This is a genomic window from Bacillus sp. SJZ110 (assembly GCF_006715455.1).
GTDB classification, from domain to species: domain Bacteria; phylum Bacillota; class Bacilli; order Bacillales; family Bacillaceae; genus Bacillus; species Bacillus subtilis.
The window spans coordinates 1-55,318 of record NZ_VFNF01000010.1 but is presented as its reverse complement, the minus strand read 5'-3'; the positions used below and the strand labels follow the sequence as shown (position 1 = coordinate 55,318).

Genomic DNA, 55,318 nt, shown 5'->3' with positions numbered 1-55,318 from the left:
AGCTCTTCAGCGCCGATGGTAGTCGGGGGTTTCCCCCTGTGAGAGTAGGACGCCGCCAAGCAAGCTTAAACCCAGCTCATTGAGCTGGGTTTTTTGTTTACTCAAGATCGAGAAAATCAAACAAATACAAACACCGAGGGCTTATACAGCCCATATACTGATTTCAAGTTTCGAAAAGATCTAAATAGTGTATACAATATCCGTTTTAAGGGGAGGCTAATTGTACGGAGGTGGAGAAGATGGACGAAACAGTTAAACTTAATCATACATGTGTGATTTGTGATCTAGAGAAGAATAGAGGCATTCATCTTTATACGAAATTCATATGCTTAGATTGTGAGAGAAAAGTAATTTCTACATCAACTTCTGATCCTGACTATGCGTTTTATGTAAAAAAACTAAAGAGCATTCATACACCGCCATTATATTCATAGACCTGAAAAGGTCTTTTTTTGTACTCTTAATAATAAAAAGAAGATGAAACTTGTTTAAGGATTGAACGTAGTAGATAATAATATTAAAACTGAGTATAGACACAGGAGTCGATTATCTCATGCAGAGATTTTTTCACTTTTTGATGTGGAGTTTAACTAGCAGTGCGACTTTTGTTTTCATTGGAATATTGAGCTTTTTTGGTTTAAACCAGTCGCTTTTTTTATCTATTGTTTATGGGCTTGCTTCTGGAGCAGCCGTATATATAGCTGGCATCTGGAATGCAAGACGGTTATTTCTTAAAAAGCATGAATTGACAGGAAGAGAGTATGCTTACATTAAGAAAAACTTAGAGGAAGCAAGGCAGAAAATGATCCGTCTTAGGAAAGCCTTGTTTCAGGCTAAAAGCATTCAAATGTTTAAGCAAAATGCAGAAATGCTAAGGATTGTGAGAAGGATTTATCTCCTCACCAAAAAAGAGCCAAAGCGGTTTTATCAGGCAGAACGATTTTTTTATCAAACTCTCGATTCGGTTGTTGAATTGACAGAGAAGTATGCTTTTCTATCATCTCACCCAAAAAAAAGCAAAGAACTGTCGATGTCGTTAAGTGAGACACGCATCACTCTTACTGAATTGACCAAGCGTTTAGAGGAAGATTTAACTCAAGCAATGGGTGATGAAATTGACGAGTTGCAGTTTGAATTAGACGCAGCAAAACATTCATTAAAGAAATAAGGGAAGAGGGTAAGAGCGATGAACCGAGACCAAAGCGACCTTCATATAGATGAATTATTGGCAGATCCTTTTGGTGGTAACATAGAGATACCAGGTTCGGAGGCTGTAAAAGCAGAGAAAGAGCAAGTACGGCTTGTTGATGTTCTTCCTGAGGAAAACAAGGAAAAAGCAATTCAGCTTGCTGGACAGATTGATCATAAAAATATGCAAAGCATTGTCTTATACGGTTCACAAGCTCAATCTAAACTGCTGAACTTTTCTCATGATATGATTAATCATGTTCAAAAGAAGGATGTCGGGGAGATTGGCGAAATACTTGGAGAGCTGATGAAAAAGCTGGAGCAAGTAAATCCTGATGATCTCCAATCTAAGAAAAAGGGTTTTTTGGCACGCATGTTTGGAAGAGTATCAAGTTCTCTTCAAGAGGTGCTGTCTAAATACCAAAAGACCAGTGTGCAGATAGACAGAATCAGCTTGAAGCTGGAGCACTCTAAAAATGCTTTAATCAGTGACAACAAGCTGTTAGAGCAGTTATATGAAAAAAATAAAGAATATTTTGCCGCGCTGAATGTTTATATTGCTGCAGGAGAACTGAAGCTGGAGGAATTAAAAACAAAAACGATTCCTGAACTGAAGCAACAGGCTGAATCGAGTGATCATAACCAAATGGCCGTTCAAGAGGTGAATGATTTAATTCAATTTGCTGACCGGTTAGATAAAAGGGTGCATGATTTGCTGCTGAGCAGGCAAATTACAATCCAAAGTGCACCGCAAATCAGGCTGATTCAAAATACAAACCAAGCGTTAGCTGAAAAGATTCAGTCATCCATTGTGACAGCGATTCCGTTATGGAAAAATCAAGTTGCCATTGCACTGACGCTTTTAAGGCAGCGCAATGCAGTGGATGCACAACAGAAAGTATCTGATACAACCAATGAGCTTTTGCTGAAAAATGCGGAGCTTTTAAAAACCAATACAATTGAAACTGCACGGGCAAATGAAAGAGGCCTTGTTGATATAGATACCTTGAAGAAGGTGCAGGAAAGCTTAATAAGCACGCTTGAAGAAACACTGACTATACAAGAAGAAGGACGAATCAAACGCCGTCAGGCAGAAGAAGAGCTCATGATGATGGAAGGCGACCTGAAGCAAAAGCTGCTTACAATAAAGGAAAGATAGTTACCAGTAAGTCTGGCTTTAAGTTCTGTCAGAGGCACGATATAATAAGGTGTAAGAAGACACATTCAAAGGATTGTTTTCATGAACACACCTTTATATAAAGCATTAATTCAACATGCGAGAAGAAATTCTCATTCATTTCATGTTCCGGGACATCACAATGGAGATGTCTTTTTTGATGACGCTAAGTCAATATTCGATCCGCTTCTCACCATTGATGTAACTGAACTGGCAGGACTGGATGATCTCCATCATCCTTCCGGGGTGATTAAGGAAGCTCAGGAGCTTGTCAGTCAATTATATGGATCGGCGGAAAGTTTTTTTCTGGTAAATGGTACGACTGTCGGAAACTTAGCGATGATTTTATCTGTTTGTGAACCTGGTGATACAATTCTGGTTCAAAGAAACTGTCATAAATCTGTATTTCATGCTGTTGATTTGGCCGGTGCTGAGCCGGTTTATCTTGCACCTGACGTTGATTCAGCGATGCATGTGCCTACGCATGTTCCGCTTGGAACAATTAAAGAGGCCCTGGCAGCATATCCAGATGCGAAAGGCTTGGTACTGACCAATCCGACATATTACGGACATAGTGCTGATTTGACTGAGATCATTACTGAAGCCCATCATTACGGGATTCCTGTTTTGGTCGATGAAGCGCATGGCGCACATTTTATTTTAGGTGAGCCTTTTCCGGTCTCAGCTTTAAAAATGGGGGCAGATATTGTTGTTCAGTCGGCCCACAAAACGCTGCCTGCCATGACGATGGGTTCTTATTTGCATCTCAACACCAGCTGCAGGATTAACAGGGATCGGGTGGCAGAGTATTTAAACCGATTACAAAGCAGCAGCCCGTCTTATCCGATTATGGCTTCGTTAGATATTGCCCGCGCTTATGTACAGCATATTATAGAAGAACAAAAGCTTTCTGACATTCTGCAGCGGATACAAACACTTAAACAAACGTTTGATTCACTTACAAATGCAGAAGCTGTTAACCCTGCTAATCCACTGATCATCACGGATCCGCTGAAGCTCACAATTCGTTCAAAACGCGGGCATTCTGGCTATACGCTGCAAAGCATATTAGAGCGTGCCAACATATTCACTGAGCTTGCTGATGAAAATCAAGTACTGCTCGTTCTCCCATTGGGAGGAAAACGGAGAATAAATGCTGAAACCATTAGAAGCATCGATGAAGAGATTGAGAAAACGCCTCCGGATCAGGCGTTTGTTTCTGCAGAATGGAGTGTGCAGCCTGTTACTGTCTTGCCTTATCCAAAAAAGGTCTTACATTCGTTTAAGAAAGAATATGTGAGCTTTGAGGAAGCAGCTGGCCGGCTGAATGCAGAAGATATCATCCCTTATCCTCCGGGTATCCCGATGATTATGGCGGGAGAAAGAATAACAAAAGAAAGTGTGCAAAAGCTCAGCCGCTTGATCAGCATGAAAACGCATGTTCAAGGGAATATGAAAATCAAAGAGAAACAACTACTTGTTTATATAGAAGAGGAGAAATCATGAGCTGTTTATTTATTACATTCGAAGGTCCTGAAGGTGCAGGAAAAACGACTGTTCTGCAGGAGATCAAAAACATACTGACAGCAGAAGGCCTTCAGGTTATGGCAACTCGAGAGCCAGGCGGAATAGATATTGCAGAACAAATTCGAGAGGTTATTCTGAATGAGAACAATACATTAATGGACCCAAAAACAGAAGCTCTCTTATATGCGGCTGCAAGACGCCAGCATTTAGTTGAAAAAGTAAAACCTGCTTTAGAACAGGGGTTTATCGTTCTTTGCGACAGATTCATAGACAGTTCTCTTGCGTATCAAGGATATGCAAGAGGACTTGGAATTGATGAGGTTCTGTCCATTAATGAATTTGCCATTGGAGATATGATGCCCCATGTAACGGTTTATTTTTCAATTGATCCGGAAGAAGGACTGAAGCGTATTTACGCAAACGGCTCACGGGAGAAAAACAGGCTCGATTTAGAAAAACTGGACTTTCATACAAAAGTACAAGAAGGTTATCAAGAGCTGATAAAGCGATTTCCGGAAAGATTTCATTCAGTTGATGCCGGGCAATCCAAAGACCTCGTCGTTCAGGATGTTCTAAAGGTGATCGATGAAGCGTTGAAAAAAATTCAATTGTGACCTGTTTCCCAATAGTTGATATAATAATGTAAACGAGATCACGTTGTTTCCAATCTAAAGGAGGCCTTCACAGATGAAATTGATAGTGGCAGTTGTACAAGATCAGGACAGCAACAGACTTTTGAAAACCTTAACGGATCACAACTTCAGAGTCACAAAGCTTGCGACGACAGGAGGATTTCTTAAATCAGGCAATACAACGTTTATGATCGGTGTCGAGGATATACGCGTCAATAAAGCGTTGAGTCTCATTAAAGAAAACGGGCAGAAACGTGATCAGATGATTGCCCCTGTATCTCCAATGGGCGGAAATGCTGATTCCTATGTCCCTTATCCAGTCGAAGTTGAAGTTGGCGGAGCGACAGTATTTGTCCTTCCAGTCGATGAATTTCATCAATTTTAAGGATCTGAAACTGTGAAAATTAATAAAGATATACGTACATTTATAGATAATAAACAGATTCCCTCTGTGAAAACATCTGAGATCACGGCATCGTTTAAAACATCAATGGAAAACCAAAGCAGCAAAATGAAGCTTGATCAGCTTACCAGGCTGTTATCTGATATAGAAGCATTCGGAAAAAGGCTAACGAAATCTCGGAATTTTAAAGACTTAGCGAGATTTAAAGGACTTGTGAAACGTTTTGTCAAAGAAGCTGTGGACAGCGGCCTTTCACATGAAACATCGAAAAGCTTTGATCTTTACGGGAACAGCAGAACGCTGGGACTTGTGAAAGAAATAGATGACAAATTGATACAGCTTACGGAAGAGATGATGGATCAGGAAAAACCGGCAATTGATTTGCTGGAGCGTATTGGCGAAATAAAAGGTTTATTAATTAACCTTTACACATAGAGAGTGATACAATGGCAATATCCTGGAAGGAAATGAACGAGCTTCAGCCCAGAGTGATGAAGCTTTTATATAATAGTATTGAGAAGGACAGACTATCACACGCTTATTTGTTTGAGGGAAAAAAAGGAACAGGCAAGCTTGATGCCGCACTGCTTCTTGCAAAAAGCTTCTTTTGTCTGGAGGATGGCGCGGAGCCTTGTGAGAGCTGCCGAAACTGTAAACGGATAGAGTCAGGGAACCATCCTGATCTCCATCTTGTTCAGCCTGATGGCTTATCAATCAAAAAGGCGCAAATTCAAGCGCTCCAAGAAGAGTTTTCTAAGACAGGACTTGAATCGCATAAAAAGCTGTATATTATTTCGCACGCAGATCAAATGACAGCAAATGCGGCGAACAGCCTGCTGAAATTTTTAGAAGAACCGAACAAAGACACAATGGCCGTCCTCATCACTGAGCAGCCCCAAAGGTTATTGGATACCATCATTTCAAGATGCCAAACCCTTCCTTTTCAGCCTTTGCAGCCGAAAGCAATTGAAGATAGACTGATCGAACAGGACGTCTCGCCTCATATGGCAAGGCTTCTGGCCAACATGACCAATAATGTAGCAGAAGCAGTCGAATTAAGTCGAAATGATGAGTTTGCAGAGTCTAGAGCGAAAGTGATAAAATTGTATGAAGTCCTACACCAGCGGAAAGGACATGCTTTTTTCTTTATTCAAGATCAATGGATGCCCTTTTTCAAAGAAAAAACCCATCAAGAAATGGGTCTTGATATGCTCTTATTGATATATCGTGATGTGTTGTCCATCCAAATAGGAAATGAAGATAAATTGATTTATCAAGACTTATTCCAATCAATAAAACAGCATGCGCTACAATCAACACAACAAAGCGTTACGAATCAGATACTTGCTGTTTTAGAAGCAAAGAAACGGCTTCATTCCAATGTGAATGTACAAGGATTAATGGAGCACTTGGTGTTAATGTTGCAGGAGGGATAAGCTTGTACAATGTAATTGGTGTCCGCTTTAAGAAAGCGGGTAAAATATATTATTTTGATCCGAATGGATTTCATATAGAACATGACAGCTGCGTAATTGTAGAAACTGTCAGAGGCGTTGAGTACGGCCAGGTCGTAATTGCAAATAAACAGGTGGATGAGCATGATGTGGTGCTTCCCCTTCGAAAAGTGATACGTGTTGCTGACGAACGCGATCTTCTCATTGTAGAAGAAAATAAACAGGAAGCACTATCAGCATTTGATATCTGCCAAAAGAAAGTGATTGAGCATGGCTTGGATATGAAGTTGGTCGATGTTGAATTCACCTTTGATCGCAATAAAGTCATTTTTTACTTCACTGCTGACGGCCGAGTCGACTTTAGAGAGCTTGTAAAGGATTTGGCTTCTATCTTTAAGACAAGAATTGAGCTGCGCCAAATCGGAGTGAGGGATGAGGCAAAAATGCTCGGAGGAATCGGTCCTTGCGGAAGAATGCTTTGCTGTTCAACGTTTCTTGGAGATTTTGAACCCGTTTCCATTAAAATGGCCAAGGATCAGAACTTGTCTTTAAATCCTACGAAGATTTCGGGTCTTTGCGGACGATTGATGTGCTGTCTAAAATATGAGAACGATGAGTATGAGACGGCAAAAGAACAGCTTCCGGATATAGGAGAAATGATAACGACAGCAAACGGTCCCGCGAAGGTCGTCGGACTAAATATTCTGGAACGGGTGCTTCAGGTGGAACTGATAAACCGTGAAAAAGTGATAGAATATACTTGGGAAGAGCTCTTGGAAGAGGGCGTCGTATCCGCACAAACCACAGATTAACGAGGTGTGGAACCTTGGATAAAAAAGAGTTATTTGATACAGTCATTAACTTAGAAGAACAAATTGGTTCACTGTACCGGCAGCTGGGGGATTTGAAGCAGCATATCGGTGAGATGATTGAGGAAAATCATCATTTACAGCTTGAAAACAAGCATTTGCGCAAACGGCTGGACGATACGACGCAGCAGATTGAAAAGTTCAAAGCTGATAAAAAAGAATCAAAAACACAGAAGACAGAGCAAACTGATATAGGGGAAGGATATGATAATCTGGCACGTCTGTATCAAGAAGGATTTCATATCTGCAATGTCCACTATGGAAGTGTTCGAAAAGAGGATTGTCTTTTCTGTCTGTCATTCTTAAATAAAAAATAGGGAAAAGGCTTCCGCATAAGACGGGAGCCTTTTTCAAAGGTACTGAAAGGATAAGAAGATGGTTTCATTACATGATGATGAAAGATTAGACTATTTGCTGGCAGAGGACATGAAAATCATACAAAGCCCAACAGTGTTTGCTTTTTCGTTGGACGCTGTGCTTCTGTCCAAATTTGCGTACGTTCCGATTCAAAAAGGGAAAATCGTTGATTTATGCACCGGCAATGGTATTGTGCCGCTGCTGCTCAGTACAAGATCAAAAGCAGACATTCTGGGAGTCGAAATACAAGAAAGGCTGCATGATATGGCTGTTCGCAGCGTGGAGTATAATAAGCTGCAGGATCAGATTCAGTTCATACATGATGACCTGAAAAACATGCCGGAGAAACTTGGACATAATCGATATGATGTTGTCACCTGCAATCCGCCGTATTTTAAAACACCGAAACAAACTGAACAAAACATGAATGAGCATCTCCGAATTGCAAGACATGAAATCCACTGCACACTGGAGGATGTCATTTCAGTCAGCAGCAAGCTGCTCAAGCAAGGGGGAAAAGCAGCTCTTGTTCACCGGCCGGGAAGGCTTCTAGAGATTTTTGAACTGATGAAGGCTTATCAAATCGAGCCAAAACGTGTACAATTTGTCTATCCGAAGCAAGGGAAAGAAGCCAATACCATTTTGGTTGAAGGTATCAAAGGCGGGCGCCCGGATTTAAAAATTCTTCCTCCTTTATTCGTTTATGATGAACAAAATGAATATACAAAAGAAATCAGGACCATTTTATATGGAGACAAATAACCATTTCTTCTACGTCGTGAAATGTAAGGACAATAGCTGGTATGCCGGGTATACCAACGATCTGCATAAACGAGTGAAAACACACAATGATGGAAAGGGCGCAAAGTACACTAAAGTAAGACGTCCGGTTGAATTAATTTTTGCCGAGAGCTTTTCAACAAAGCGGGAAGCTATGCAGGCGGAATATTATTTCAAAAAACTAACTCGAAAGAAAAAAGAGCTTTATATAGAAGAAAAGCGGAACACCAAGGAGGCTGTATATGTTAAGGCGGCAAATGAGCTTTAATGGAAAGTCGGACATGGGAATTCTTTACTTGGTCCCAACCCCAATCGGAAATCTAGAGGACATGACATTCCGGGCGATCGACACGCTGAAATCAGTGGATGCGATTGCTGCGGAAGATACGAGGCAAACGAAAAAGCTTTGTCATGTATATGAAATTGAAACACCGCTCGTCAGCTATCACGAACACAATAAAGAAAGCAGTGGGCACAAAATTATTGAATGGCTGAAATCGGGAAAAAACATTGCTCTTGTCAGTGATGCCGGTCTGCCGACGATTTCTGATCCCGGAGCGGAAATTGTAAAGGATTTTACGGATATAGGCGGTTATGTTGTTCCGTTGCCGGGAGCAAATGCTGCATTAACAGCTCTTATTGCTTCAGGTATTGTACCGCAGCCTTTTTTCTTTTACGGTTTTCTCAACAGACAGAAAAAAGAAAAGAAGAAGGAGCTTGAAGCCCTTAAAAAACGGCGGGAAACGATCATTTTTTATGAAGCGCCTCACAGATTGAAGGAAACCTTGTCAGCGATGGCAGAGATATTAGGAGATCGGGAAATCGCTGTAACACGTGAACTCACTAAGAAATATGAAGAGTTTATCCGAGGAACCATATCTGAGGTCATTGGTTGGGCAAACGAGGATCAGATACGCGGCGAGTTTTGTCTTGTCGTAGAAGGAAGTAATAATGAAGAGGTAGATGAGGAAGAACAATGGTGGGAAACCCTCACTGCGAAAGAACATGTCGAGCATTACATCTTGAAAGGCGCTACGTCTAAAGAAGCCATTAAAAAAGCAGCAGTCGATCGCAATGTACCAAAGCGTGAAGTGTACGATGCTTACCATATTAAGCAATAAAAAAACGTTCTTGTGTCATAACAAGAACGTTTTTTGTACAAGAAATGATTATTTAAGGTTTTGAAGCTGGTTTTGGATTTCGCTGATGATTTGCTCAGCGCCTTCTTTACTAAGAACCAATTTACCGCCTGCAAGTTTAAGGTTATCATCAGAAACTTCACCAGTTACTTGGCAAGTCATGTTTGGTTTATATTTTTTAAGGATGATTTTTTCATCATCAACATAGATTTCAAGAGCATCTTTTTCTGCGATTCCAAGAGTACGACGCAGTTCGATAGGAATAACTACACGTCCTAATTCATCAACTTTACGTACAATACCAGTAGATTTCATAAACATTCTCCTCCCAAGAGATACTTATTTGTTTAAATTATATTTTTCTTCGTCATTATTCGACAAAATCCTTACCTTCATAGCATAACAAGGTTTCCAATAATCGTCAATCATTTTGTTTACTATTGATTGTAAGAATTAGTTCTTATAGTCAGTAATGTCTTAGAAACTACCGAAATAACAGCATTTTATAAATATTTAATAAAGCTATTATCCTACTAAAAATCCTTTTAAATCAAGACTTTCGAACCAAAGTTTTTTATTTCATTTGATTATATACGACAAAATTCGACACGAACAGACTTTTTTTATTTTCATTAAAGATTTTTAATTTTAATTATTCTTTTTCAGGGCGTATGTATATATTCTTGATCTTAAAGGCTAAGATGGTATCATAGATAAAGGATAAATATAAATAATATTCATATATGATTTGCACTTATCGCCGCTCTCGTCCTTTGGGCGGGAGCTTTTTGACATTCTGATTAGGAGGTTTCAAGATGCCGCAAGAAAACAATACATTTTACATTACAACACCGATTTATTATCCGAGCGGAAAATTACATATCGGCCATGCATATACGACAGTCGCGGGAGATGCAATGGCACGTTACAAAAGATTAAAAGGGTTCGATGTTCGCTATTTAACGGGAACGGACGAGCATGGACAAAAGATCCAGCAAAAAGCTGAACAGGAAAACATTACACCTCAGGAGTATGTGGATCGCGCAGCGGCAGATATTCAAAAACTGTGGAAGCAGCTTGAAATCTCAAACGACGACTTTATCCGCACGACAGAAAAACGGCATAAAGTTGTCATTGAAAAGGTGTTTCAAAAGCTTCTTGATAACGGGGACATCTATCTTGATGAGTATGAAGGCTGGTACAGCATCCCTGATGAAACGTTCTACACGGAAACTCAGCTCGTTGATATTGAGCGGAATGAAAAGGGAGAGGTCATCGGCGGGAAAAGCCCTGACAGCGGTCACCCAGTTGAATTGATCAAAGAGGAATCTTATTTCTTCCGCATGGGGAAATACGCGGATCGTCTTCTGAAATACTATGAAGAAAACCCGACATTCATTCAGCCAGAATCACGCAAAAACGAAATGATTAATAACTTTATCAAACCTGGACTTGAGGATTTGGCAGTATCACGTACCACTTTTGATTGGGGCGTGAAGGTGCCGGAAAATCCAAAGCATGTTGTATATGTTTGGATTGACGCACTATTTAACTATTTAACGGCACTCGGTTATGATACAGAAAATGATGAGCTTTATCAAAAATATTGGCCTGCCGATGTTCATTTAGTCGGTAAGGAGATTGTACGATTCCATACTATTTACTGGCCAATTATGCTGATGGCGCTGGATCTTCCGCTGCCAAAGCAAGTATTCGCGCATGGCTGGCTTTTGATGAAAGACGGAAAAATGTCGAAATCAAAAGGAAACGTTGTAGATCCGGTTACATTAATTGAACGCTATGGTTTAGACGAGCTTCGCTATTACCTGCTTCGTGAAGTGCCGTTCGGATCTGACGGTGTTTTCACGCCGGAAGGATTTGTTGAGCGAATCAACTATGATTTAGCGAATGATTTAGGAAATCTATTGAATCGTACTGTTGCGATGATCAATAAGTATTTTGACGGACAAATCGGTTCTTACAAAGGTGCTGTTACGGAATTTGACCAAACGCTCACTTCCGTTGCTGAAGAAACAGTGAAAGCTTATGAGAAAGCAATGGAAAATATGGAGTTCTCGGTAGCACTTTCGACTTTATGGCAGCTCATCAGCCGCACAAACAAATACATTGATGAGACAGCTCCATGGGTGCTTGCGAAAGATCCGGCAAAAGAAGAAGAATTGCGATCAGTTATGTATCACCTCGCTGAATCATTGCGTATTTCAGCGGTACTGCTTCAGCCATTCTTAACAAAAACACCTGAAAAAATGTTCGAGCAGCTAGGTATTACTGATGAATCTTTAAAAGCTTGGGACAGCATTACAGCTTTCGGCCAGCTGAAAGATACAAAAGTACAAAAAGGTGATCCATTGTTCCCTCGTTTAGAGGCAGAAGAAGAAATTGCTTACATCAAAGGGAAAATGCAAGGTTCAGCACCATCGAAAGAAGAAACAAAAGAAGAAGAGCCGCAAGAGGTCGATCGTTTACCTGAAATTACGATTGATCAATTCATGGATGTAGAGCTTCGCGTAGCTGAGGTCATTGAGGCAGAGCCAGTGAAAAAAGCAGACCGTTTATTGAAGCTGCAGCTCGATCTTGGTTTTGAAAAGCGCCAAGTGGTATCCGGCATTGCGAAGCATTATACGCCTGAAGAGCTTGTTGGAAAAAAACTCGTTTGTGTAACAAATCTAAAACCGGTTAAACTCAGAGGAGAGCTTTCTCAAGGTATGATCCTTGCAGGAGAAGCAGACGGCGTTTTAAAGGTCGTGTCTATCGATCAGTCGTTACCAAAAGGCACAAGAATTAAATAATGATAAAACAAAAGGTGTTTCACGTGTAACAATTCGTCGAACACCTTTTGTGTTTCGACAAGAAAGGAGTTTTTCACTTATGTTGTTTGACACACACGCGCATTTAAATGCAGAACAATATGATACTGATCTTGAAGAGGTTATTGAACGGGCAAAAGCTGAAAAAGTTGAACGAATTGTCGTAGTTGGTTTTGACCGTCCGACGATTACCCGTGCGATGGAAATGATTGAGGAATATGATTTTATTTATGCAGCCATTGGCTGGCACCCTGTTGACGCTATTGACATGACAGAGGAAGACTTAGCGTGGATTAAAGAGCTTTCTGCTCATGAGAAAGTGGTAGCGATAGGGGAAATGGGACTGGATTATCATTGGGATAAATCACCTAAAGATATTCAAAAAGAGGTGTTTAGAAAACAAATCGCCTTAGCGAAAGAGGTCAATTTGCCTATTATCATTCATAACCGTGATGCAACGGAGGATGTCGTGACCATTTTGAAAGAGGAAGGCGCAGAAGCTGTGGGCGGAATCATGCACTGCTTTACAGGAAGTGCGGAAGTGGCAAGAGAATGCATGAAAATGAATTTTTATTTATCATTTGGGGGACCGGTGACATTTAAAAATGCGAAGAAACCGAAGGAAGTAGTGAAGGAAATTCCCAATGACCGGCTGCTGATTGAAACGGACTGCCCGTTTCTCACACCGCACCCTTTCCGCGGGAAAAGAAATGAGCCAAGCTATGTGAAATATGTGGCAGAACAAATCGCCGAATTAAAAGAAATGACCTTTGAAGAGATTGCTTCCATCACGACTAAAAATGCGAAAAGACTTTTCCGTATAAACTGACAAAAAACGCTAGCGGGTTTTGTAAGAGCTTGTCCCTTACAGCGTTTTTCTATAAAAGTTCTACATGCTTTCTTCTCCTCATAGGATAGGTTTGTCGACAAGTCTTTCTTCCGTTTCTCAGTGTATTTCAGGATAATGAAGAAGACACTGAGCTTTTGGGAGAAAGAGAAGGGAGGGTTGACAGCCTTTTAGATACTCTATATAATCTCTCCGAGGAGAAGGAGGCGTTTTTCATCACACAAAAAATGAAAAAGCTGTTTTCCGTAAAGCTTAGCAAAAGCAAAGTCATTCTGGTTGCTGCTTGTTTGCTTTTGGCAGGAAGCGGGACTGCGTACGCGGCTCATGAGCTGACGAAACAATCAGTCTCAGTTTCTATCAATGGCAAAAAGAAACATATACGCACACATGCAAATACAGTCGGTGATCTTTTGGGGACGCTTGATATAAAGACAAGAGACGAAGACAAGATCACACCTGCTAAACAGACAAAGATAACAGCAGACATGGACGTTGTGTATGAGGCTGCAAAACCTGTGAAGCTTACAATAAACGGGGAAGAAAAGACATTATGGTCAACAGCAAAAACGGTCGGTGCATTACTGGACGAACAAGATGTTGATGTGAAAGAACAAGATCAAATTGATCCCGCAATAGATACAGATATTTCGAAAGACATGAAGATTAACATAGAGCCCGCATTTCAGGTTACTGTGAATGATGCAGGGAAACAAAAGAAGATCTGGACGACTTCGACTACGGTCGCTGACTTTTTAAAACAGCAAAAGATGAACATAAAAGACGAAGATAAAATCAAGCCTGCGTTAGATGCAAAGCTGACGAAAGGAAAGGCTGATATTACAATTACTCGTATCGAAAAGGTCACCGATGTAGTTGAAGAGAAGATTGCGTTCGATGTGAAAAAGCAAGAAGACGCTTCTCTTGAAAAAGGGAAAGAAAAGGTCGTCCAAAAAGGAAAAGAAGGCAAGCTAAAAAAACATTTCGAAGTCGTTAAAGAAAACGGTAAAGAAGTGTCCAGAGAGCTTGTAAAAGAAGAAACAGCTGAACAAAGCAAAGATAAAGTGATTGCTGTCGGCACAAAGCAAAGCAGTCCAAAAGTTGAAACGGTCAGTGCTTCAGGTGATTCAAAAACAGTTGTGTCCCGCAGCAATGAATCAACAGGCAAAGTCATGACTGTATCATCTACGGCTTATACGGCAAGCTGCAGCGGTTGTTCAGGACATACAGCGACAGGCGTCAATTTAAAAAATAATCCGAATGCCAAAGTCATCGCTGTGGATCCAAATGTCATTCCGCTAGGCTCCAAAGTCCACGTGGAAGGCTATGGATATGCTATTGCTGCAGATACCGGTTCAGCGATTAAAGGGAACAAGATAGACGTCTTTTTCCCAGAGAAATCATCGGCGTACCGATGGGGAAATAAAACAGTCAAAATTAAAATCTTAAATTAGTATATACTTATGTATTCAGAGGGTTTTGCGCCCTCTGTTTTTTTCGTTATAATAGACAAAGTGCATTTTCTGCTTATTAGACGCTCGATATAAGAAAAAGTTTCATGAATATACAAAAGTTTTTATTTTGTCTTGGAGGAAATAATGAAAATTAAAGAGATCATTGTGGTCGAGGGGCGTGATGATACGGCCCGCATCAAATTGGCTGTTGATGCAGACACAATTGAAACAAATGGTTCAGCCATCGATGATCATGTGATTGACCAAATCCGTTTGGCCCAGAAGACCAGAGGCGTCATTGTTTTAACGGATCCGGACTTTCCGGGAGAGAAGATTCGCAAAACCATCTCAGAGGCTGTACCCGGCTGTAAGCATGCATTTTTGCCAAAACATCTTGCCAAACCTAAAAACAAGCGGGGAATTGGTGTGGAGCATGCATCGGTTGAAAGCATTAGGGCATGTTTAGAAAATGTGCATGAGGAGATGGAAGCGCAGCCGAGTGACATTTCAGCTGAGGATTTGATTCATGCCGGACTAATAGGCGGACCTGCGGCCAAACGCCGCCGGGAACGACTGGGTGATCTGTTGAAAATCGGCTATACAAATGGCAAACAGCTTCAAAAGCGGCTGCAAATGTTTCAAATTAAAAAAAGTGATTTTATGAGTGCGCTCGATACCGTTATGCGGGAGGAACAGAATGAATAAAGATATTGCGACACCGATTAGAACGAAAGAGATACTGAAGAAATACGGTTTTTCTTTTAAAAAGAGCCTAGGACAGAATTTCTTAATTGATACGAACATTTTAAACAGAATTGTCGATCACGCGGAAGTGACGGAGAAAACAGGTGTCATTGAAATCGGCCCGGGAATCGGGGCTTTAACCGAACAGCTTGCCAAGCGGGCGAAAAAGGTCGTGGCATTTGAGATTGACCAGCGATTATTGCCGATTCTGAAGGATACGCTGTCACCTTACGACAATGTTACTGTCATTCATCATGACGTGTTAAAGGCTGATGTCAAATCGGTCATTGAAGAACAATTTCAAGATTGTGATGAGATCATGGTAGTTGCCAACCTTCCTTATTACGTAACAACACCGATTATCATGAAACTGCTTGAAGAACATCTTCCGCTGAAAGGGATTGTGGTCATGCTGCAAAAAGAAGTGGCTGAGCGCATGGCGGCTGATCCTTCATCTAAGGAATACGGCTCGCTTTCAATCGCGGTGCAGTTTTATACAGAAGCCAAAACGGTGATGATCGTTCCGAAAACCGTATTTGTTCCTCAGCCTAATGTCGATTCCGCAGTCATCCGTCTGATTCTCCGAGACGGCCCGGCAGTGGACGTGGAAAACGAATCCTTTTTCTTTCAGCTCATCAAGGCAAGCTTTGCACAGCGCCGTAAAACGCTGCTCAATAACTTAGTTAACAATCTGCCTGAAGGAAAAGCGCAAAAATCAACGATTGAGCAAGTGCTCGAAGAAACAAATATTGACGGTAAGCGCCGAGGTGAATCCCTGTCTATTGAGGAGTTCGCAGCGCTGTCTAACGGATTGTATAAAGCCCTTTTCTAAAAGGGCTTTTTGTTTTGCGCACCACATGGACTGCCGCTACATAGGCTAGAGAAGGACCTTTCATTCAATGATAAGAAAAAACTTGGACTCAGCGAAAAAAGGCGCTTTCTCAAGGCTCTTTCTTTCATGATGAGGCTTAGTCTATGTGTGGAGTGAGGAACGTGCAATTTCAAATAGGGGATATGGTAGCCAGAAAATCCTATCAGATGGATGTTTTGTTTCGAATTATAGGAATAGAGCAAACAAGCAAAGGAAATTCAATTGCCATTTTGCATGGAGATGAAGTCAGGCTGATTGCTGATTCGGATTTTTCTGATCTGGTGGCAGTGAAAAAGGATGAGCAGATGATGCGGAAAAAGAAAGATGAGAGCAGAATGAATGAGTCGCTCGAATTACTCCGCCAAGATTATAAGCTGCTCAGAGAAAAGCAGGAGTACTATGCGACAAGCCAATATCAGCATCAGGAGCATTATTTCCATATGCCGGGCAAAGTGCTTCATCTGGATGGTGACGAAGCATATCTGAAAAAATGCCTGAATGTCTATAAAAAAATTGGAGTGCCGGTCTATGGCATCCATTGCCATGAAAAGAAAATGTCTGCTTCTATTGAAGAATTGCTCGACAAATATCGACCTGATATCCTGGTGATCACAGGGCATGATGCGTATTCGAAGCAAAAGGGCGGCATTGATGATTTGAATGCGTACAGACATTCTAAGCACTTTGTTGAAACTGTTCAAACAGCCCGAAAAAAGATCCCTCACTTAGATCAGCTTGTTATTTTTGCGGGGGCCTGCCAATCCCATTTTGAATCACTCATCAGAGCGGGTGCGAATTTTGCAAGTTCACCGTCAAGAGTCAATATTCATGCGCTTGATCCGGTATATATCGTCGCGAAGATCAGCTTTACGCCGTTTATGGAACGGATTAATGTATGGGAAGTGCTCCGTAATACGCTGACAAGAGAGAAAGGGCTTGGAGGTATTGAAACAAGAGGAGTTCTGAGAATTGGTATGCCTTATAAGTCCAATTAACAGTTGAAAACCTGCATAGGAGAGCTATGCGGGTTTTTTATTTTACATAATGATACATAATTTACCGAAACTTGCGGAACATAATTGAGGAATCATAGAATTTTGTCAAAATAATTTTATTGACAACGTCTTATTAACGTTGATATAATTTAAATTTTATTTGACAAAAATGGGCTCGTGTTGTACAATAAATGTAGTGAGGTGGATGCAATGGCGAAGACGTTGTCCGATATTAAAAGATCGCTTGATGGGAATTTAGGTAAAAGGCTGACGTTAAAAGCAAACGGTGGCCGCCGAAAAACGATTGAGCGTTCGGGCATTTTAGCTGAGACGTACCCTTCTGTTTTTGTGATACAACTAGATCAAGACGAGAACTCGTTTGAAAGAGTTTCATACAGTTATGCTGATATTTTGACTGAGACTGTTGAGCTGACATTTAATGATGACGCCGCAAGCTCAGTGGCATTTTAACGGGCAGTGAACCTTTTGTTTACTGCTTTTTGTTTTGCCCTTTTTTGGTTTCCAGTAATTTTAACGAAAGTTCCATCTGATTTAACAAAAGATAAAACAGTCACATATTATCGTGACGTGCACGAATGGCTATCACTTCTAAAAAAGGGGTTGTTTCGTTTGGGCAGACGTCGTGGAGTTATGTCAGATGAGTTTAAATATGAGCTTGCTAAAGACCTTGGTTTTTATGACACAGTAAAAAATGGCGGCTGGGGCGAAATTCGGGCTCGCGATGCCGGTAACATGGTAAAGCGCGCTATAGAAATCGCCGAACAGCAAATGGCTCAGAATCAGAATAACCGATAAGGATGTGACCCGGGGGACGTGCTGTTCCCTGGTTTTTTTATTTTGGATATAAATACATAATGGGCTGAATATGGATATGTTCATCCTGTACTTCAAATGTGATACAATGTTCATACTTATGTTTAGATGGAGAAGTAGGTGAAAGCTATGCGTATTTTAGAAAAAGCGCCAGCTAAGATCAATCTGTCACTTGACGTCACCCGAAAACGCCCGGATGGCTATCATGAAGTCGAAATGATCATGACGACAATTGATTTAGCTGATCGAATTGAATTGACGGAGCTTGCAGAGGATGAAGTGAGGGTTTCCTCCCACAACCGATTTGTGCCTGATGACCAAAGAAACTTAGCTTATCAGGCTGCCAAGCTGATCAAGGACAGATACAACGTGAAAAAGGGAGTTTCCATCATGATTACGAAGGTAATTCCGGTGGCTGCCGGTCTTGCCGGCGGAAGCAGTGATGCGGCGGCGACACTCAGAGGGCTGAACAGACTGTGGAATTTAAATCTGTCCGCGGAAACGCTTGCTGAGCTTGGAGCGGAAATTGGCTCTGACGTTTCATTTTGTGTCTATGGCGGAACTGCATTAGCAACAGGGCGCGGCGAGAAAATTAAACATATAAGCACGCCTCCGCACTGCTGGGTCATTTTAGCGAAGCCGACAATCGGTGTTTCAACTGCTGAAGTGTACAGAGCGCTGAAACTGGATGGTATAGAGCATCCCGATGTACAAGGCATGATCGAGGCGATAGAAGAGAAGAGTTTTCAGAAGATGTGCAGCCGTTTAGGCAATGTGCTTGAATCTGTTACACTCGACATGCATCCTGAAGTTGCGATGATTAAAAACCAGATGAAACGCTTTGGTGCAGATGCCGTGTTAATGAGCGGGAGCGGCCCGACAGTATTTGGACTGGTTCAGTATGAGTCGAAGGTGCAGAGAATTTATAACGGGTTAAGAGGCTTCTGCGATCAAGTTTATGCGGTGAGAATGATCGGCGAACAGAACGCTCTTGATTAAATCCGTATGTTAAGTTATATTGATCTTAAAATATTCGGATTTTGGGGGTAAGTTCATGAAGTTTCGTCGCAGCGGCAGATTGGTGGACTTAACAAATTATTTGTTAACCCATCCGCACGAGTTAATACCGCTAACCTTTTTCTCTGAGCGGTATGAATCTGCAAAATCATCGATCAGTGAAGATTTAACAATTATTAAACAAACCTTTGAACAGCAGGGGATTGGTACTTTGCTTACTGTTCCCGGAGCTGCCGGAGGCGTTAAATATATTCCGAAAATGAAGCAGGCTGAAGCTGAAGAGTTTGTGCAGACACTTGGACAGTCGCTGGCAAATCCTGAGCGTATCCTTCCGGGCGGTTATGTATATTTAACGGATATCTTAGGAAAGCCATCTGTACTCTCCAAGGTAGGGAAGCTGTTTGCTTCCGTGTTTGCAGAGCGCGAAATTGATGTTGTCATGACCGTTGCCACGAAAGGCATCCCTCTTGCGTATGCAGCTGCAAGCTATTTGAATGTGCCTGTTGTGATCGTTCGTAAAGACAATAAGGTAACAGAGGGCTCCACAGTCAGCATTAATTATGTTTCAGGCTCCTCAAACCGCATTCAAACAATGTCACTTGCGAAAAGAAGCATGAAAACGGGTTCAAACGTACTCATTATTGATGACTTTATGAAAGCAGGCGGCACCATTAATGGTATGATTAACCTGTTGGATGAGTTTAACGCAAATGTGGCGGGAATCGGCGTCTTAGTTGAAGCCGAAGGAGTAGATGAACGTCTTGTTGACGAATATATGTCACTTCTTACTCTTTCAACCATCAACATGAAAGAGAAGTCCATTGAAATTCAGAATGGCAATTTTCTGCGTTTTTTTAAAGACAATCTTTTAAAGAATGGAGAGACAGAATCATGACAAAAGCAGTCCACACAAAACATGCCCCAGCGGCAATCGGGCCTTATTCACAAGGGATTATCGTCAACAATATGTTTTACAGCTCAGGTCAAATCCCTTTGACTCCTTCAGGCGAAATGGTGAACGGCGATATTAAGGAGCAGACTCATCAAGTATTCAGCAATTTAAAGGCGGTTCTGGAAGAAGCGGGTGCTTCTTTTGAAAAAGTTGTAAAAGCAACTGTATTTATCGCGGATATGGAACAGTTTGCGGAAGTAAACGAAGTGTACGGACAATACTTTGACACTCACAAACCGGCGAGATCTTGTGTTGAAGTCGCGAGACTCCCGAAGGATGCGTTAGTCGAGATTGAAGTTATTGCACTGGTGAAATAATAAGAAAAGTGATTCTGGGAGAGCCCGGGATCACTTTTTTATTTACCTTATGCCCGAAATGAAAGCTTTATGACCTAATTGTGTAACTATATCCTATTTTTTCAAAAAATATTTTAAAAACGAGCAGGATTTCAGAAAAAATCGTGGAATTGATACACTAATGCTTTTATATAGGGAAAAGGTGGTGAACTACTGTGGAAGTTACTGACGTAAGATTACGCCGCGTGAATACCGATGGTCGCATGAGAGCGATTGCATCCATCACGCTGGATCACGAATTTGTTGTACATGATATTCGTGTGATTGATGGAAACAATGGTCTTTTCGTTGCGATGCCGAGTAAACGCACCCCTGATGGAGAGTTCCGCGATATTGCTCATCCTATTAATTCAAGCACGCGAGGAAAGATTCAAGATGCCGTGTTAAATGAGTATCATCGTCTGGGTGACACTGAAGCATTAGAATTCGAAGAAGCTGGAGCTTCTTAAAAAATAACCAAAAAGCAAGGACTGCTGAAAGGGCTGACATAAGCCTTTTGCCGGCGGTCCTTTTTTAATTCTGATTTTTCAAACTTAGTTGCACTCAATAGAAAATTCTTGCACTTCATGAAGTCTCCTTGAAATCAGAAGATATTTAGGATATATTTTTCTATGGATAAAAGGGATATTGGAGGCCAATAAATGGATAAGCGGTTTGCAGTTGTTTTAGCGGCTGGACAAGGAACGAGAATGAAATCGAAGCTTTATAAAGTCCTTCATCCAGTTTGCGGTAAGCCTATGGTAGAGCACGTCGTGGACGAAGCCTTAAAATTATCTTTATCAAAGCTTGTCACGATTGTCGGACATGGTGCGGAAGAAGTGAAAAAGCAGCTTGGTGATAAAAGCGAGTACGCGCTTCAAGCAGAACAGCTTGGCACTGCTCATGCTGTAAAACAGGCACAGCCATTTCTTGCTGACGAAAAAGGCGTCACAATTGTCATTTGCGGAGATACGCCGCTTTTGACAGCAGAGACGATGGAACAGATGCTGAAAGAACATACACAAAGAGAAGCGAAAGCTACGATTTTAACTGCGGTTGCAGAAGATCCAACCGGATACGGCCGCATTATTCGCAGCGAAAACGGAGCGGTTCAAAAAATCGTTGAGCATAAGGACGCCTCTGAAGAAGAACGTCTTGTAACTGAGATCAACACCGGTACGTATTGTTTTGACAATGAAGCGCTATTTCGGGCTATTGATCAGGTGTCTAATGATAATGCCCAAGGCGAGTATTATTTGCCGGATGTCATAGAGATTCTTAAAAATGAAGGCGAAACTGTTGCCGCTTACCAGACTGGTAATTTCCAAGAAACGCTCGGAGTTAATGATAGAGTTGCTCTTTCTCAGGCAGAACAATTTATGAAAGAGCGCATTAATAAACGGCATATGCAAAATGGCGTGACGTTGATCGACCCGATGAATACGTATATTTCTCCTGACGCTGTTATCGGAAGCGATACTGTGATTTACCCTGGAACTGTGATTAAAGGTGAGGTGCAAATCGGAGAAGATACGATTATTGGCCCTCATACGGAGATTATGAATAGTGCCATTGGCAGCCGTACGGTTATTAAACAATCGGTAGTCAATCACAGTAAAGTGGGGAATGATGTAAACATAGGACCTTTTGCTCACATCAGACCTGATTCTGTCATCGGGAATGAAGTGAAGATCGGGAATTTTGTAGAAATTAAAAAGACTCAATTCGGAGACCGAAGCAAGGCATCTCATCTAAGCTATGTCGGCGATGCTGAGGTAGGCACTGATGTAAACCTGGGCTGCGGTTCAATTACTGTCAATTATGATGGAAAGAATAAGTATTTGACAAAAATTGAAGATGGCGCGTTTATCGGCTGCAATTCCAACTTGGTTGCCCCTGTCACAGTCGGAGAAGGCGCTTATGTGGCGGCAGGTTCAACTGTTACGGAAGATGTACCTGGAAAAGCACTTGCTATTGCCAGAGCGAGACAAGTAAATAAAGACGATTATGTGAAAAATATTCATAAAAAATAATCCTAAATTCGGAGGTTTATCCATGTCTAATCAATACGGAGATAAGAATTTAAAGATTTTTTCTTTGAATTCGAATCCAGAGCTTGCAAAAGAAATCGCAGATATAGTTGGAGTTCAATTAGGGAAATGTTCTGTCACAAGATTTAGTGACGGGGAAGTCCAAATTAATATCGAAGAAAGTATTCGCGGATGTGATTGTTACATCATCCAGTCTACAAGTGACCCCGTTAACGAGCATATTATGGAACTGCTGATTATGGTAGATGCGTTAAAACGCGCTTCTGCAAAAACGATTAACATTGTTATTCCTTATTACGGTTATGCGCGTCAAGACAGAAAAGCAAGATCCCGTGAGCCAATCACAGCTAAACTTTTCGCTAACCTGCTTGAAACAGCCGGTGCGACTCGTGTGATTGCACTTGACCTGCATGCGCCGCAAATTCAAGGATTCTTTGATATACCGATTGACCACTTAATGGGTGTTCCGATTTTAGGAGAATATTTTGAAGGCAAAAATCTTGAAGATATCGTCATTGTTTCACCAGACCATGGCGGTGTGACACGTGCCCGCAAACTGGCTGACCGACTAAAAGCGCCAATTGCGATTATCGATAAACGCCGTCCGCGTCCAAACGTGGCGGAAGTCATGAATATTGTAGGTAACATCGAAGGGAAGACTGCTATCCTCATCGATGACATTATTGATACTGCAGGTACGATTACACTTGCTGCTAATGCGCTCGTTGAAAACGGAGCGAAAGAAGTATATGCATGCTGTACACACCCTGTACTATCAGGCCCTGCGGTTGAACGGATTAATAATTCAACAATTAAAGAGCTTGTTGTGACAAACAGCATCAAGCTTCCTGAAGAAAAGAAAATTGAACGCTTTAAGCAGCTTTCAGTCGGACCGCTTCTGGCCGAAGCGATTATTCGCGTTCATGAGCAGCAATCAGTCAGCTATCTGTTCAGCTAAACCATTTTTCGAGGTTTAAATCCTTATCGTTATGGGTATTGTTTGTAATAGGACAACTAAAACGACAATAGGATGGTGCTGAATATGGCAACTTTAACGGCAAAAGAAAGAACGGACTTTACTCGTTCGTCTCTTCGGAATATCCGTACTTCAGGACATGTTCCAGGTATCATATATGGGAAGGATACGGGTAACAAACCTGTGTCATTAGACAGTGTGGAGCTCATCAAAACGCTGAGGGACGAAGGCAAAAATGCAGTCATTACGCTTGAGGTCAGCGGAGAAAAACACTCAGTCATGGTAACAGACCTGCAGACGGACCCGTTGAAAAATGAAATCACTCATGCTGATTTTCAAGTAGTTAATATGAGTGAGGACATTGAAGTGGAAGTTCCGATTCATCTGACCGGAGAAGCCATTGGAGTGAAAAACGGAGGCGTACTGCAGCAGCCGTTATATGCACTTACTGTAAAGGCCAAGCCAAAAGCCATTCCGCAAACGATTGAGGCTGATATTTCAAGCCTCGATGTAAATGAAGTACTGACGATTGCGGATTTGCCTGCTGGCGGTGACTACTCCTTTAATCATGAATCAGATGAGGTTGTGGCTTCAATCCTTCCTCCGCAGCAGCAGGAAGCAGCTGAGGTCGATGAAGAGGAATCTGCCGATGCTCAGCCAGAAGGTGAAAACGAACAATAATAGCTTAAGGCGTAACCCTCCCGCGGTTACGTCTTTTGTGCTAGAATGAGAAGAATTATAGCCCGATTATGAAGACGGGAGTTATGTGACTAAGGGAGGATTCGCCATGCTTGTGATTGCCGGTCTCGGAAACCCGGGGAAGAACTATGAAAATACACGGCATAATGTCGGATTTATGGTGATAGATCAGCTTGCAAAGGAATGGAATATAGAGCTGAATCAAAATAAATTTAACGGATTATACGGAACCGGATTTGTTTCCGGCAAAAAGGTTCTACTTGTTAAACCGCTTACATATATGAATTTATCAGGAGAATGTTTGCGGCCTTTAATGGACTACTATGATGTCGATAACGAAGATTTGACAGTCATTTACGACGACCTTGACCTTCCGACTGGCAAGATCCGTTTAAGAACGAAAGGAAGCGCCGGAGGGCACAATGGCATCAAATCACTGATCCAGCATCTTGGAACATCCGAGTTTGACCGTATCCGCATCGGAATCGGCCGGCCTGTAAACGGCATGAAGGTCGTTGATTATGTGTTAGGCTCCTTTACCAAGGAGGAGGCACCTGAGATCGAAGAAGCGGTTGATAAATCTGTGAAGGCTTGTGAGGCTTCTTTGAGTAAACCGTTTTTAGAAGTCATGAACGAATTTAACGCAAAGGTATAAAATGTAACAACAAAGTCCATACTACACCAAAATGACTTTTTCATCAGGAGGTCCCTTGTATGGCTTTGCATTATTATTGTCGTCATTGCGGAGTGAAAGTAGGCAGTCTCGAATCTTCAATGGTATCGACAGACTCACTTGGATTTCAGCACTTAACAAATGAGGAAAGAAACGATATGATTTCTTATAAAGAAAATGGAGATGTCCATGTTTTGACGATATGTGAAGATTGCCAAGAGGCGCTTGACCGAAATCCGCATTACCACGAATATCACACATTTATTCAATAAAAAGCTTTGGTGTAGACACTAGACCAAAGCGTTTTTCTGTTCTCGCAGGAAACAGAGAGGAGGGGCCATATGGATAACATTCAAACCTTTATAAAAGAAAGCGATGACTTTAAATCCATCATCAACGGTTTACACGAGGGCCTGAAGGAACAGCTGCTCGCGGGTCTGTCGGGTTCCGCGCGTTCTGTTTTTACTTCTGCTCTGGCTAATGAAACGAATAAGCCTATCTTTCTCATCACCCATAACTTATATCAAGCCCAGAAAGTAACAGATGATCTGACTTCACTTCTAGAGGATCGGTCTGTCCTTTTGTACCCCGTCAATGAACTCATTTCATCAGAAATCGCAGTTGCAAGCCCTGAATTGCGGGCGCAGCGATTAGATGTCATTAATAGACTAACGAATGGAGAAGCGCCAATTGTCGTTGCTCCGGTAGCGGCAATCAGAAGAATGCTGCCGCCTGTAGAGGTGTGGAAAAGCAGCCAGATGCTCATTCAAGTAGGCCATGATATCGAACCTGACCAGCTTGCGTCACGGCTGGTAGAGGTAGGGTATGAGCGGTCTGATATGGTTTCTGCGCCCGGGGAATTCAGTATTCGCGGGGGAATCATCGACATTTATCCGTTGACTTCAGAGAATCCGGTGAGAATTGAACTTTTTGACACCGAGGTGGATTCAATCCGCAGCTTTAATTCAGATGATCAGCGGTCAATTGAGACCCTTACCTCGATCAATATCGGTCCCGCGAAGGAATTAATTATCAGACCGGAAGAAAAAGCGCGGGCGATGGAGAAAATCGATAGTGGTCTTGCCGCGAGCTTGAAAAAATTAAAGGCTGACAAACAAAAAGAAATACTTCATGCGAATATTTCTCACGATAAAGAACGCTTGTCTGAAGGCCAGACAGATCAGGAGCTCGTGAAGTATCTCTCATATTTCTATGAAAAGCCTGCTAGTTTACTAGATTATACACCTGATAATACACTTCTGATTTTGGATGAAGTCAGTCGGATTCATGAGATGGAAGAACAGCTTCAAAAAGAAGAAGCGGAGTTTATCACAAATCTTCTTGAGGAAGGGAAGATTTTGCATGACATTCGTTTGTCATTCAGCTTCCAAAAAATAGTGGCTGAGCAAAAACGGCCTCTGCTGTACTACTCTTTATTTTTGCGGCATGTACACCATACGAGCCCGCAAAATATCGTTAATGTGTCAGGCCGGCAAATGCAGAGTTTCCATGGCCAAATGAACGTGCTTGCGGGCGAAATGGAGCGTTTTAAAAAATCAAATTTCACTGTTGTGTTCTTAGGAGCAAACAAGGAACGTACACAGAAATTGTCATCTGTTTTGGCTGATTATGATATCGAGGCCGCCGTGACAGACAGCAAAAAAGCGCTTGTTCAGGGACAGGTCTATATCATGGAAGGCGAGCTCCAATCAGGATTTGAGCTGCCGTTAATGAAGCTTGCCGTTATCACGGAAGAAGAACTGTTCAAAAACCGTGTAAAGAAGAAGCCGCGAAAACAGAAGCTTACCAATGCAGAGCGCATCAAAAGCTATTCTGAGCTTCAAATTGGAGATTATGTCGTTCATATTAATCACGGGATCGGAAAGTACCTGGGGATTGAAACTCTTGAAATCAACGGCATTCATAAAGACTATTTAAATATACATTATCAGGGCAGTGACAAGCTTTACGTCCCTGTAGAACAAATTGATCAGGTCCAAAAATATGTCGGCTCCGAAGGAAAAGAGCCAAAGCTGTATAAATTAGGCGGAAGTGAATGGAAGCGGGTCAAGAAAAAAGTAGAGACATCCGTTCAAGATATTGCTGACGACTTAATTAAGCTGTATGCCGAAAGAGAAGCGAGCAAGGGCTATGCGTTTTCTCCTGACCATGAGATGCAGCGTGAATTCGAATCTGCTTTCCCTTATCAAGAGACTGATGATCAGCTCCGTTCGATTCACGAAATCAAAAAAGACATGGAAAGAGAACGTCCGATGGACCGCTTGCTATGCGGAGATGTTGGCTACGGTAAAACAGAGGTTGCCATACGTGCAGCGTTTAAGGCGATCGGTGACGGAAAGCAGGTAGCTCTGCTCGTTCCGACAACAATTTTGGCGCAGCAGCACTATGAAACCATAAAAGAGCGCTTCCAGGACTATCCGATTAATATCGGACTTCTCAGCAGGTTCAGAACGAGAAAAGAAGCAAACGAAACAATCAAAGGGCTGAAAAACGGAACAGTTGATATCGTCATCGGGACGCATCGGCTGCTATCAAAGGATGTCGTGTATAAAGATTTAGGGCTCCTCATCATTGATGAAGAGCAGCGTTTCGGTGTAACCCATAAAGAAAAGATCAAGCAAATAAAAGCCAATGTTGATGTATTAACGTTAACAGCAACACCGATTCCGCGTACGCTGCATATGTCTATGCTTGGCGTAAGGGACCTTTCAGTCATCGAGACTCCGCCGGAAAATCGCTTCCCTGTACAGACGTATGTTGTGGAATATAACGGCGCTCTTGTCAGAGAGGCGATTGAACGTGAGCTTGCACGCGGAGGCCAGGTCTATTTCTTGTACAACCGGGTAGAGGACATTGAGCGGAAAGCGGATGAAATTTCAATGCTAGTCCCTGACGCGAAGGTAGCATATGCGCATGGGAAAATGACAGAAAATGAATTAGAAACCGTTATGCTAAGTTTCCTTGAAGGAGAATCAGACGTTCTCGTCAGCACAACCATTATCGAAACTGGCGTGGACATCCCGAACGTCAATACGCTGATCGTATTTGACGCCGACAAGATGGGACTTTCTCAGCTTTACCAGCTGCGGGGGCGTGTCGGCCGTTCTAACCGTGTGGCGTATGCGTACTTCACGTATCGCCGGGATAAAGTGCTGACAGAAGTGGCTGAAAAAAGGCTGCAGGCTATTAAAGAATTCACAGAGCTAGGTTCCGGTTTTAAAATCGCAATGCGTGACTTAACGATTCGCGGAGCCGGGAATCTTCTTGGTGCCCAGCAGCATGGCTTCATCGATTCGGTCGGATTTGACCTCTATTCACAAATGCTGAAGGAGGCCATTGAGGAGCGTAAAGGAGACACAGCGAAGACAGAGCAGTTTGAAACAGAAATTGATGTCGAGCTTGATGCGTATATTCCGGAAACTTATATTCAAGACGGCAAACAGAAAATTGATATGTATAAACGCTTCAGGTCTGTGGCGACAATCGAAGAGAAGAATGAGCTTCAAGATGAAATGATCGACCGCTTTGGAAACTATCCAAAAGAAGTCGAATACTTGTTTACTGTTGCAGAAATGAAGGTCTATGCGAGACAGGAACGTGTCGAGCTGATTAAGCAGGATAAAGATGCTGTCAGATTGACAATTTCTGAAGAAGCAAGTGCTGAAATTGACGGACAGAAGCTGTTTGAGCTTGGCAATCAATATGGCAGACAAATCGGACTGGGAATGGAAGGGAAAAAACTCAAAATCTCCATACAGACGAAAGGCCGTAGTGCTGATGAATGGCTCGACACCGTGCTGGGCATGCTGAAGGGCTTAAAAGATGTGAAGAAGCAAACCATTTCATCAACGTAAATTTTGTTACTCTCTGGTGTATATTACATTTGATGTGACGGATACTAATTTCAAGCGAGGCGGAAGGTACATAAAGTAACTGCTTTAGGTCTTTCCCACATGTATATACCATCAAATGAAAGAGAGGCACCAGAGATGAAAGCAACCGGTATCGTACGTCGTATTGATGACTTAGGTCGGGTCGTGATTCCTAAAGAAATTCGAAGAACTCTGAGAATCAGGGAAGGCGATCCGCTTGAGATTTTTGTAGATCGTGACGGAGAAGTGATTTTGAAAAAGTATTCTCCGATCAGTGAGCTTGGAGACTTTGCAAAGGAGTATGCAGACGCGCTTTACGACAGCCTCGGCCATTCAGTGCTGATTTGTGATCGTGATGTATATATTGCCGTGTCCGGCAGCTCCAAAAAAGATTACTTAAACAAGTCAATCAGCGAAATGCTGGAAAGAACAATGGATCAGCGCAGCTCCGTGCTTGAGAGTGATGCGAAATCAGTACAGCTTGTGAATGGAATTGATGAGGACATGAATTCTTATACTGTCGGCCCAATTGTGGCGAACGGTGATCCGATAGGTGCTGTGGTGATTTTTTCAAAAGATCAGACAATGGGCGAAGTAGAGCATAAAGCCGTTGAAACAGCAGCTGGATTTTTGGCTCGTCAAATGGAACAGTAGGTCTTATTCCTTTCTTCGAAAATAGGTATGTAAAGAACAGCTCTCCTTGGGACGCTGTTCTTTTTCATGCGTGCGGAAAAAGGAATCCAAGGGTTGGGATGTGGTATAATAACCTCGTTTTTATTTGTGCCGCGGTAATACGTGAACCGTATTGCCCCTGACGTTGGGAAGGAGCTTTTGGATGGACGATTCAATAGGCGTTAAACGGCATTGGATTTGGCAGGGGGCTTTTGTTTTAATTCTGGCAGGCGTCATCACAAAAATTTTAAGCGCTGTTTACAGAGTCCCGTTTCAAAACATTGTCGGCGATGTTGGATTTTATATATATCAGCAGGTATACCCCTTTCTTGGTATTGCGGTCATGCTGTCCACATCAGGATTTCCAGTCATTATTTCAAAGCTGATGAATGATTATAGTGAAAAAAATCATCACACCATATTAAAAATATCAGCGTTATTTTTGTCTTTAATCGGTATTTTATTATTTCTTTGTTTATATCTGGGTGCTGTTCCTATTGCACTCTTTATGGGGGATTCGCATCTAGCCGTGTTAATTCAAGTGACCGCGTACGCGTTTCTGCTGTTCCCATTTGTCGCATTGCTTAGAGGCGGTTTTCAGGGCCGGCACGAAATGCTCCCTTCAGCCTTATCACAGATGACAGAGCAGTTTCTGCGTGTTGCGGTGCTCTTGGGTTTATCATTTTGGCTCGTGAAAAAGGGAGCCTCGCTTTATACTGCGGGAGCGGCAGCCGCTTCAGGCTCTCTTGCCGGAAGTTTGGTTGCATTGATGATACTGGGGTTTTTTTGGTTCAAAACGAAAAGAGACAACCAAACGGATAGGCAAAACGAAAATGTCATCACAACAAAAGAATTGACGAAAAAACTGCTTTTATATTCGGTTACAATTTGTGTAAGCAGTTTGCTGCTTTTGTTTATCCAGCTTGTTGATGCTTTGAATTTATATGCATTGCTTTCGGGTGGTGAGGCAAGCGAAGAAGCAAAACGCCTAAAGGGGATCTATGATCGGGGACAACCCTTGCTGCAGCTCGGTTCAGTTTTTGCCGTAAGCATTGCGACGTCACTCGTTCCGTATATTTCTATGGCTGTAAAAAACAAAGAGCTGAAGATCATGAAAGAAAAAATCACGTCATCTTTGAAACTATGCCTTGTGCTCGGTACAGGCGCATCGGCTGGGTTGATTTGCATTCTAAAGCCGGTAAATATCATGCTGTTTCAAAATGGAGAAGGGACAGGTGCGTTACAAGTATTTAGCTGCTCCATTTTGTTTGCATCCTTGGCGGTAACGGCAGCGGCAGTCTTACAGGGAGCGGGATACACAGTTTTTCCTGCGATAGCGGTGGGCGCGGGTGTTGCAGTGAAATGGGTGTTAAACACACTTTTGGTTCCGCGCTATGGGATTGAAGGCGCATCGCTTGCGACAGCGGCTTCCTTTGCGGCTGTCGCCGGCCTTAACTTGTATCAGCTTCGGCAAAAGGAATGGCTCGATAAGCTTAGAGGCGTTTTGATTCCGATTATTGGATCTGCTCTTTTGATGTCAGCTGTTTTGCTTGCGTATACGCGTCTATGGACTTTCTTGTTTCCTGCAACAGGAAGAGGAGTTGCTGTGATTGAGAGTCTTTCTGCTGTTGCAATTGGTGGCGCGGTGTTTATTTATTGTATGATGAGATTGGGAATATTTACAGATGAAGAGCTGAACAGTGTGCCATTCGGCAGCAAGTTAAGCAAATTCATGAGAAGGAGAGAACAAAATGGCGGGTAAAATTACAGTCGTGGGACTTGGTGCCGGAGACATGGACCAGTTGACAATTGGTATACACAAGCTGTTGACGAAGGCAGATACGCTGTATGTCAGAACCAAGGATCATCCTTTAATTGAGGAGCTTGAAAAAGAAACGAAGAACATCCGTTTCTTTGATGATATATATGAGAAACATGATCAGTTCGAGGCGGTATATGAAGAAATTGCTGATATCCTCTTTGAAGCGGCGCGGCGTGAGGACGTGGTTTATGCTGTGCCGGGACACCCTTTTGTCGCAGAAAAAACAGTTCAGCTGCTGACGGAGCGGCAGGAAAAGGAAAACGTTCAAGTGAAAGTCGCGGGTGGACAAAGTTTCCTTGATGCCACATTCAATGCCTTGCAAATTGACCCGATTGAAGGTTTTCAATTTGTGGATGCCGGCACATTGTCTGCGGATGAGCTTGAGCTCAGACATCATCTGATCATATGTCAGGTTTACGACCAAATGACGGCTTCTGAAGTCAAGCTGACATTGATGGAGAAGCTGCCTGATGATTATGAGGTCGTCATTGTGACTGCAGCAGGCAGCCGTGGCGAGGAGATCAAGACAGTGCCATTATTTGAGCTGGACCGCAATGTCGCCTTGAACAACTTAACAAGTGTGTATATTCCGCCGATTAAAGAAGAGAAGCTGCTTTATCACGAATTCTCCACGTTCCGAAGCATCATCAGAGAGCTTCGCGGACCTAATGGATGTCCGTGGGATAAAAAGCAGACGCATCAGTCATTAAAACAGTACATGATTGAAGAATGTTATGAGCTTCTCGAAGCTATTGACGAAGAAGACACAGACCATATGATCGAAGAGCTTGGCGACGTTTTGCTTCAGGTCTTGCTTCACGCGCAAATTGGTGAAGATGAAGGTTATTTCACAATTGATGATGTCATAAAAGGAATCAGTGAAAAAATGGTCCGAAGACATCCCCATGTGTTTAAAGATGTTAAGGTTCAGGATGAAAACGATGTTTTGGCCAATTGGGAAGATATAAAAAAGGCCGAAAAAAATACATCTGAATCATCGTTACTAGACAGCGTACCGAAAACCCTTCCAGCTCTTTCGAAAGCTGCTAAATTGCAGAAAAAAGCAGCGAAGGTCGGTTTTGACTGGGAAGACGTCAGCGATATTTGGGAAAAGGTAAGTGAGGAAATGAAGGAATTTTCTTCTGAGGTTTCTGAAGCTCCTCACGACCACAATCTTAAAGCTGAGTTTGGCGACATTTTATTCGCGCTGGTGAATGTAGCCCGCTTCTACAAAATAGAGCCAGAGGAAGCGCTGACCATGACTAATGACAAATTCCGGAGACGCTTCTCGTACATTGAGGAAACAGCGAAGGAAAAGGGAGTCGAGTTGGCTAATATGTCCCTTGAGGACATGGACAAACTGTGGAATGAAGCAAAAGAAACTGAGAGGAGATCATAGATATGAGATTAGATAAATTTTTGAAAGTATCACGGCTGATCAAACGGCGTACACTAGCGAAGGAAGTAGCTGACCAAGGACGAATCTCTATTAACGGAAACCAAGCTAAAGCAAGCTCTGACGTAAAACCGGGAGATGAACTAACGGTCCGCTTCGGCCAAAAGCTTGTAACGGTTCAAGTTAATGAATTGAAAGACACGACGAAAAAAGAAGAAGCTGCAAACATGTACACGATTCTAAAAGAAGAAAAACTCGGCGAATAGGCTTGTTCTAAAAAAATTCCCTACCTCATACAATGCAGTAATAATGCTAAAAGTATCGAGGATATGGGGGCTGAATAGATGAATTCATATTATGATCAAAAAGGTTCTTCGTCTGTTCCGGAACAACATGATGTGACAATGAAAGGCCGGAAGCATTTAGATATTTCTGGGGTTAAGCATGTGGAGAGTTTTGATAACGAAGAATTCCTGCTGGAAACGGTGATGGGAATGCTCTCCGTCAGAGGCCAAAACCTACAGATGAAAAATCTTGATGTGGAAAAAGGGATTGTTTCGATTAAAGGCAGGGTATTTGATTTAGTGTACTTAGACGAACAACAAGGGGATAAAGCTAAAGGGTTTTTTAGCAAGTTGTTTAAATGACGCTGACGACACAATTCTATACAATGCTGGCGATGTCCGGTATGGGTCTCTGGCTTGGTGCTTCGCTTGATACATACCGGCTCTTTGTCATTCGTGCCAAAACAGCCAGATGGCTATTATTTATTCATGATATTCTTTTCTGGATTGTGCAAGGGCTGCTTTTCTTTTATGTTTTGCTTCATGTAAATGAGGGAGAATTCAGGATTTACATCTTTTTAGCGGTTCTGCTGGGCGTTGCGACGTATCAGAGCCTTTGCAAACGAATCTATATAAAAATACTGAAATTCTTCATTTACCTTGTTGTTTCTGTTTATCAATTCTTCAAAAAACTCATTCAGCACGTGTTATTTCGTCCTATTGTGTGGACATGCGGAGCGATCATCTGGCTGGCGGCATTTTTATTCAAGAAAACATACAGCCTGATAGGTTTTCTCCTGCTGTGTCTATATAAAATAGTCATGGTTCTGTGTTTTCCGATCCGTTTTATCGCGAAACAATGTTTGAAACTTCTTCCTGTGAAAATGCGTCTAACTTTTAGACGTTATTTTGAAAAAGGTGCAGGATTTCTCAAAAAGAAGAAGAAACTATTGATAACCATAAGAACGACCATTACACGGTTTTTGAAGAAATGAAAGGAGGACCGTCTGGTTTGAATTTTTCCAGGGAACGAACGATAACTGAAATACAAAACGACTATAAAGAACAAGTAGAACGGCAAAATCAGCTGAAGAAACGAAGACGCAAAGGGCTGTACAGACGGTTAACTGTATTCGGCGCCCTAGTATTCCTGACGGCAATTGTGCTGGCAAGCTCTGTCTGGTCTCAAACATCTTCCCTTAGTGCAAAAGAAGAAAAGAAAGAACAGCTTGAAAAAGAACTGAAAAGTTTAAAGACAAAACAAACGGATTTAAAAGAAGAAATATCCAAATTGAAGGATGAGGATTACGTCACAGAGCTTGCCAGAAGGGACTTATTCATGTCTGGAGACGGAGAAATTATCTTCAATGTGGAGAAGAAGAGCAAGTAGCCTTGTTGACACTTAAATTTTTATTTAGGTATAATTAAGCAAACGATCTTTTTATAAGCCTAAGGAGGAGCACTTTTTTTATGTCGATTGAAGTTGGCAGCAAGTTGCAAGGGAAAATTACAGGTATTACAAATTTTGGAGCATTTGTTGAATTGCCTGGAGGCTCAACCGGTCTCGTTCACATTAGTGAGGTAGCTGATAATTATGTCAAAGACATTAACGACCACTTAAAAGTCGGCGACCAAGTTGAAGTGAAAGTCATCAACGTTGAAAAAGACGGGAAAATTGGTTTATCTATTAAAAAAGCTAAAGACCGTCCGCAAGCCAGACCTAGAAATGATTTCCGTCCGAAAGAATCTTTTGAACAGAAAATGAATAAGTTTTTAAAAGACAGCGAAGATCGCTTGTCATCTTTAAAACGCAATACGGAATCAAAACGTGGAGGGCGCGGAGCAAGAAGAGGATAACTTGCTGCTTTCTATAAAATAAATGAAGCATCCGTTCATCCCGACGGATGCTTTTTTATTATCCTCATCCTCTTTAAGAGTCAGAAAATTACAACATTAAAGTTTCTGTTGACGAAAGAGACAAACCTTTGTATTATATAACTTGTGCTTAGAAGCACAAAACAATATGGCGGTGTAGCTCAGCTGGCTAGAGCGTACGGTTCATACCCGTGAGGTCGGGGGTTCGATCCCCTCCGCCGCTACCATATTTGTTTGGCCCGTTGGTCAAGCGGTTAAGACACCGCCCTTTCACGGCGGTAACACGGGTTCGAATCCCGTACGGGTCATCCTAAAAAATCGGTTTCTCTTGCAGAAGCCGATTTTTTTCATTTTTAGACAACATTCCGGAAATTCTTCTCATAAACGAATATCAAGGCAGAAACCGTCGAAGATTTCTTTGGTATTGTTACCTTCTTTTGACAAAATCCTATCTGTGCTTTCGCTATAATGACAGGCAACGAATATAACAGGTGGGAGATGAGAGGAATGGAAAAAGCAGAAAGAAGAGTGAACGGGCCAATGACGGGACAAGCTTTGGAAAAACTCCAATCGTTTTTTAACAGGGGCACGAAGCTGGTGACTCATCATTTGCATTCACTGTTTTTCTATAAAGGATTCATTTATGTTGTCATCGGATTTTTGCTTGGACGGGCTTACATATTATCCGAGGTGCTTCCTTTCGCACTTCCTTTCTTTGGAGCGATGCTTCTTATCAGAAGAGACAAAGCGTTTTATGCGGTTTTGGCTGTGCTTGCAGGTGCGCTGACCATATCTCCAAAGCACTCATTGCTCATACTGGCGGCATTGCTGGCATTCTTCGTATTTTCTAAAGTGGCTTCCTTTATTACCGACGATCGTGTTAAAGCGCTCCCGATTGTCGTGTTCTTCTCGATGGCTGCAGCAAGAGCCGGGTTTGTTTATGCCCAAAATGGCGTATTTACAACCTATGATTATGTAATGGCTATCGTTGAGGCTGGACTATCGTTTATCTTAACACTGATTTTCCTTCAGAGCCTTCCGATTTTTACTGTGAAAAAAGTGAAACAATCATTAAAAATAGAGGAAATCATTTGCTTTATGATTCTTATTGCCTCTGTTTTAACGGGGCTGGCCGGCTTGTCCTACCAAGGGATGCAGGCAGAACATATATTGGCTCGTTATGTTGTATTGAGTTTTTCCTTTATTGGCGGAGCAAGCATCGGCTGTACGGTTGGTGTTGTGACCGGCCTGATTCTTGGCTTGGCGAATATCGGAAACCTATATCAAATGAGTCTGCTTGCTTTTTCCGGTTTATTGGGCGGTTTGCTGAAGGAAGGGAAAAAAGCGGGTGCAGCAATTGGTTTGATCGTTGGATCACTTCTTATATCTTTATATGGTGAAGGCTCTGCCGGTCTGATGACAACGCTCTATGAGTCATTAATCGCAGTCGGCCTGTTTTTGCTCACACCTCAATCTATTACAAGGAAAGTGGCGAGATATATTCCGGGAACTGTCGAGCATCTTCAAGAGCAACAGCAATACGCTAGAAAAATCCGTGATGTCACTGCTCAGAAGGTAGACCAGTTCTCCAATGTATTTCACGCGCTGTCTGAAAGCTTTGCAACCTTTTATCAAGCATCAGACGAACAGACAGATGACAGCGAAGTTGATCTGTTCTTAAGCAAAATCACGGAGCATTCCTGCCAGACGTGCTACAAGAAAAACAGGTGCTGGGTACAGAACTTTGATAAAACATATGACTTAATGAAACAAGTTATGCTTGAAACAGAGGAAAAAGAATATGCATCAAACCGAAGGCTGAAAAAAGAGTTTCAACAGTATTGTTCTAAATCCAAGCAGGTTGAAGAGCTGATTGAGGATGAGCTCGCACATCATCATGCCCATTTGACACTCAAGAAAAAAGTCCAAGACAGCAGGCGCCTTGTTGCTGAACAGCTTTTAGGCGTTTCTGAGGTTATGGCCGACTTTTCTCGGGAAATAAAAAGAGAGCGAGAACAGCACTTTCTGCAGGAAGAGCAAATCATAGAAGCGCTTCAGCATTTCGGAATTGAGATTCAGCATGTCGAGATCTATAGTCTTGAACAAGGAAATATCGATATTGAAATGACCATTCCGTTCAGCGGACATGGAGAAAGTGAAAAAATCATTGCTCCTATGCTTTCTGACATTCTGGAAGAACAAATTCTTGTGAAAGCCGAACAGCACTCTCCGCATCCGAATGGATACAGCCATGTCGCCTTTGGATCAACAAAATCATACAGGGTGTCCACGGGAGCTGCTCACGCTGCGAAGGGCGGCGGCCTTGTCTCCGGTGACAGCTACAGCATGATGGAGCTTGGAGCCAGAAAATATGCTGCAGCAATCAGTGACGGAATGGGCAATGGAGCAAGAGCGCACTTTGAAAGCAATGAAACGATCAAGCTTCTTGAAAAAATCCTTGAATCGGGCATTGATGAAAAAATAGCAATTAAAACGATCAACAGCATACTGTCTCTAAGGACAACTGACGAAATATATTCCACGCTTGACCTATCTATTATCGATCTTCAAGATGCCAGTTGTAAATTTTTGAAGGTTGGATCGACGCCTAGCTTTATCAAACGGGGTGACCAGGTCATGAAAGTTCAAGCGAGCAATCTGCCAATCGGTATTATTAATGAATTTGATGTGGAGGTTGTGAGTGAACAGCTGAAAGCGGGTGACCTCTTAATTATGATGAGTGATGGCATTTTTGAGGGGCCTAAGCATGTGGAAAATCACGACTTATGGATGAAACGTAAAATGAAAGGGTTGAAAACAAATGACCCGCAGGAGATTGCCGATTTGCTTATGGAAGAAGTCATCCGCACAAGATCCGGCCAAATTGAGGACGATATGACTGTTGTTGTTGTCCGGATTGATCACAATACACCGAAGTGGGCATCCATTCCTGTTCCGGCAATCTTTCAAAACAAACAAGAAATTTCATAACGCTTCCGTATAAATCAAATTTCTTCTGGCGAAGATGGGAATATATGAATCTGAGAATCCTCGTATTCTCCAGGAGGAATGAATGTGAACAACGGACATTTAAATCAAATATTGCTGATAACGGATGGCTGCTCAAACCATGGGGAAGACCCGCTTGCAATGGCTGCTTTTGCTAAAGAGCAGGGGATTACGGTAAATGTCATTGGTATAATGGAAGAAAATCAAATTGACCCTGAGGCAATGAAGGAAGTCGAAGGGATTGCACTTGCCGGAGGAGGCGTGCACCAAGTCGTTTATGCATCTCAGCTTTCACAAACTGTTCAAATGGTAACAAAAAAAGCGATGACGCAAACCTTACAAGGTGTAGTCAATCAAGAACTGAAACAGATTCTCGGAAAGAATGTGGAAATGGAAGAGCTTTCTCCGGAAAAACGCGGCGAAGTCATGGAAGTGGTAGACGAGCTTGGAGAAACGGTGCATCTTCAGGTTTTGGTTCTTGTTGATACAAGTGCAAGTATGGCGCCAAAGCTTCCAACAGTAAAAGAGGCGCTGATTGATTTGTCTGTAAGCCTCAATTCCCGAATCGGGAATAACGAATTTGCGATGTGTATATTTCCCGGGAAAAAACAAGAGGTCGAGCTTGTGCTGAACTGGACACCGAAGCTGCAATCTCTTTCCACACTCTTTGCAAAGCTTTCGACAGGCGGCATCACGCCGACAGGTCCGGCGATTCGTGAAGCGACACTGCAGTTTGAAAAAATACGCTCAAGAAGGGGCATGCTGGCAGATGATGAACGACGCTTTGACGAGTTTGGCATGTAGCCTCAAGCCGGGTACGACAATCAAAGGCAAGTGGAATGGAAACACTTATACATTGCGTAAACAGCTTGGTAAAGGGGCCAATGGAATTGTGTATTTGGCAGAAGCATCAGATGGACATGTTGCCTTAAAGGTGAGTGATGACAGCCTGTCTATTACTTCTGAAGTGAATGTCTTGAAATCTTTCTCAAAGGCCCAGTCCGTTACGATGGGGCCTTCTTTTTTTGATACGGATGATGCCTATATTCCCAGTGCCAATACGAAAGTTTCATTTTATGCAATGGAATACATAAAAGGGCCGCTGTTTTTGAAGTATGTCAGTGATAAAGGAACAGAGTGGATACCGGTATTAATGATTCAGCTGTTATCCAGCTTATCGGTGCTTCACCAGCAAGGATGGATATTCGGCGATCTTAAACCTGATAATCTGATCGTAACTGGTCCGCCCGCAAGGATCCGCTGCATTGATGTGGGCGGCACGACAAAGGAAGGCCGGGCGATAAAAGAGTATACGGAGTTTTATGACAGAGGCTATTGGGGGTATGGAACAAGAAAGGCAGAGCCATCCTATGATCTGTTCGCAGTTGCCATGATTATGATCAACAGTGTGCATAAAAAAGAATTTAAGAAAACGAACCAGCCCAAAGAACAGCTTAGGTCTCTCATCGAAGGAAACCCGCTGCTTCAAAAGTATAAAAAAGCACTTTTTTCAGCCTTGAACGGAGATTATCAATCCGCAGATGAAATGAAAAAGGATATGCTAGACGCGGGGCAAAAAGCATCACAAAGAAAACAGCCTATAAAAGCATCACCGCAGCCTGCCACACGACAAAGACAGCAAATACCGCGCCAAGGAAAAATAACGAAGACGCGATATACCCCAAAACAGAAACCGGCTAAGTCGGGGGGGTTATTTGAAACAACGCTTATCGTGATCAGTGTTTTAGCGCTTTATTTCGCCTATATTATCTTTTTCTTAATCTGAATGGCGCAAACTGCAGAGCCTATGCTTCTTCTTTGCTTGGAGGGGTTGAAAGTGTTAGGATATGAATATCTTTAAAATACCTGCTCATTGTGAGGAGGACATTGTGAAAAGTGTCAAAGATTTTTTAAACAAACACAATCTTACGTTAAAAGGGGCGACAATCATTGTAGGCGTTTCCGGCGGTCCGGACTCAATGGCTCTTCTTCACGCGTTGCATACGTTATGCGGCCGTTCAGCGAATGTTATTGCAGCTCACGTTGACCATCGGTTCAGAGGTGCGGAATCCGAGGAGGACATGCGTTTTGTCCAAGCTTATTGTAAAGCTGAACAGCTCGTGTGCGAAACGGCTCAAATCAATGTAACCGCATATGCACAGGAAAAAGGACTCAATAAGCAGGCTGCAGCACGCGATTGCCGCTACCAGTTTTTTGAGGAAATCATGTCGAAGCACCAAGCGGACTATCTGGCTCTTGCGCATCATGGTGATGACCAGGTTGAAACAATGCTTATGAAACTGGCTAAGGGTACGCTTGGAACGGGACTTGCGGGAATGCAGCCGATTAGACGTTTTGGGACGGGGCGGATCATCAGGCCGTTCTTACCCATTACAAAGGAAGAGATCCTTCACTATTGCCGTGAAAACGGCTTGAGCTACCGGACGGATGAAAGCAACGCCAAAGATGACTACACAAGAAACAGATTCAGAAAAACAGTGCTCCCGTTTTTGAAGCAGGAATCTCCGGATGTGCATAAAAGGTTTCAGAAAGTGAGTGAAGCACTGACGGAAGATGAGCAATTCTTACAGTCATTAACGAAAGATGAAATGAATAAAGTAATCACAAGCCAGTCTAATACATCAGTTGAAATCAATTCCTCTCAATTGCTTGCCCTCCCGATGCCTTTACAAAGAAGAGGAGTTCAACTAATATTAAACTATCTTTATGAAAACGTTCCATCATCCTTTTCAGCCCATCACATTCAGCAGTTTCTCGATTGGGCGGAAAATGGCAGTCCTTCAGGAGTACTGGACTTTCCGAAAGGACTGAAGGTGGTCAAATCATATCAGACATGTTTGTTTACATTTGAACAATGGCAGTGCAAAAATGTTCCCTTTGAATACCAAATTAGCGGAGCTGCTGATGAAACGGCAGTACTCCCTAATGGATATCTGATAGAGGCAAAGTATTATGCGGACTCGCCTGAAGAACATGGGAATGCTGTTTTTATCACAAGTGAAAAAAAGGTGCGGTTTCCCTTAACAATCCGGACGAGAAAAGCTGGAGACCGGATCAAACTAAAAGGGATGAACGGCTCAAAAAAGGTAAAGGATATATTTATTGATAAGAAACTGCCTCTCCAAGAAAGAGACAACTGGCCGATTGTGACGGACGCAAGCGGTGAAATTATCTGGATACCTGGCTTGAAAAAATCAATTTTTGAAGATCTTGTGATTCCAAACAGCGACCGCATTGTATTACAATATAGACAGCATGAAAAGTGTAGGGGGCAAGCAAAATCATGATGAAACATGATATCGAGAAAGTACTGATCTCAGAGGAAGAGATACAAAAGAAAGTAAAAGAGTTAGGTGCAGAATTAACGAGCGAGTATCAAGATACATTTCCGTTGGCAATCGGTGTGTTAAAAGGAGCACTTCCTTTTATGGCGGATCTTATCAAGCATATTGATACATATTTGGAAATGGATTTCATGGATGTATCAAGCTACGGAAATTCTACGGTTTCTTCTGGAGAAGTAAAAATCATTAAAGATTTGGATACATCTGTAGAGGGCCGGGACATCTTAATTATTGAAGATATCATCGACAGTGGGTTAACCTTAAGTTATCTCGTAGAGCTCTTCCGGTACCGTAAAGCAAAATCAATTAAGATTGTTACCCTTTTGGATAAACCGAGCGGAAGAAAAGCGGACATCAAAGCAGACTTTGTCGGTTTTGAAGTTCCTGACGCGTTTGTAGTGGGTTACGGACTTGATTATGCTGAGCGCTATCGCAATCTGCCTTATATCGGAGTGTTAAAACCGGCAGTTTATGAAAGCTGATCGGCAGCCTGCTTCCGAGATGGTTATTGTTTGTATTGGAATGATTTTCTATGGTACTATTGAACATAGTTGTGCTTACTGTGGGAGGAGGTAAGGAATGAATCGGGTCTTCCGTAATACCATTTTTTATTTACTTATTTTATTAGTAGTAATCGGGGTTGTGAGCTACTTCCAGACCTCAAATCCGAAAACAGAAAATATGTCGTACAGTACGTTCATCAAAAACCTGGATGACGGGAAAGTTGATAGCGTATCGGTTCAGCCTGTCAGAGGTGTTTATGAGGTAAAAGGGCAGCTGAAAAACTACGACAAAGATCAATACTTTTTGACTCATGTTCCTGAAGGAAAGGGAGCAGACCAGATATTTAACGCTTTGAAAAAGACAGACGTAAAGGTTGAGCCCGCGCAAGAAACAAGCGGATGGGTGACGTTCCTGACGACCATCATCCCATTTGTCATTATCTTTATTCTGTTTTTCTTCCTGCTCAATCAGGCTCAAGGCGGCGGCAGCCGTGTCATGAACTTTGGCAAGAGTAAAGCGAAGCTGTATACAGAGGAAAAGAAACGCGTCAAATTTAAAGACGTTGCAGGGGCTGACGAAGAAAAGCAAGAACTTGTTGAAGTTGTTGAGTTTCTGAAAGATCCCCGCAAGTTTGCCGAGCTCGGCGCCAGAATACCGAAAGGCGTGCTTTTAGTCGGACCTCCGGGTACCGGTAAAACATTGCTTGCCAAGGCTTGTGCAGGAGAAGCCGGCGTACCTTTCTTCAGCATCAGCGGATCTGATTTCGTTGAAATGTTTGTAGGGGTCGGTGCTTCCCGTGTGCGTGACTTGTTTGAAAATGCGAAAAAGAATGCGCCTTGTTTGATCTTCATTGATGAAATTGACGCAGTCGGACGCCAGCGTGGCGCTGGTCTCGGCGGTGGACACGATGAACGTGAACAGACGCTAAACCAATTGCTTGTTGAAATGGACGGATTCAGCGCTAATGAAGGAATTATCATCATTGCTGCGACGAACCGTGCGGACATCTTGGACCCAGCCTTACTTCGTCCGGGACGTTTTGACCGTCAAATTACAGTGGACCGTCCAGATGTCATTGGCCGTGAAGCTGTATTGAAAGTCCATGCGAGAAACAAACCGCTGGATGAAACGGTTAACCTAAAATCAATTGCCATGAGAACACCAGGCTTCTCGGGCGCTGACTTAGAAAACCTCTTGAATGAAGCTGCGCTTGTAGCGGCTCGTCAAAACAAGAAAAAAATCGATGCGCGTGATATTGACGAAGCGACGGACCGTGTAATTGCCGGACCCGCTAAGAAGAGCCGCGTTATCTCCAAGAAAGAACGCAATATCGTGGCTTATCACGAAGGCGGACACACCGTTATCGGTCTCGTTTTAGATGAGGCAGATATGGTTCATAAAGTAACGATTGTTCCTCGGGGCCAGGCTGGCGGTTATGCTGTTATGCTGCCAAGAGAAGACCGTTATTTCCAAACAAAGCCGGAGCTGCTTGATAAAATTGTCGGCCTCTTGGGCGGACGTGTTGCTGAAGAGATTATCTTCGGTGAAGTCAGCACAGGGGCGCACAATGACTTCCAGCGTGCGACGAATATTGCAAGACGAATGGTTACGGAATTCGGTATGTCAGAAAAACTGGGACCGTTGCAATTTGGACAGTCTCAGGGCGGTCAGGTATTCTTAGGCCGTGATTTCAACAATGAACAGAACTACAGTGATCAAATCGCTTATGAAATTGATCAGGAAATTCAGCGCATCATCAAAGAATGTTATGAGCGTGCGAAACAAATCCTGACTGAAAATCGTGACAAGCTTGAATTGATTGCCCAAACGCTTCTGAAAGTTGAAACGCTTGACGCTGAACAAATCAAACACCTTATCGATCATGGAACATTACCTGAGCGTAATTTCTCAGATGATGAAAAGAACGATGATGTGAAAGTAAACATTCTGACAAAAACAGAAGAAAAGAAAGACGATACGAAAGAGTAATTCGCTTTCTTTCTAAAAAAACTGCCGGCTGACGCTGGCAGTTTTTTTATGTAAATGATGTGCTCAGGTGCGGCTTTTACAATCATCCAATTCTGGTATCGATTTGTTTACAAATGAGCCGCTGATCGTGTATGGTATTGTAGAATGTTTGTAAAAAGTAAAGTAGAGAAACTATTCAAAAGTGGTGATAGAGGTTGTTACTGGTTATCGATGTGGGGAACACCAATACTGTACTTGGTGTATATCATGATGGAAAATTAGAATATCACTGGCGTATAGAAACAAGCAGGCATAAAACAGAAGATGAGTTTGGGATGATTTTGCGCTCCTTATTTGATCACTCAGGGCTTATGTTTGAACAGATAGATGGCATTATTATTTCGTCAGTAGTGCCGCCAATCATGTTTGCGTTAGAAAGAATGTGCACAAAATACTTTCATATCGAGCCGCAAATTGTTGGTCCAGGTATGAAAACCGGTTTAAATATAAAATATGACAATCCGAAAGAAGTGGGGGCAGACAGAATCGTAAATGCTGTCGCTGCGATACACTTATACGGCAATCCATTAATTGTTGTCGATTTCGGAACCGCCACAACGTACTGCTATATTGATGAAAACAAACAATACATGGGCGGGGCGATTGCCCCTGGGATTACAATTTCGACAGAGGCGCTTTACTCGCGTGCAGCAAAGCTTCCGCGTATCGAAATCACCCGGCCCGACAATATTATCGGAAAAAACACTGTTAGCGCGATGCAATCTGGGATTTTATTTGGCTATGTCGGCCAAGTGGAAGGAATCGTTAAGCGAATGAAATGGCAGGCAAAACAGGAACCAAAGGTCATTGCGACAGGAGGCCTGGCGCCGCTTATTGCGAACGAATCAGATTGTATAGACATCGTTGATCCATTCTTAACCCTAAAAGGGCTGGAATTGATTTATGAAAGAAACCGCGTAGGAAGTGTATAGGAGGTTTAGTAATGGATTATTTAGTAAAAGCACTTGCGTATGACGGAAAAGTTCGGGCTTATGCAGCGAGAACGACTGATATGGTAAATGAGGGGCAGAGACGCCATGGTACGTGGCCGACAGCATCCGCTGCATTGGGCCGCACAATGACAGCTTCACTTATGCTCGGCGCTATGCTGAAGGGCGATGATAAGCTGACTGTGAAAATCGAGGGCGGAGGTCCGATCGGAGCTATTGTAGCTGATGCCAATGCCAAAGGAGAAGTCAGAGCCTATGTCTCTAACCCGCAAGTTCATTTTGATTTAAATGAACAAGGCAAGCTTGATGTCAGACGTGCGGTTGGAACAAACGGAACGTTAAGTGTCGTAAAAGATTTAGGTTTGCGCGAGTTCTTCACAGGACAAGTAGAAATCGTTTCAGGAGAATTAGGCGATGATTTCACTTACTATCTTGTATCATCTGAGCAGGTTCCTTCATCAGTGGGCGTAGGTGTGCTCGTAAATCCTGACAATACCATTCTTGCGGCAGGGGGCTTTATTATTCAGCTGATGCCGGGAACAGATGATGAAACAATCACAAAAATTGAACAGCGTCTATCTCAAGTAGAGCCGATTTCTAAGCTCATCCAAAAAGGGCTGACACCAGAAGAAATTTTAGAAGAAGTCCTAGGCGAGAAACCTGAGATTTTGGAAACGATGCCTGTCAGATTCCATTGCCCTTGTTCAAAAGAACGGTTCGAAACAGCCATTTTAGGACTAGGCAAAAAAGAAATTCAAGATATGATAGAAGAAGATGGACAAGCCGAAGCAGTATGCCATTTTTGTAATGAAAAGTACTTATTTACAAAAGAAGAGCTGGAAGGGCTTCGTGACCAAACTACCCGCTAAGCTCTTTAGCGGGTTTTTAATTTGAGAAAAGGGGCTGAAAGCAGGTTTGAAATCAAGAACAATCTGGACCATTATTTTAGGGGCGCTGTTGGTTTGCTGTATTGCTGTTGCATATACGCTGACGAAATCCCAAGCCGGCGCATCGTCATCCGGTGAGTCTATTGCGACTATCGGGGGCAAGAGTGTGACAAGAGAAGAATGGCTGAAAGAAATGGAAGATCAGTATGGTAAGTCAACGCTTGAAGATATGATCAATGTCCGAGTTGTTGAGCAGCTGGCTAAAAAGAACAACCTTAAAATATCCAAAAGCGAAGTTGATCGTGAGTTTTTGCTGATTAAAGCGGTCAATAATTCCTTTTACGAAGATGAACATACGACGGAGAAAGAGTGGAAAGACCAAATTCGTTATAATATCCTCCTTGAGGAATTGTTAACAAGGGATATCGATATCTCAAACAAAGAATTGGAATCATTCTATCATAAAAATAAGGAACTATATCAGTTTGATGATTCGTATCGAATTCGGCATATTGTTGTAAAAGATGAAGAAGAAGCGAGAGAAGTCCTGAAAGAACTGAAGGGCGGATCAAGCTTTGAAGCTGTCGCTGCCGAAAGATCCACTGACAGATATACATCACCATACGGCGGAGATTTAGGTTTTGTCACAGAGGCATCAGACAACATTCCATCAGCATACATTGAAGAGGCGAAAACACTCAAAGAGGATGAATGGTCTCAGGAACCAATAAAGGTCAGCAACGGATATGCCATTATCCAGCTGAAAGAAAAACTAAAGGCAAGAACGTTCTCATTTGATGAAGTAAAGGGCCAGATCAGACGGCAAATCGCAATGGATCAGCTAGGCGATAAAGCGACAGTTAAGACACTTTGGAAAGAAGCCGATGTATCTTGGTTTTATGGGGAAAAAAGTACTAAGTGATTGACAAAAAATTTTGAAATTGATAGATTATATACATAATACCAATACAAATAGTCGGAAATTGAGGTGTCGAGAATGGTACGTGTAGCAAACTCCATTACTGAATTAATTGGGAATACACCAATCGTTAAATTAAATCGCCTTGCAGATGAAAACAGTGCGGATGTATATCTAAAACTTGAATACATGAACCCTGGAAGCAGTGTAAAAGACCGTATCGGTTTAGCCATGATTGAAGCGGCTGAAAAAGAAGGGAAATTAAAAGCCGGTGATACAATCATTGAACCGACAAGCGGAAATACTGGAATCGGGCTTGCAATGGTTGCTGCTGCTAAAGGATTAAAAGCTATTTTGGTTATGCCTGATACAATGAGCATGGAGCGCCGCAACCTTCTTCGCGCATACGGTGCTGAGCTTGTGCTGACTCCTGGTGCGGAAGGCATGAAAGGTGCCATTAAGAAAGCTGAAGAGCTTGCTGAAAAGCACGGATACTTTGTGCCGCAGCAGTTTAACAACCCTTCTAACCCAGAAATTCACCGCCAAACAACTGGTAAAGAAATCGTTGAGCAATTCGGTGATGACCAGCTTGACGCATTTGTAGCCGGAATCGGAACGGGCGGAACGATTACGGGAGCGGGCGAAGTGCTGAAGGAAGCATACCCTTCCATCAAGATTTACGCTGTTGAACCGTCAGATTCCCCAGTGCTTTCAGGAGGAAAACCAGGCCCCCACAAAATTCAGGGAATCGGAGCTGGATTCGTGCCGGACATCTTAAACACTGAAGTATATGATGAAATCTTCCCTGTGAAGAATGAAGAAGCATTCGAATATGCCCGCAGAGCTGCACGTGAAGAAGGAATTCTCGGAGGCATCTCATCAGGTGCGGCAATTTATGCTGCTCTTCAAGTAGCAAAAAAACTCGGAAAAGGCAAAAAAGTATTGGCCATCATTCCAAGTAACGGCGAACGTTATCTAAGCACGCCGCTGTATCAATTCGATTAAAAAAAGCCAAAACTCCCGGTCCGCCGGGAGTTTTTTTATATTTCGTGCATCAAATATGCCATGTCTGCGACGAATGTTATTCTTGGAAGAGAAATTCACTTTTTTCACTAACAACATTGCTTTACAATTAAAAACAAGTAAAAAAGAAAATAGAGGAATGATACAAATGGCACAACGCAGACCGGCAGGCAAAAAAGTACCTTTTCAAAAAGACTCATTCTTACAACAATTTGAGAAACTTGCGCAATCCCGGAAACATCATGTACTTCTCGAAAGTGCAAGAGGCGGCAGATACAGTATAGCCGGTCTTGATCCAATTGCGACTGTGAAAGGAAAAGACGGAATAACTACAATTAAGCATGGTGATGAGATGCTGTTTAAAGAAGGTGATCCATTACGGGCCTTCCACAGCTGGTTTAAAACGCTGGAAACAGAAACGAATCATGAGTTCCCTGACTTTCAAGGCGGGGCAATCGGGTTTCTCAGCTATGATTACGCACGGTACATTGAAAATTTTAAAATGCTCTCATTAGATGATCTAGAAACACCAGATATTTTTTTTCTTGTTTTTGATGATATAGCAGTTTATGACCATCAAGAAGAGTCTCTATGGCTGATTACTCATGTTAATGGTTCTGATCAGGAAACAGCGGATGTGAAGCTATCTGAGTTAGAGCAGATGTGGCTGACTGAGCTTCCCGCTGTCTCTTCGCGAGAGATGAACCCTGAAACAGATGGTTCTTTCGCGGCGCCATTTACCGAGGATGGGTTCTCACAAGCTGTAGAGAAAATCAAACAATACATTGCCAGCGGAGATGTGTTTCAAGTCAATCTATCAATAAGGCAGTCACAGTCACTGTCTGTCCACCCATATCAAATTTACAAAACCTTGAGAGAAGTAAATCCTTCTCCTTATATGGCGTATTTAGAAACACCTGATTTTCAGATCATTTGCGGATCGCCTGAACTGCTTGTCAGAAAAAAGGGCAAGCTATTAGAGACGAGACCGATTGCGGGCACCCGTTCCAGAGGGAAAACAAATGAAGAAGACGAGGCGCTTGCAAACGAATTGATACACAATGAAAAAGAACGCGCGGAACATGTCATGCTGGTTGATCTTGAGCGAAATGATCTGGGAAGAGTATCACGGTATGGGTCTGTGCGCGTAAATGAATTCATGGCAATTGAAAAATACTCGCATGTGATGCACATTGTGTCTAATGTCCAAGGTGAACTGCATGATGGGTATGATGCTGTAGATATTATTCATGCTGTGTTTCCCGGAGGAACCATTACTGGTGCACCGAAAGTAAGAACGATGGAAATTATAGAAGAACTTGAGCCGACACGCCGAGGGCTTTATACTGGATCTATAGGATGGTTTGGATATAATCACGATCTGCAGTTTAATATCGTCATTCGAACCATTTATGCAACCGGAGGGCAGGCATTTATGCAGTCCGGCGCAGGAGTTGTGATTGATTCTGTTCCGAAGCACGAATACAAGGAATCATTCAAAAAAGCTTTTGCGATGCAAAGAGCATTAGAGCTGAGCAAAGAAGAGACAAAAATTAGATGAGGTGAGCGGAGAAATGATTTTAATGATTGATAACTACGATTCATTCACGTACAACTTGGTACAGTATTTGGGCGAGCTTGGGGAAGAGCTGGTTGTGAGACGCAATGACAGCATCACAATCGAAGAAATTGAAGAACTGTCTCCGGACTTTCTGATGATATCTCCCGGACCTTGCAGCCCTGATGAGGCGGGAATCAGCCTCGAAGCAATTAAACATTTCGCAGGGAAAATTCCTATTTTCGGTGTATGTCTCGGACATCAGTCCATCGCACAAGTGTTCGGTGGCGACGTTGTTAGGGCAGAACGGCTTATGCACGGGAAAACCTCGGATATCGAGCATGACGGCAAGACCATTTTTGAAGGGTTGAAAAACCCCCTTGTTGCGACGCGATACCACTCGCTGATCGTAAAACCTGAGACGCTGCCAAGCTGTTTTACAGTAACAGCACAAACGAAAGAAGGAGAAATCATGGCTATTCGCCACAATGACCTCCCGATAGAGGGCGTGCAATTTCACCCAGAGTCTATAATGACCTCCTTTGGGAAAGAAATGCTCAGAAATTTTATTGAGACATATCGCAAGGAAGTTATTGCGTGATGATATATGTGAACGGCCGGTATATGGAGGAGAAAGATGCAGTTCTTTCTCCTTTTGACCATGGGTTTTTATATGGGATCGGTGTTTTCGAAACCTTCAGGCTCTACGAAGGCTGCCCGTTTTTGCTTGATTGGCATATAGAAAGGCTTGAACGCGCACTTAAGGATCTGCAAATCGAATATACTGTTTCAAAGCATGAGATCCTTGAGATGCTGGACAAGCTGCTTAAGCTAAATGATATCAAGGATGGCAATGCCCGCGTCAGACTGAACATATCAGCGGGGATCAGCGTTAAAGGCTTTGTCGCCCAGACGTACGATAAGCCGACCGTTTTATGTTTTGTGAATCAGCTGAAACCAGAAAGCCTTCCTTTGCAAAAAGAAGGGAAGGTTTTATCGATACGGAGAAACACTCCTGAGGGATCGTTCCGGTTAAAATCTCATCATTATCTAAATAATATGTATGCGAAACGGGAAATTGGAAATGATCCGCGTGTCGAGGGAATTTTCTTAACGGAGGATGGAGCTGTTGCAGAGGGTATCATATCTAATGTCTTTTGGAGAAAAGGTCGTTGTATCTATACGCCATCGCTTGATACCGGTATTCTGGACGGCGTCACGAGACGTTTTATCATAGAAAATGCAAAGAATATCGGCCTGGAGCTCAAAACGGGCCGATATGAGCTAGAAGCTCTCTTGACAGCTGACGAAGCGTGGATGACGAACTCGGTTCTTGAAATCATCCCGTTTACTAAAATAGAAGAAGTAAACTATGGAAGCCAAAGCGGAGAAGCAACCTCCGCTCTTCAATTGTTATACAAAAAAGAAATAAAGAACATGATTCATGAAAAGGGAGGAAGAGCATGGCGCAACACACAATAGATCAAACACAAGTAATCCACACTAAGCCCCGCGCTTTATCATATAAAGAGAAGACGCTGGTGATGGGAATTTTAAACGTAACGCCTGACTCTTTCTCGGACGGCGGAAAATATGACAGCTTGGACAAGGCGCTGCTGCACGCGAAAGAGATGATCGATGATGGTGCCCATATCATTGATATCGGAGGGGAATCGACAAGGCCTGGCGCTGAGTGCGTATCTGAGGATGAGGAGATGTCCAGAGTCATTCCGGTGATTGAGCGGATTACGAAAGAGCTTGGTATTCCTATTTCTGTAGACACGTACAAGGCTTCTGTCGCAGATGAAGCAGTGAAAGCCGGTGCATCCATTATCAATGATATTTGGGGAGCCAAACATGATCCGAAGATGGCTTCCGTTGCAGCTGAACATAATGTTCCAATTGTACTCATGCATAACCGCCCTGAAAGAAACTACAATGACTTATTGCCGGATATGCTGTCGGACTTAATGGAGAGTGTAAAAATTGCTGTTGAGGCCGGAGTAGACGAGAAGAACATTATTCTTGATCCCGGTATCGGTTTTGCGAAAACCTATCACGATAACTTGGCAGTGATGAACAAACTTGAGATTTTCAGCGGATTAGGATATCCGGTTCTTCTGGCAACCTCCCGAAAAAGATTCATCGGACGTGTTCTGGATCTTCCGCCTGAGGAGCGGGCTGAGGGCACAGGCGCGACTGTGTGTCTCGGCATTCAAAAAGGCTGTGACATTGTCAGGGTCCATGATGTAAAGCAAATTGCCAGAATGGCGAAAATGATGGACGCGATGCTGAATAAGGGAGGGGTGCACCATGGATAAAGTTTATGTAGAAGGTATGGAGTTTTACGGATATCACGGTGTGTTCAAAGAAGAAAACAAACTTGGCCAGCGGTTTAAAGTCGATTTAACCGCTGAGCTGGATTTAAGCAAAGCTGGACAAACAGACGACCTTGAGCAAACGATCAACTATGCTGAGCTCTATCACGTATGTAAAGATATCGTGGAAGGGGAGCCTGTAAAATTGGTAGAAACGCTGGCGGAACGTATTGCTGGCACTGTTCTCGAAAAATTTCAGCCTGTTCAGCAATGTACGGTGAAAGTGATTAAGCCAGACCCGCCAATTCCCGGACACTATAAATCAGTAGCAATTGAAATTACGAGAAAAAAGTCATGAACAACATAGCTTATATTGCACTTGGATCTAATATTGGAGATAGAGAAACGTATTTAAGGCAAGCAGTGGCTTTACTGCATCAGCATGCTGCGGTGACAGTCACTAAAGTGTCGTCTATTTACGAAACTGACCCGGTCGGATACGAAGATCAAGCTCAATTTTTGAATATGGCTGTTGAAATCAAGACATCACTGAACCCTTTTGAACTCCTTGAACTGACGCAGCAGATAGAAAATGAATTAGGCAGAACAAGGGAAGTAAGATGGGGGCCGCGGACGGCAGACCTTGACATTTTGTTATTTAATCGTGAAAATATTGAGACAGAGCAACTAATTGTTCCGCATCCGAGAATGTATGAGCGTTTGTTTGTCCTTGCGCCGCTTGCGGAAATTTGCCAGCAGGTTGAAAAAGAGGCTACAAGCGCCGAAACAGACCAAGAAGGTGTAAGAGTATGGAAGCAGAAATCTGGGGTAGACGAATTCGTGCATTCAGAAAGCTGAAAGGTTATACTCAAGAAGGATTTGCAAAAGCATTAGGTATATCAGTTTCTATTCTCGGCGAAATTGAACGCGGAAACCGATTGCCGTCAGCTGCCATCATTCAAGATGCAGCAGATGTTTTAAATATAAGTGCGGACGAATTGGCGCCGCCAGAAAAATAGAACAAATGAAAGGAGGAGAAAAATTGTTCAAAATCGGAGATATTCAGTTGAAAAACCGGGTTGTGCTTGCACCTATGGCTGGTGTCTGCAACTCTGCGTTCAGATTGACTGTAAAGGAATTCGGAGCCGGATTGGTATGCGCTGAAATGGTCAGTGACAAAGCGATCCTTTACAACAATGCAAGAACAATGGGTATGCTTTATATCGATGAACGTGAGAAACCACTGAGCCTTCAAATTTTCGGAGGAAAAAAGGAAACCCTTGTGGAAGCGGCGAAGTTTGTAGACCAAAACACAACTGCTGATATCATTGATATTAACATGGGATGTCCCGTGCCGAAGATTACAAAATGCGATGCGGGAGCCAAATGGCTTCTCGATCCTGATAAGATTTACGAAATGGTTTCTGCAGTAGTGGATGCTGTTAATAAACCAGTTACAGTGAAAATGAGAATGGGCTGGGATGAAGACCACATTTTCGCAGTGAAAAATGCACAGGCTGTAGAACGTGCGGGCGGTAAAGCAGTTGCGCTTCACGGCCGTACGAGAGTGCAGATGTACGAAGGAACGGCAAACTGGGATATCATCAAAGAAGTAAAACAATCAGTATCGATTCCGGTTATCGGAAACGGCGATGTTAAGACACCGCAGGATGCTAAGCGTATGCTCGATGAGACAGGAGTAGACGGGGTCATGATCGGACGCGCTGCATTGGGCAACCCGTGGATGATTTACCGTACGGTTCAGTATCTTGAAACAGGTGAATTAAAAGAAGAGCCGCAAGTACGCGAAAAAATGGCCGTATGCAAACTGCATCTTGACCGCCTGATTGACTTAAAAGGTGAAAACGTAGCGGTAAGAGAAATGAGAAAGCACGCTGCATGGTATCTGAAAGGCGTGAAAGGCAATGCGAACGTTCGTAATGAAATCAATCATTGCGAGACGAGAGAAGAGTTTGTACAGCTTTTAGATGCATTTACGGTTGAAGTTGAGGCAAAAGAGCTTCAAAATGCAAAAGTAGGATAATACTCACCTCTATTTGCTGCTCACTGCTAGTTTTACGCTGGCAGTTTTTCTGCTTTTTTCATGAAACAATATCTGTAATGGAGTGATAACAATGAGTCAAGAAGAGCATAACCATGAAGAATTGAATGATCAGCTGCAAGTCAGACGCGATAAAATGAATCAGCTGAGAGATAACGGCATCGATCCATTCGGCGCACGTTTTGAAAGAACTCATCAGTCTCAAGAAGTTATTTCGGCATATCAAGATCTAACCAAAGAAGAGTTAGAAGAAAAAGCTATTGAAGTTACAATCGCAGGCCGCATGATGACAAAACGCGGCAAAGGAAAAGCCGGCTTTGCCCATCTTCAGGATTTAGAAGGCCAAATCCAAATCTACGTAAGAAAAGACAGTGTCGGTGACGACCAATATGAAATCTTCAAGTCTTCTGACCTCGGTGATCTTATCGGCGTAACCGGAAAAGTCTTCAAAACAAATGTAGGCGAATTGTCCGTTAAAGCAACTTCCTTTGAATTGCTGACAAAAGCGCTTCGTCCGCTTCCTGACAAATACCATGGTTTAAAAGACGTTGAGCAGCGCTACCGTCAGCGCTATCTGGATCTTATCGTAAACCCAGACAGCAAACATACGTTCATTACACGAAGCAAGATCATTCAAGCTATGAGAAGATACCTTGATGATCATGGATACTTAGAAGTAGAAACACCTACAATGCACAGCATTCCTGGGGGAGCTTCTGCACGTCCGTTTATCACTCACCACAACGCGTTAGACATTCCACTCTATATGCGTATTGCTATCGAACTGCACCTAAAACGTCTAATTGTCGGCGGTTTAGAAAAAGTATATGAAATCGGCCGTGTTTTCCGTAACGAAGGTGTCTCTACACGCCATAACCCTGAATTTACAATGATTGAGTTATATGAAGCATATGCGGACTATAAAGATATCATGAGCTTAACTGAAAACCTTGTCGCTCATATCGCCCAAGAAGTGCTTGGCACAACTACGATTCAATACGGGGAAGAGCAAATCGACCTTAAACCGGAGTGGAAAAGAATCCATATGGTTGACGCAGTCAAAGAAGCGACCGGCGTTGATTTCTGGGAAGAGGTTACTGTTGAACAGGCGCGTGAATATGCAACAGAACATGGAGTAGAAATTAAAGACTCTATGACAGTAGGGCATATCATCAACGAATTCTTCGAGCAAAAAATTGAAGAAACGCTTATTCAGCCAACGTTTATTTACGGGCATCCTGTAGAAATTTCTCCTCTTGCTAAGAAAAACCCTGAGGACCCGCGTTTTACAGACCGTTTTGAGCTGTTTATCGTTGGCCGTGAACATGCCAACGCGTTTACAGAGCTGAATGATCCTATTGATCAAAGAGAACGCTTTGAAGCGCAATTAAAAGAGCGTGAAGCCGGTAATGATGAAGCTCATCTAATGGATGAAGACTTTGTTGAAGCTCTGGAATACGGTATGCCGCCAACAGGAGGTTTAGGCATCGGTATCGACCGTCTGGTTATGCTGCTGACGAATGCCCCTTCTATTCGCGATGTGCTGTTATTCCCGCAAATGAGACAACGCTAATAAGGAAGAGCGGTATCCTCCATAGGAAAAGGATGCCGCTCTTTTTAAATTCCTTAGTATTTCTTCAAAAAAACTATTGCACTATTATTTACTAGGTGGTATATTATTATTCGTTGCCGCTAAACAAGGCGATAACGAAAAAAAGAACTTCAAAAAAAGTTATTGACTTCACTGAGTCAACGAGTTATAATAATAAAGTCGCTTGAACGAAGTGAACAAAATGATCTTTGAAAACTAAACAAGACAAAACGTACCTGTTAATTCAGTTTTTAAAAATCGCACAGCAATGTGCGTAGTCAGTCAAACTACTTTATCGGAGAGTTTGATCCTGGCTCAGGACGAACGCTGGCGGCGTGCCTAATACATGCAAGTCGAGCGGAC

Annotated in this window: 59 protein-coding genes, 2 tRNA genes and 1 rRNA gene; 61 read left to right on the top strand and 1 reads right to left on the bottom strand. The window is 42.6% G+C overall.

Annotation, left to right across the window (positions count from 1 at the left end):
• Positions 1–239 precede the first annotated feature (239 nt).
• The 13 genes from csfB (at position 240) to rsmI (ending at position 9,508) form a co-directional block, all read left to right on the top strand.
• On the top strand, positions 240–434 hold the full coding sequence (gene csfB, locus FB592_RS20370) for an anti-sigma-G factor (protein ID WP_021479735.1): 195 nt from the start codon (positions 240–242) through the stop codon (positions 432–434).
• Between the two features lie 119 nt (positions 435–553).
• Entirely contained in the window at positions 554–1,168 is a 615-nt protein-coding gene (locus tag FB592_RS20365) for a 5-bromo-4-chloroindolyl phosphate hydrolysis family protein (RefSeq protein ID WP_015253019.1), read from the top strand.
• Between the two features lie 18 nt (positions 1,169–1,186).
• Positions 1,187–2,347, top strand: coding sequence for a toxic anion resistance protein (locus FB592_RS20360; protein WP_015715091.1), 1,161 nt, complete (start codon positions 1,187–1,189; stop codon positions 2,345–2,347).
• 81 nt (positions 2,348–2,428) lie between these two features.
• The gene (locus tag FB592_RS20355; RefSeq protein ID WP_141950092.1) at positions 2,429–3,871 is read left to right on the top strand and encodes an aminotransferase class I/II-fold pyridoxal phosphate-dependent enzyme; all 1,443 of its coding nucleotides are present in this window, start codon (positions 2,429–2,431) and stop codon (positions 3,869–3,871) included.
• Positions 3,868–4,506 carry a dTMP kinase gene (gene tmk / locus FB592_RS20350; protein ID WP_103804200.1) on the top strand — a complete coding sequence of 213 codons (639 nt, stop codon included), beginning with the start codon at positions 3,868–3,870 and terminating at the stop codon, positions 4,504–4,506. The genes FB592_RS20355 and tmk overlap by 4 nt, the downstream gene beginning before the upstream one ends.
• A gap of 73 nt (positions 4,507–4,579) precedes the next feature.
• Positions 4,580–4,909, top strand: coding sequence for a cyclic di-AMP receptor DarA (darA, locus tag FB592_RS20345; protein WP_003242755.1), 330 nt, complete (start codon positions 4,580–4,582; stop codon positions 4,907–4,909).
• A 12-nt stretch (positions 4,910–4,921) separates the two neighbouring features.
• Positions 4,922–5,362: a YaaR family protein gene (locus tag FB592_RS20340; protein WP_009966249.1), complete on the top strand. Its 441-nt coding sequence runs from the start codon at positions 4,922–4,924 to the stop codon at positions 5,360–5,362.
• Positions 5,363–5,373: 11 nt separating this feature from the next.
• On the top strand, positions 5,374–6,363 hold the full coding sequence (gene holB / locus FB592_RS20335; protein ID WP_003226770.1) for a DNA polymerase III subunit delta': 990 nt from the start codon (positions 5,374–5,376) through the stop codon (positions 6,361–6,363).
• Between the two features lie 2 nt (positions 6,364–6,365).
• The gene (gene ricT, locus FB592_RS20330) at positions 6,366–7,193 is read left to right on the top strand and encodes a competence/sporulation regulator complex protein RicT (protein ID WP_003226767.1); all 828 of its coding nucleotides are present in this window, start codon (positions 6,366–6,368) and stop codon (positions 7,191–7,193) included.
• 14 nt (positions 7,194–7,207) lie between these two features.
• Complete coding sequence (gene yabA / locus FB592_RS20325; protein WP_003218308.1) at positions 7,208–7,567, top strand: replication initiation-control protein YabA; 360 nt, start codon at positions 7,208–7,210, stop codon at positions 7,565–7,567.
• Positions 7,568–7,625: 58 nt separating this feature from the next.
• Positions 7,626–8,369 (top strand): tRNA1(Val) (adenine(37)-N6)-methyltransferase, encoded by a 744-nt coding sequence (locus tag FB592_RS20320; protein ID WP_070548342.1) that lies wholly within the window; start codon positions 7,626–7,628, stop codon positions 8,367–8,369.
• The gene (locus FB592_RS20315) at positions 8,356–8,655 is read left to right on the top strand and encodes a GIY-YIG nuclease family protein (RefSeq protein ID WP_103804198.1); all 300 of its coding nucleotides are present in this window, start codon (positions 8,356–8,358) and stop codon (positions 8,653–8,655) included. Before FB592_RS20320 ends, FB592_RS20315 begins: the two co-directional genes overlap by 14 nt.
• The gene (rsmI, locus tag FB592_RS20310; protein ID WP_087614199.1) at positions 8,630–9,508 is read left to right on the top strand and encodes a 16S rRNA (cytidine(1402)-2'-O)-methyltransferase; all 879 of its coding nucleotides are present in this window, start codon (positions 8,630–8,632) and stop codon (positions 9,506–9,508) included. The genes FB592_RS20315 and rsmI overlap by 26 nt, the downstream gene beginning before the upstream one ends.
• Positions 9,509–9,556: 48 nt before the next feature.
• Here rsmI and abrB read toward each other — a convergent pair whose 3' ends face one another.
• Positions 9,557–9,847, bottom strand: coding sequence for a transition state genes transcriptional regulator AbrB (gene abrB, locus FB592_RS20305; protein ID WP_003226760.1), 291 nt, complete (start codon positions 9,845–9,847; stop codon positions 9,557–9,559).
• A 494-nt stretch (positions 9,848–10,341) separates the two neighbouring features.
• Between abrB and metG the strand changes: the two genes are divergently transcribed.
• From metG to FB592_RS20065, 48 genes are all read left to right on the top strand, one after another.
• The gene (metG, locus tag FB592_RS20300) at positions 10,342–12,336 is read left to right on the top strand and encodes a methionine--tRNA ligase (protein WP_021479730.1); all 1,995 of its coding nucleotides are present in this window, start codon (positions 10,342–10,344) and stop codon (positions 12,334–12,336) included.
• A gap of 79 nt (positions 12,337–12,415) precedes the next feature.
• Entirely contained in the window at positions 12,416–13,183 is a 768-nt protein-coding gene (locus tag FB592_RS20295) for a TatD family hydrolase (RefSeq protein ID WP_049140368.1), read from the top strand.
• Positions 13,184–13,338: 155 nt separating this feature from the next.
• Positions 13,339–14,652, top strand: a complete 1,314-nt coding sequence (locus FB592_RS20290) for a ubiquitin-like domain-containing protein (RefSeq protein WP_049140362.1) — start codon at positions 13,339–13,341, stop codon at positions 14,650–14,652.
• Positions 14,653–14,796: 144 nt separating this feature from the next.
• On the top strand, positions 14,797–15,357 hold the full coding sequence (gene rnmV, locus FB592_RS20285) for a ribonuclease M5 (protein ID WP_032725229.1): 561 nt from the start codon (positions 14,797–14,799) through the stop codon (positions 15,355–15,357).
• The gene (rsmA, locus tag FB592_RS20280) at positions 15,350–16,228 is read left to right on the top strand and encodes a 16S rRNA (adenine(1518)-N(6)/adenine(1519)-N(6))-dimethyltransferase RsmA (protein WP_015253009.1); all 879 of its coding nucleotides are present in this window, start codon (positions 15,350–15,352) and stop codon (positions 16,226–16,228) included. Before rnmV ends, rsmA begins: the two co-directional genes overlap by 8 nt.
• Positions 16,229–16,389: 161 nt before the next feature.
• Positions 16,390–17,262, top strand: a complete 873-nt coding sequence (gene prtG, locus FB592_RS20275; RefSeq protein WP_014475574.1) for a sporulation-specific protease PrtG — start codon at positions 16,390–16,392, stop codon at positions 17,260–17,262.
• 210 nt (positions 17,263–17,472) lie between these two features.
• Entirely contained in the window at positions 17,473–17,733 is a 261-nt protein-coding gene (gene veg / locus FB592_RS20270) for a biofilm formation stimulator Veg (RefSeq protein ID WP_003218330.1), read from the top strand.
• Between the two features lie 159 nt (positions 17,734–17,892).
• Positions 17,893–18,078, top strand: coding sequence for a small, acid-soluble spore protein, alpha/beta type (locus FB592_RS20265; protein WP_003218333.1), 186 nt, complete (start codon positions 17,893–17,895; stop codon positions 18,076–18,078).
• A 147-nt stretch (positions 18,079–18,225) separates the two neighbouring features.
• Complete coding sequence (ispE, locus tag FB592_RS20260) at positions 18,226–19,095, top strand: 4-(cytidine 5'-diphospho)-2-C-methyl-D-erythritol kinase (protein ID WP_003226742.1); 870 nt, start codon at positions 18,226–18,228, stop codon at positions 19,093–19,095.
• A gap of 55 nt (positions 19,096–19,150) precedes the next feature.
• Positions 19,151–20,008 (top strand): pur operon repressor, encoded by an 858-nt coding sequence (purR, locus tag FB592_RS20255; RefSeq protein ID WP_003218342.1) that lies wholly within the window; start codon positions 19,151–19,153, stop codon positions 20,006–20,008.
• The gene (gene ridA, locus FB592_RS20250) at positions 20,005–20,382 is read left to right on the top strand and encodes a 2-iminobutanoate/2-iminopropanoate deaminase (RefSeq protein ID WP_141950088.1); all 378 of its coding nucleotides are present in this window, start codon (positions 20,005–20,007) and stop codon (positions 20,380–20,382) included. The genes purR and ridA overlap by 4 nt, the downstream gene beginning before the upstream one ends.
• Before the next feature lie 194 nt (positions 20,383–20,576).
• The gene (gene spoVG / locus FB592_RS20245) at positions 20,577–20,870 is read left to right on the top strand and encodes a septation regulator SpoVG (RefSeq protein ID WP_003218346.1); all 294 of its coding nucleotides are present in this window, start codon (positions 20,577–20,579) and stop codon (positions 20,868–20,870) included.
• A 192-nt stretch (positions 20,871–21,062) separates the two neighbouring features.
• On the top strand, positions 21,063–22,433 hold the full coding sequence (gene glmU, locus FB592_RS20240) for a bifunctional UDP-N-acetylglucosamine diphosphorylase/glucosamine-1-phosphate N-acetyltransferase GlmU (protein ID WP_015382564.1): 1,371 nt from the start codon (positions 21,063–21,065) through the stop codon (positions 22,431–22,433).
• A 22-nt stretch (positions 22,434–22,455) separates the two neighbouring features.
• Positions 22,456–23,409 carry a ribose-phosphate diphosphokinase gene (locus FB592_RS20235; RefSeq protein WP_003218353.1) on the top strand — a complete coding sequence of 318 codons (954 nt, stop codon included), beginning with the start codon at positions 22,456–22,458 and terminating at the stop codon, positions 23,407–23,409.
• An 84-nt stretch (positions 23,410–23,493) separates the two neighbouring features.
• Positions 23,494–24,108, top strand: a complete 615-nt coding sequence (locus FB592_RS20230; RefSeq protein ID WP_003243443.1) for a 50S ribosomal protein L25/general stress protein Ctc — start codon at positions 23,494–23,496, stop codon at positions 24,106–24,108.
• A gap of 106 nt (positions 24,109–24,214) precedes the next feature.
• A complete protein-coding gene (gene pth / locus FB592_RS20225) occupies positions 24,215–24,781 on the top strand; it encodes an aminoacyl-tRNA hydrolase (RefSeq protein WP_003226727.1) in 567 nt (188 codons plus the stop codon).
• Positions 24,782–24,840: 59 nt separating this feature from the next.
• Positions 24,841–25,071 carry an anti-sigma-F factor Fin gene (gene fin / locus FB592_RS20220; protein ID WP_003243417.1) on the top strand — a complete coding sequence of 77 codons (231 nt, stop codon included), beginning with the start codon at positions 24,841–24,843 and terminating at the stop codon, positions 25,069–25,071.
• A gap of 69 nt (positions 25,072–25,140) precedes the next feature.
• On the top strand, positions 25,141–28,674 hold the full coding sequence (gene mfd / locus FB592_RS20215) for a transcription-repair coupling factor (protein ID WP_128737403.1): 3,534 nt from the start codon (positions 25,141–25,143) through the stop codon (positions 28,672–28,674).
• A gap of 135 nt (positions 28,675–28,809) precedes the next feature.
• Positions 28,810–29,346: a stage V sporulation protein T gene (gene spoVT / locus FB592_RS20210; RefSeq protein WP_003218365.1), complete on the top strand. Its 537-nt coding sequence runs from the start codon at positions 28,810–28,812 to the stop codon at positions 29,344–29,346.
• 181 nt (positions 29,347–29,527) lie between these two features.
• Positions 29,528–31,126, top strand: a complete 1,599-nt coding sequence (locus FB592_RS20205; RefSeq protein ID WP_141950083.1) for a putative polysaccharide biosynthesis protein — start codon at positions 29,528–29,530, stop codon at positions 31,124–31,126.
• Positions 31,116–32,585 carry a bifunctional methyltransferase/pyrophosphohydrolase YabN gene (yabN, locus tag FB592_RS20200; protein WP_141950079.1) on the top strand — a complete coding sequence of 490 codons (1,470 nt, stop codon included), beginning with the start codon at positions 31,116–31,118 and terminating at the stop codon, positions 32,583–32,585. The genes FB592_RS20205 and yabN overlap by 11 nt, the downstream gene beginning before the upstream one ends.
• 2 nt (positions 32,586–32,587) lie before the next feature.
• Positions 32,588–32,848: an RNA-binding S4 domain-containing protein gene (locus FB592_RS20195; protein WP_003226716.1), complete on the top strand. Its 261-nt coding sequence runs from the start codon at positions 32,588–32,590 to the stop codon at positions 32,846–32,848.
• 78 nt (positions 32,849–32,926) lie between these two features.
• Positions 32,927–33,229 carry a sporulation protein YabP gene (gene yabP, locus FB592_RS20190; RefSeq protein WP_003226714.1) on the top strand — a complete coding sequence of 101 codons (303 nt, stop codon included), beginning with the start codon at positions 32,927–32,929 and terminating at the stop codon, positions 33,227–33,229.
• Positions 33,226–33,861: a spore cortex biosynthesis protein YabQ gene (gene yabQ, locus FB592_RS20185; RefSeq protein WP_021479720.1), complete on the top strand. Its 636-nt coding sequence runs from the start codon at positions 33,226–33,228 to the stop codon at positions 33,859–33,861. The genes yabP and yabQ overlap by 4 nt, the downstream gene beginning before the upstream one ends.
• A gap of 17 nt (positions 33,862–33,878) precedes the next feature.
• The gene (gene divIC / locus FB592_RS20180; protein ID WP_003243211.1) at positions 33,879–34,256 is read left to right on the top strand and encodes a cell division protein DivIC; all 378 of its coding nucleotides are present in this window, start codon (positions 33,879–33,881) and stop codon (positions 34,254–34,256) included.
• Positions 34,257–34,336: 80 nt separating this feature from the next.
• Complete coding sequence (locus FB592_RS20175; protein WP_003218379.1) at positions 34,337–34,723, top strand: S1 domain-containing RNA-binding protein; 387 nt, start codon at positions 34,337–34,339, stop codon at positions 34,721–34,723.
• A gap of 168 nt (positions 34,724–34,891) precedes the next feature.
• A tRNA-Met gene (locus tag FB592_RS20170) sits at positions 34,892–34,968 on the top strand.
• A 9-nt stretch (positions 34,969–34,977) separates the two neighbouring features.
• A tRNA-Glu gene (locus FB592_RS20165) sits at positions 34,978–35,049 on the top strand.
• Between the two features lie 199 nt (positions 35,050–35,248).
• Positions 35,249–37,732 carry a stage II sporulation protein E gene (gene spoIIE / locus FB592_RS20160; protein WP_141950076.1) on the top strand — a complete coding sequence of 828 codons (2,484 nt, stop codon included), beginning with the start codon at positions 35,249–35,251 and terminating at the stop codon, positions 37,730–37,732.
• 84 nt (positions 37,733–37,816) lie between these two features.
• Positions 37,817–38,554 carry a vWA domain-containing protein gene (locus tag FB592_RS20155; protein ID WP_003243782.1) on the top strand — a complete coding sequence of 246 codons (738 nt, stop codon included), beginning with the start codon at positions 37,817–37,819 and terminating at the stop codon, positions 38,552–38,554.
• The gene (gene prkT, locus FB592_RS20150; RefSeq protein WP_141950071.1) at positions 38,520–39,536 is read left to right on the top strand and encodes a serine/threonine protein kinase PrkT; all 1,017 of its coding nucleotides are present in this window, start codon (positions 38,520–38,522) and stop codon (positions 39,534–39,536) included. Before FB592_RS20155 ends, prkT begins: the two co-directional genes overlap by 35 nt.
• Positions 39,537–39,639: 103 nt before the next feature.
• Complete coding sequence (gene tilS, locus FB592_RS20145; protein ID WP_141950069.1) at positions 39,640–41,058, top strand: tRNA lysidine(34) synthetase TilS; 1,419 nt, start codon at positions 39,640–39,642, stop codon at positions 41,056–41,058.
• Positions 41,055–41,597, top strand: coding sequence for a hypoxanthine phosphoribosyltransferase (gene hpt / locus FB592_RS20140; protein ID WP_003226700.1), 543 nt, complete (start codon positions 41,055–41,057; stop codon positions 41,595–41,597). The genes tilS and hpt overlap by 4 nt, the downstream gene beginning before the upstream one ends.
• A gap of 97 nt (positions 41,598–41,694) precedes the next feature.
• Positions 41,695–43,608 carry an ATP-dependent zinc metalloprotease FtsH gene (ftsH, locus tag FB592_RS20135; RefSeq protein WP_003243881.1) on the top strand — a complete coding sequence of 638 codons (1,914 nt, stop codon included), beginning with the start codon at positions 41,695–41,697 and terminating at the stop codon, positions 43,606–43,608.
• A gap of 194 nt (positions 43,609–43,802) precedes the next feature.
• Entirely contained in the window at positions 43,803–44,579 is a 777-nt protein-coding gene (locus FB592_RS20130; protein WP_010886388.1) for a type III pantothenate kinase, read from the top strand.
• Positions 44,580–44,590: 11 nt separating this feature from the next.
• Complete coding sequence (hslO, locus tag FB592_RS20125; RefSeq protein WP_003226695.1) at positions 44,591–45,466, top strand: redox-regulated molecular chaperone HslO; 876 nt, start codon at positions 44,591–44,593, stop codon at positions 45,464–45,466.
• 46 nt (positions 45,467–45,512) lie between these two features.
• Positions 45,513–46,406, top strand: a complete 894-nt coding sequence (locus tag FB592_RS20120) for a peptidyl-prolyl cis-trans isomerase (RefSeq protein ID WP_141950067.1) — start codon at positions 45,513–45,515, stop codon at positions 46,404–46,406.
• Between the two features lie 75 nt (positions 46,407–46,481).
• Positions 46,482–47,408: a cysteine synthase A gene (gene cysK, locus FB592_RS20115; protein WP_003218399.1), complete on the top strand. Its 927-nt coding sequence runs from the start codon at positions 46,482–46,484 to the stop codon at positions 47,406–47,408.
• Between the two features lie 166 nt (positions 47,409–47,574).
• Entirely contained in the window at positions 47,575–48,987 is a 1,413-nt protein-coding gene (locus tag FB592_RS20110; protein WP_141950065.1) for an anthranilate synthase component I family protein, read from the top strand.
• A gap of 13 nt (positions 48,988–49,000) precedes the next feature.
• Positions 49,001–49,585, top strand: coding sequence for an aminodeoxychorismate/anthranilate synthase component II (gene pabA, locus FB592_RS20105; RefSeq protein WP_017696363.1), 585 nt, complete (start codon positions 49,001–49,003; stop codon positions 49,583–49,585).
• Positions 49,585–50,466: an aminodeoxychorismate lyase gene (gene pabC, locus FB592_RS20100; RefSeq protein WP_141950094.1), complete on the top strand. Its 882-nt coding sequence runs from the start codon at positions 49,585–49,587 to the stop codon at positions 50,464–50,466. The genes pabA and pabC overlap by 1 nt, the downstream gene beginning before the upstream one ends.
• Positions 50,448–51,305, top strand: coding sequence for a dihydropteroate synthase (gene folP / locus FB592_RS20095; protein WP_021479712.1), 858 nt, complete (start codon positions 50,448–50,450; stop codon positions 51,303–51,305). Before pabC ends, folP begins: the two co-directional genes overlap by 19 nt.
• Positions 51,298–51,660 (top strand): dihydroneopterin aldolase, encoded by a 363-nt coding sequence (folB, locus tag FB592_RS20090; RefSeq protein ID WP_014478613.1) that lies wholly within the window; start codon positions 51,298–51,300, stop codon positions 51,658–51,660. The genes folP and folB overlap by 8 nt, the downstream gene beginning before the upstream one ends.
• Complete coding sequence (folK, locus tag FB592_RS20085; protein WP_003242690.1) at positions 51,657–52,160, top strand: 2-amino-4-hydroxy-6-hydroxymethyldihydropteridine diphosphokinase; 504 nt, start codon at positions 51,657–51,659, stop codon at positions 52,158–52,160. The genes folB and folK overlap by 4 nt, the downstream gene beginning before the upstream one ends.
• A complete protein-coding gene (locus tag FB592_RS20080; RefSeq protein ID WP_003226678.1) occupies positions 52,112–52,321 on the top strand; it encodes a helix-turn-helix domain-containing protein in 210 nt (69 codons plus the stop codon). Before folK ends, FB592_RS20080 begins: the two co-directional genes overlap by 49 nt.
• 23 nt (positions 52,322–52,344) lie before the next feature.
• The gene (gene dusB / locus FB592_RS20075; RefSeq protein ID WP_014475588.1) at positions 52,345–53,346 is read left to right on the top strand and encodes a tRNA dihydrouridine synthase DusB; all 1,002 of its coding nucleotides are present in this window, start codon (positions 52,345–52,347) and stop codon (positions 53,344–53,346) included.
• 91 nt (positions 53,347–53,437) lie between these two features.
• Entirely contained in the window at positions 53,438–54,937 is a 1,500-nt protein-coding gene (gene lysS, locus FB592_RS20070; protein ID WP_141950063.1) for a lysine--tRNA ligase, read from the top strand.
• A 310-nt stretch (positions 54,938–55,247) separates the two neighbouring features.
• Positions 55,248–55,318 (top strand): 16S ribosomal RNA (locus FB592_RS20065); the annotation flags it as partial.

What these genes read in the sequence shown, in the direction of transcription:
- ftsH (WP_003243881.1), top strand. Translation starts at nt 41,695, where the DNA reads ATGAATCGGGTCTTCCGTAATACCATTTTTTATTTACTTATTTTATTA.
- prkT (WP_141950071.1), top strand. Translation starts at nt 38,520, where the DNA reads ATGATGAACGACGCTTTGACGAGTTTGGCATGTAGCCTCAAGCCGGGT.
- rnmV (WP_032725229.1), top strand. Translation starts at nt 14,797, where the DNA reads ATGAAAATTAAAGAGATCATTGTGGTCGAGGGGCGTGATGATACGGCC.
- darA (WP_003242755.1), top strand. Translation starts at nt 4,580, where the DNA reads ATGAAATTGATAGTGGCAGTTGTACAAGATCAGGACAGCAACAGACTT.
- pth (WP_003226727.1), top strand. Translation starts at nt 24,215, where the DNA reads ATGCTTGTGATTGCCGGTCTCGGAAACCCGGGGAAGAACTATGAAAAT.
- yabN (WP_141950079.1), top strand. Translation starts at nt 31,116, where the DNA reads ATGGCGGGTAAAATTACAGTCGTGGGACTTGGTGCCGGAGACATGGAC.
- mfd (WP_128737403.1), top strand. Translation starts at nt 25,141, where the DNA reads ATGGATAACATTCAAACCTTTATAAAAGAAAGCGATGACTTTAAATCC.
- veg (WP_003218330.1), top strand. Translation starts at nt 17,473, where the DNA reads ATGGCGAAGACGTTGTCCGATATTAAAAGATCGCTTGATGGGAATTTA.
- yabP (WP_003226714.1), top strand. Translation starts at nt 32,927, where the DNA reads ATGAATTCATATTATGATCAAAAAGGTTCTTCGTCTGTTCCGGAACAA.
- spoIIE (WP_141950076.1), top strand. Translation starts at nt 35,249, where the DNA reads ATGGAAAAAGCAGAAAGAAGAGTGAACGGGCCAATGACGGGACAAGCT.
- rsmA (WP_015253009.1), top strand. Translation starts at nt 15,350, where the DNA reads ATGAATAAAGATATTGCGACACCGATTAGAACGAAAGAGATACTGAAG.
- rsmI (WP_087614199.1), top strand. Translation starts at nt 8,630, where the DNA reads ATGTTAAGGCGGCAAATGAGCTTTAATGGAAAGTCGGACATGGGAATT.
- ispE (WP_003226742.1), top strand. Translation starts at nt 18,226, where the DNA reads ATGCGTATTTTAGAAAAAGCGCCAGCTAAGATCAATCTGTCACTTGAC.
- metG (WP_021479730.1), top strand. Translation starts at nt 10,342, where the DNA reads ATGCCGCAAGAAAACAATACATTTTACATTACAACACCGATTTATTAT.
- ridA (WP_141950088.1), top strand. Translation starts at nt 20,005, where the DNA reads ATGACAAAAGCAGTCCACACAAAACATGCCCCAGCGGCAATCGGGCCT.
- FB592_RS20360 (WP_015715091.1), top strand. Translation starts at nt 1,187, where the DNA reads ATGAACCGAGACCAAAGCGACCTTCATATAGATGAATTATTGGCAGAT.
- FB592_RS20295 (WP_049140368.1), top strand. Translation starts at nt 12,416, where the DNA reads ATGTTGTTTGACACACACGCGCATTTAAATGCAGAACAATATGATACT.
- FB592_RS20195 (WP_003226716.1), top strand. Translation starts at nt 32,588, where the DNA reads ATGAGATTAGATAAATTTTTGAAAGTATCACGGCTGATCAAACGGCGT.
- glmU (WP_015382564.1), top strand. Translation starts at nt 21,063, where the DNA reads ATGGATAAGCGGTTTGCAGTTGTTTTAGCGGCTGGACAAGGAACGAGA.
- FB592_RS20315 (WP_103804198.1), top strand. Translation starts at nt 8,356, where the DNA reads ATGGAGACAAATAACCATTTCTTCTACGTCGTGAAATGTAAGGACAAT.
- hslO (WP_003226695.1), top strand. Translation starts at nt 44,591, where the DNA reads ATGGATTATTTAGTAAAAGCACTTGCGTATGACGGAAAAGTTCGGGCT.
- folP (WP_021479712.1), top strand. Translation starts at nt 50,448, where the DNA reads ATGGCGCAACACACAATAGATCAAACACAAGTAATCCACACTAAGCCC.
- FB592_RS20175 (WP_003218379.1), top strand. Translation starts at nt 34,337, where the DNA reads ATGTCGATTGAAGTTGGCAGCAAGTTGCAAGGGAAAATTACAGGTATT.
- yabQ (WP_021479720.1), top strand. Translation starts at nt 33,226, where the DNA reads ATGACGCTGACGACACAATTCTATACAATGCTGGCGATGTCCGGTATG.
- spoVT (WP_003218365.1), top strand. Translation starts at nt 28,810, where the DNA reads ATGAAAGCAACCGGTATCGTACGTCGTATTGATGACTTAGGTCGGGTC.
- FB592_RS20355 (WP_141950092.1), top strand. Translation starts at nt 2,429, where the DNA reads ATGAACACACCTTTATATAAAGCATTAATTCAACATGCGAGAAGAAAT.
- purR (WP_003218342.1), top strand. Translation starts at nt 19,151, where the DNA reads ATGAAGTTTCGTCGCAGCGGCAGATTGGTGGACTTAACAAATTATTTG.
- FB592_RS20365 (WP_015253019.1), top strand. Translation starts at nt 554, where the DNA reads ATGCAGAGATTTTTTCACTTTTTGATGTGGAGTTTAACTAGCAGTGCG.
- fin (WP_003243417.1), top strand. Translation starts at nt 24,841, where the DNA reads ATGGCTTTGCATTATTATTGTCGTCATTGCGGAGTGAAAGTAGGCAGT.
- pabA (WP_017696363.1), top strand. Translation starts at nt 49,001, where the DNA reads ATGATTTTAATGATTGATAACTACGATTCATTCACGTACAACTTGGTA.
- abrB (WP_003226760.1), bottom strand. Translation starts at nt 9,847, where the DNA reads ATGTTTATGAAATCTACTGGTATTGTACGTAAAGTTGATGAATTAGGA.
- FB592_RS20205 (WP_141950083.1), top strand. Translation starts at nt 29,528, where the DNA reads ATGGACGATTCAATAGGCGTTAAACGGCATTGGATTTGGCAGGGGGCT.
- folB (WP_014478613.1), top strand. Translation starts at nt 51,298, where the DNA reads ATGGATAAAGTTTATGTAGAAGGTATGGAGTTTTACGGATATCACGGT.
- tmk (WP_103804200.1), top strand. Translation starts at nt 3,868, where the DNA reads ATGAGCTGTTTATTTATTACATTCGAAGGTCCTGAAGGTGCAGGAAAA.
- folK (WP_003242690.1), top strand. Translation starts at nt 51,657, where the DNA reads ATGAACAACATAGCTTATATTGCACTTGGATCTAATATTGGAGATAGA.
- lysS (WP_141950063.1), top strand. Translation starts at nt 53,438, where the DNA reads ATGAGTCAAGAAGAGCATAACCATGAAGAATTGAATGATCAGCTGCAA.
- FB592_RS20235 (WP_003218353.1), top strand. Translation starts at nt 22,456, where the DNA reads ATGTCTAATCAATACGGAGATAAGAATTTAAAGATTTTTTCTTTGAAT.
- holB (WP_003226770.1), top strand. Translation starts at nt 5,374, where the DNA reads ATGGCAATATCCTGGAAGGAAATGAACGAGCTTCAGCCCAGAGTGATG.
- cysK (WP_003218399.1), top strand. Translation starts at nt 46,482, where the DNA reads ATGGTACGTGTAGCAAACTCCATTACTGAATTAATTGGGAATACACCA.
- FB592_RS20080 (WP_003226678.1), top strand. Translation starts at nt 52,112, where the DNA reads ATGGAAGCAGAAATCTGGGGTAGACGAATTCGTGCATTCAGAAAGCTG.
- FB592_RS20230 (WP_003243443.1), top strand. Translation starts at nt 23,494, where the DNA reads ATGGCAACTTTAACGGCAAAAGAAAGAACGGACTTTACTCGTTCGTCT.
- pabC (WP_141950094.1), top strand. Translation starts at nt 49,585, where the DNA reads ATGATATATGTGAACGGCCGGTATATGGAGGAGAAAGATGCAGTTCTT.
- csfB (WP_021479735.1), top strand. Translation starts at nt 240, where the DNA reads ATGGACGAAACAGTTAAACTTAATCATACATGTGTGATTTGTGATCTA.
- FB592_RS20320 (WP_070548342.1), top strand. Translation starts at nt 7,626, where the DNA reads ATGGTTTCATTACATGATGATGAAAGATTAGACTATTTGCTGGCAGAG.
- FB592_RS20110 (WP_141950065.1), top strand. Translation starts at nt 47,575, where the DNA reads ATGGCACAACGCAGACCGGCAGGCAAAAAAGTACCTTTTCAAAAAGAC.
- hpt (WP_003226700.1), top strand. Translation starts at nt 41,055, where the DNA reads ATGATGAAACATGATATCGAGAAAGTACTGATCTCAGAGGAAGAGATA.